This window comes from Mucilaginibacter oryzae, assembly GCF_003148845.1.
GTDB lineage: Bacteria > Bacteroidota > Bacteroidia > Sphingobacteriales > Sphingobacteriaceae > Mucilaginibacter > Mucilaginibacter oryzae.
In genome coordinates this window covers 410,789-467,089 of the sequence record NZ_QGHA01000005.1, presented here as the reverse complement: position 1 = coordinate 467,089, position 56,301 = coordinate 410,789, and the positions used below count along the sequence as shown (strand labels likewise).

The 56,301-nt window shown below is 43.6% G+C and carries 59 protein-coding genes (1 of these 59 running past the window's edge); 22 read left to right on the top strand and 37 right to left on the bottom strand.

Going from position 1 to position 56,301, the window contains the following annotated elements; genetic code table 11:
• Window positions 1-976 carry the 5' portion of an IscS subfamily cysteine desulfurase gene (locus LX99_RS16115; protein ID WP_109608789.1) on the bottom strand. 236 nt of this gene lie to the left of the window's left edge, so the window shows 976 of its 1,212 coding nt (coding positions 1-976); its start codon is at window positions 974-976; the stop codon falls past the left edge of the window.
• A gap of 109 nt (window positions 977-1,085) precedes the next feature.
• Here LX99_RS16115 and mce point away from each other — a divergent pair, with 109 nt between their 5' ends.
• The 6 genes from mce (at window position 1,086) to prmA (ending at window position 5,588) form a co-directional block, all read left to right on the top strand.
• Window positions 1,086-1,490, top strand: coding sequence for a methylmalonyl-CoA epimerase (gene mce, locus LX99_RS16110; RefSeq protein ID WP_109608788.1), 405 nt, complete (start codon window positions 1,086-1,088; stop codon window positions 1,488-1,490).
• Window positions 1,491-1,712: 222 nt separating this feature from the next.
• On the top strand, window positions 1,713-1,961 hold the full coding sequence (locus tag LX99_RS16105; RefSeq protein ID WP_022834046.1) for a type B 50S ribosomal protein L31: 249 nt from the start codon (window positions 1,713-1,715) through the stop codon (window positions 1,959-1,961).
• Between the two features lie 65 nt (window positions 1,962-2,026).
• Window positions 2,027-3,217, top strand: a complete 1,191-nt coding sequence (locus LX99_RS16100) for a putative sugar nucleotidyl transferase (protein ID WP_109608787.1) — start codon at window positions 2,027-2,029, stop codon at window positions 3,215-3,217.
• Window positions 3,218-3,319: 102 nt separating this feature from the next.
• Complete coding sequence (tpiA, locus tag LX99_RS16095; protein ID WP_109608786.1) at window positions 3,320-4,084, top strand: triose-phosphate isomerase; 765 nt, start codon at window positions 3,320-3,322, stop codon at window positions 4,082-4,084.
• Window positions 4,085-4,220: 136 nt separating this feature from the next.
• Window positions 4,221-4,694, top strand: coding sequence for a hypothetical protein (locus LX99_RS16090; protein ID WP_109608785.1), 474 nt, complete (start codon window positions 4,221-4,223; stop codon window positions 4,692-4,694).
• A gap of 57 nt (window positions 4,695-4,751) precedes the next feature.
• On the top strand, window positions 4,752-5,588 hold the full coding sequence (gene prmA / locus LX99_RS16085) for a 50S ribosomal protein L11 methyltransferase (RefSeq protein WP_109608784.1): 837 nt from the start codon (window positions 4,752-4,754) through the stop codon (window positions 5,586-5,588).
• A 93-nt stretch (window positions 5,589-5,681) separates the two neighbouring features.
• On the opposite strand, the gene LX99_RS16080 is transcribed toward prmA, so the two are convergent.
• Window positions 5,682-6,320 (bottom strand): NAD(P)-dependent oxidoreductase, encoded by a 639-nt coding sequence (locus tag LX99_RS16080; RefSeq protein WP_109608783.1) that lies wholly within the window; start codon window positions 6,318-6,320, stop codon window positions 5,682-5,684.
• 54 nt (window positions 6,321-6,374) lie between these two features.
• Complete coding sequence (locus LX99_RS16075; protein ID WP_109608782.1) at window positions 6,375-6,782, bottom strand: Rrf2 family transcriptional regulator; 408 nt, start codon at window positions 6,780-6,782, stop codon at window positions 6,375-6,377.
• Between the two features lie 306 nt (window positions 6,783-7,088).
• Between LX99_RS16075 and LX99_RS16070 the strand changes: the two genes are divergently transcribed.
• Window positions 7,089-7,430 carry a helix-turn-helix domain-containing protein gene (locus LX99_RS16070; RefSeq protein ID WP_109608781.1) on the top strand — a complete coding sequence of 114 codons (342 nt, stop codon included), beginning with the start codon at window positions 7,089-7,091 and terminating at the stop codon, window positions 7,428-7,430.
• A 23-nt stretch (window positions 7,431-7,453) separates the two neighbouring features.
• Here LX99_RS16070 and LX99_RS16065 read toward each other — a convergent pair whose 3' ends face one another.
• From LX99_RS16065 to LX99_RS16040, 6 genes are all read right to left on the bottom strand, one after another.
• Window positions 7,454-8,575: an N-acetyltransferase gene (locus LX99_RS16065; RefSeq protein WP_109608780.1), complete on the bottom strand. Its 1,122-nt coding sequence runs from the start codon at window positions 8,573-8,575 to the stop codon at window positions 7,454-7,456.
• Window positions 8,576-8,655: 80 nt separating this feature from the next.
• Complete coding sequence (locus tag LX99_RS16060) at window positions 8,656-8,853, bottom strand: hypothetical protein (RefSeq protein ID WP_022832111.1); 198 nt, start codon at window positions 8,851-8,853, stop codon at window positions 8,656-8,658.
• Between the two features lie 140 nt (window positions 8,854-8,993).
• Window positions 8,994-9,545 carry an SMC-Scp complex subunit ScpB gene (gene scpB, locus LX99_RS16055; RefSeq protein WP_109608779.1) on the bottom strand — a complete coding sequence of 184 codons (552 nt, stop codon included), beginning with the start codon at window positions 9,543-9,545 and terminating at the stop codon, window positions 8,994-8,996.
• Window positions 9,546-9,630: 85 nt separating this feature from the next.
• Window positions 9,631-10,755: a cyclic dehypoxanthinyl futalosine synthase gene (mqnC, locus tag LX99_RS16050; protein ID WP_109608778.1), complete on the bottom strand. Its 1,125-nt coding sequence runs from the start codon at window positions 10,753-10,755 to the stop codon at window positions 9,631-9,633.
• A 277-nt stretch (window positions 10,756-11,032) separates the two neighbouring features.
• Window positions 11,033-12,535 (bottom strand): ATP-binding cassette domain-containing protein, encoded by a 1,503-nt coding sequence (locus LX99_RS16045; protein ID WP_109608835.1) that lies wholly within the window; start codon window positions 12,533-12,535, stop codon window positions 11,033-11,035.
• Window positions 12,536-12,625: 90 nt separating this feature from the next.
• Window positions 12,626-12,856, bottom strand: a complete 231-nt coding sequence (locus LX99_RS16040; RefSeq protein WP_022832208.1) for a hypothetical protein — start codon at window positions 12,854-12,856, stop codon at window positions 12,626-12,628.
• A gap of 406 nt (window positions 12,857-13,262) precedes the next feature.
• Between LX99_RS16040 and LX99_RS25735 the strand changes: the two genes are divergently transcribed.
• Both LX99_RS25735 and LX99_RS16035 read left to right on the top strand, forming a co-directional pair.
• Window positions 13,263-13,430 (top strand): hypothetical protein, encoded by a 168-nt coding sequence (locus LX99_RS25735; protein ID WP_170122724.1) that lies wholly within the window; start codon window positions 13,263-13,265, stop codon window positions 13,428-13,430.
• A gap of 80 nt (window positions 13,431-13,510) precedes the next feature.
• Window positions 13,511-13,966 carry a PA2169 family four-helix-bundle protein gene (locus tag LX99_RS16035; protein WP_109608777.1) on the top strand — a complete coding sequence of 152 codons (456 nt, stop codon included), beginning with the start codon at window positions 13,511-13,513 and terminating at the stop codon, window positions 13,964-13,966.
• 62 nt (window positions 13,967-14,028) lie between these two features.
• Here the strand turns inward: LX99_RS16035 and LX99_RS16030 are convergent, their stop codons facing one another.
• The 3 genes from LX99_RS16030 to LX99_RS16020 all read right to left on the bottom strand — a co-directional run bounded on the left by LX99_RS16030 (window position 14,029) and on the right by LX99_RS16020 (window position 15,197).
• Window positions 14,029-14,463 carry a hypothetical protein gene (locus LX99_RS16030; RefSeq protein WP_109608776.1) on the bottom strand — a complete coding sequence of 145 codons (435 nt, stop codon included), beginning with the start codon at window positions 14,461-14,463 and terminating at the stop codon, window positions 14,029-14,031.
• 121 nt (window positions 14,464-14,584) lie between these two features.
• Window positions 14,585-14,803 (bottom strand): hypothetical protein, encoded by a 219-nt coding sequence (locus LX99_RS16025; RefSeq protein WP_109608775.1) that lies wholly within the window; start codon window positions 14,801-14,803, stop codon window positions 14,585-14,587.
• 190 nt (window positions 14,804-14,993) lie between these two features.
• The gene (locus tag LX99_RS16020; protein WP_109608774.1) at window positions 14,994-15,197 is read right to left on the bottom strand and encodes a hypothetical protein; all 204 of its coding nucleotides are present in this window, start codon (window positions 15,195-15,197) and stop codon (window positions 14,994-14,996) included.
• A gap of 266 nt (window positions 15,198-15,463) precedes the next feature.
• Here LX99_RS16020 and LX99_RS16015 point away from each other — a divergent pair, with 266 nt between their 5' ends.
• Entirely contained in the window at window positions 15,464-16,033 is a 570-nt protein-coding gene (locus LX99_RS16015; RefSeq protein ID WP_109608773.1) for an RNA polymerase sigma factor, read from the top strand.
• A complete protein-coding gene (locus LX99_RS16010) occupies window positions 15,991-17,142 on the top strand; it encodes a S1C family serine protease (RefSeq protein ID WP_245927940.1) in 1,152 nt (383 codons plus the stop codon). The genes LX99_RS16015 and LX99_RS16010 overlap by 43 nt, the downstream gene beginning before the upstream one ends.
• Before the next feature lie 169 nt (window positions 17,143-17,311).
• Here LX99_RS16010 and LX99_RS16005 read toward each other — a convergent pair whose 3' ends face one another.
• The 4 genes from LX99_RS16005 to pdxH all read right to left on the bottom strand — a co-directional run bounded on the left by LX99_RS16005 (window position 17,312) and on the right by pdxH (window position 21,091).
• On the bottom strand, window positions 17,312-18,436 hold the full coding sequence (locus tag LX99_RS16005) for an NADH-quinone oxidoreductase subunit D (protein ID WP_245927945.1): 1,125 nt from the start codon (window positions 18,434-18,436) through the stop codon (window positions 17,312-17,314).
• A 202-nt stretch (window positions 18,437-18,638) separates the two neighbouring features.
• Entirely contained in the window at window positions 18,639-19,487 is an 849-nt protein-coding gene (locus tag LX99_RS16000) for a cupin-like domain-containing protein (RefSeq protein WP_109608771.1), read from the bottom strand.
• Between the two features lie 456 nt (window positions 19,488-19,943).
• Entirely contained in the window at window positions 19,944-20,441 is a 498-nt protein-coding gene (locus tag LX99_RS15995) for an NADH-quinone oxidoreductase subunit C (RefSeq protein ID WP_022829793.1), read from the bottom strand.
• Entirely contained in the window at window positions 20,438-21,091 is a 654-nt protein-coding gene (pdxH, locus tag LX99_RS15990) for a pyridoxamine 5'-phosphate oxidase (RefSeq protein ID WP_407937408.1), read from the bottom strand. Before pdxH ends, LX99_RS15995 begins: the two co-directional genes overlap by 4 nt.
• 103 nt (window positions 21,092-21,194) lie before the next feature.
• Between pdxH and LX99_RS15985 the strand changes: the two genes are divergently transcribed.
• Window positions 21,195-21,758, top strand: a complete 564-nt coding sequence (locus LX99_RS15985; protein WP_022829795.1) for a YqgE/AlgH family protein — start codon at window positions 21,195-21,197, stop codon at window positions 21,756-21,758.
• A gap of 127 nt (window positions 21,759-21,885) precedes the next feature.
• Here the strand turns inward: LX99_RS15985 and purE are convergent, their stop codons facing one another.
• From purE to LX99_RS15965, 4 genes are read right to left on the bottom strand one after another with little or no spacing between them, the layout of a single operon-like run.
• The gene (gene purE, locus LX99_RS15980; protein WP_109608833.1) at window positions 21,886-22,377 is read right to left on the bottom strand and encodes a 5-(carboxyamino)imidazole ribonucleotide mutase; all 492 of its coding nucleotides are present in this window, start codon (window positions 22,375-22,377) and stop codon (window positions 21,886-21,888) included.
• A gap of 50 nt (window positions 22,378-22,427) precedes the next feature.
• Window positions 22,428-22,778 carry a four helix bundle protein gene (locus LX99_RS15975; protein ID WP_109608770.1) on the bottom strand — a complete coding sequence of 117 codons (351 nt, stop codon included), beginning with the start codon at window positions 22,776-22,778 and terminating at the stop codon, window positions 22,428-22,430.
• A gap of 37 nt (window positions 22,779-22,815) precedes the next feature.
• The gene (locus tag LX99_RS15970) at window positions 22,816-23,955 is read right to left on the bottom strand and encodes a 5-(carboxyamino)imidazole ribonucleotide synthase (RefSeq protein ID WP_109608769.1); all 1,140 of its coding nucleotides are present in this window, start codon (window positions 23,953-23,955) and stop codon (window positions 22,816-22,818) included.
• Window positions 23,956-24,005: 50 nt separating this feature from the next.
• Window positions 24,006-24,407 carry a hypothetical protein gene (locus tag LX99_RS15965; RefSeq protein WP_109608768.1) on the bottom strand — a complete coding sequence of 134 codons (402 nt, stop codon included), beginning with the start codon at window positions 24,405-24,407 and terminating at the stop codon, window positions 24,006-24,008.
• 389 nt (window positions 24,408-24,796) lie between these two features.
• On the opposite strand from LX99_RS15965, the gene LX99_RS15960 reads away from it, so the two are divergent.
• Entirely contained in the window at window positions 24,797-25,678 is an 882-nt protein-coding gene (locus LX99_RS15960; RefSeq protein ID WP_109608767.1) for a glycosyltransferase family protein, read from the top strand.
• Window positions 25,679-25,829: 151 nt separating this feature from the next.
• Here the strand turns inward: LX99_RS15960 and LX99_RS15955 are convergent, their stop codons facing one another.
• A complete protein-coding gene (locus tag LX99_RS15955; protein WP_109608766.1) occupies window positions 25,830-27,044 on the bottom strand; it encodes a BaiN/RdsA family NAD(P)/FAD-dependent oxidoreductase in 1,215 nt (404 codons plus the stop codon).
• Here LX99_RS15955 and LX99_RS15950 point away from each other — a divergent pair.
• The 3 genes from LX99_RS15950 to LX99_RS15940 are packed head-to-tail and all read left to right on the top strand — an operon-like array spanning window position 27,043 to window position 28,599.
• Window positions 27,043-27,654, top strand: a complete 612-nt coding sequence (locus LX99_RS15950; RefSeq protein ID WP_022829800.1) for an NADH-quinone oxidoreductase subunit A — start codon at window positions 27,043-27,045, stop codon at window positions 27,652-27,654. The two genes, LX99_RS15955 and LX99_RS15950, sit on opposite strands and share 2 nt — an antisense overlap.
• A complete protein-coding gene (locus LX99_RS15945; protein ID WP_109608765.1) occupies window positions 27,647-28,129 on the top strand; it encodes an NADH-quinone oxidoreductase subunit B in 483 nt (160 codons plus the stop codon). Before LX99_RS15950 ends, LX99_RS15945 begins: the two co-directional genes overlap by 8 nt.
• Window positions 28,130-28,146: 17 nt before the next feature.
• A complete protein-coding gene (locus LX99_RS15940; RefSeq protein ID WP_109608764.1) occupies window positions 28,147-28,599 on the top strand; it encodes a DoxX family protein in 453 nt (150 codons plus the stop codon).
• Window positions 28,600-28,622: 23 nt separating this feature from the next.
• Here LX99_RS15940 and LX99_RS15935 read toward each other — a convergent pair whose 3' ends face one another.
• Entirely contained in the window at window positions 28,623-29,255 is a 633-nt protein-coding gene (locus LX99_RS15935) for a hypothetical protein (RefSeq protein ID WP_146203144.1), read from the bottom strand.
• An 88-nt stretch (window positions 29,256-29,343) separates the two neighbouring features.
• Between LX99_RS15935 and LX99_RS15930 the strand changes: the two genes are divergently transcribed.
• Window positions 29,344-29,832, top strand: coding sequence for a hypothetical protein (locus LX99_RS15930; protein ID WP_109608762.1), 489 nt, complete (start codon window positions 29,344-29,346; stop codon window positions 29,830-29,832).
• A 156-nt stretch (window positions 29,833-29,988) separates the two neighbouring features.
• On the opposite strand, the gene LX99_RS15925 is transcribed toward LX99_RS15930, so the two are convergent.
• Complete coding sequence (locus LX99_RS15925; RefSeq protein WP_031265762.1) at window positions 29,989-30,573, bottom strand: fasciclin domain-containing protein; 585 nt, start codon at window positions 30,571-30,573, stop codon at window positions 29,989-29,991.
• A gap of 233 nt (window positions 30,574-30,806) precedes the next feature.
• Entirely contained in the window at window positions 30,807-31,460 is a 654-nt protein-coding gene (locus tag LX99_RS25730) for a hypothetical protein (protein ID WP_022829807.1), read from the bottom strand.
• Here LX99_RS25730 and LX99_RS15915 point away from each other — a divergent pair.
• Window positions 31,459-32,553 carry a threonine aldolase family protein gene (locus LX99_RS15915; RefSeq protein WP_342769428.1) on the top strand — a complete coding sequence of 365 codons (1,095 nt, stop codon included), beginning with the start codon at window positions 31,459-31,461 and terminating at the stop codon, window positions 32,551-32,553. The genes LX99_RS25730 and LX99_RS15915 overlap by 2 nt on opposite strands.
• 99 nt (window positions 32,554-32,652) lie before the next feature.
• On the opposite strand, the gene LX99_RS15910 is transcribed toward LX99_RS15915, so the two are convergent.
• From LX99_RS15910 to LX99_RS15895, 4 genes are all read right to left on the bottom strand, one after another.
• Complete coding sequence (locus LX99_RS15910) at window positions 32,653-33,990, bottom strand: vanadium-dependent haloperoxidase (protein WP_211319037.1); 1,338 nt, start codon at window positions 33,988-33,990, stop codon at window positions 32,653-32,655.
• A 99-nt stretch (window positions 33,991-34,089) separates the two neighbouring features.
• Complete coding sequence (locus LX99_RS15905) at window positions 34,090-37,374, bottom strand: VCBS repeat-containing protein (RefSeq protein WP_109608830.1); 3,285 nt, start codon at window positions 37,372-37,374, stop codon at window positions 34,090-34,092.
• 182 nt (window positions 37,375-37,556) lie between these two features.
• Complete coding sequence (locus LX99_RS15900; RefSeq protein ID WP_109608761.1) at window positions 37,557-39,173, bottom strand: SusD/RagB family nutrient-binding outer membrane lipoprotein; 1,617 nt, start codon at window positions 39,171-39,173, stop codon at window positions 37,557-37,559.
• A gap of 5 nt (window positions 39,174-39,178) precedes the next feature.
• Window positions 39,179-42,346, bottom strand: coding sequence for a SusC/RagA family TonB-linked outer membrane protein (locus LX99_RS15895; protein ID WP_109608760.1), 3,168 nt, complete (start codon window positions 42,344-42,346; stop codon window positions 39,179-39,181).
• 783 nt (window positions 42,347-43,129) lie between these two features.
• On the opposite strand from LX99_RS15895, the gene LX99_RS15890 reads away from it, so the two are divergent.
• Window positions 43,130-43,774 (top strand): redoxin domain-containing protein, encoded by a 645-nt coding sequence (locus LX99_RS15890; RefSeq protein WP_109608759.1) that lies wholly within the window; start codon window positions 43,130-43,132, stop codon window positions 43,772-43,774.
• Between the two features lie 93 nt (window positions 43,775-43,867).
• Here the strand turns inward: LX99_RS15890 and LX99_RS15885 are convergent, their stop codons facing one another.
• The 9 genes from LX99_RS15885 to LX99_RS15845 form a co-directional block, all read right to left on the bottom strand.
• On the bottom strand, window positions 43,868-45,418 hold the full coding sequence (locus LX99_RS15885; RefSeq protein WP_109608758.1) for an alpha-N-arabinofuranosidase: 1,551 nt from the start codon (window positions 45,416-45,418) through the stop codon (window positions 43,868-43,870).
• 294 nt (window positions 45,419-45,712) lie between these two features.
• Window positions 45,713-46,786: a dipeptidase gene (locus LX99_RS15880; protein WP_109608757.1), complete on the bottom strand. Its 1,074-nt coding sequence runs from the start codon at window positions 46,784-46,786 to the stop codon at window positions 45,713-45,715.
• Window positions 46,787-46,801: 15 nt separating this feature from the next.
• Window positions 46,802-47,914, bottom strand: a complete 1,113-nt coding sequence (locus tag LX99_RS15875) for a D-TA family PLP-dependent enzyme (protein ID WP_109608829.1) — start codon at window positions 47,912-47,914, stop codon at window positions 46,802-46,804.
• A gap of 118 nt (window positions 47,915-48,032) precedes the next feature.
• A complete protein-coding gene (locus LX99_RS15870; protein ID WP_109608756.1) occupies window positions 48,033-48,503 on the bottom strand; it encodes a RidA family protein in 471 nt (156 codons plus the stop codon).
• Window positions 48,504-48,731: 228 nt separating this feature from the next.
• Window positions 48,732-49,829, bottom strand: a complete 1,098-nt coding sequence (locus tag LX99_RS15865; protein ID WP_109608828.1) for a hypothetical protein — start codon at window positions 49,827-49,829, stop codon at window positions 48,732-48,734.
• A 109-nt stretch (window positions 49,830-49,938) separates the two neighbouring features.
• Window positions 49,939-50,754 (bottom strand): hypothetical protein, encoded by an 816-nt coding sequence (locus LX99_RS15860; protein ID WP_109608755.1) that lies wholly within the window; start codon window positions 50,752-50,754, stop codon window positions 49,939-49,941.
• A gap of 33 nt (window positions 50,755-50,787) precedes the next feature.
• The gene (locus LX99_RS15855; protein WP_109608754.1) at window positions 50,788-52,344 is read right to left on the bottom strand and encodes a phosphatase PAP2 family protein; all 1,557 of its coding nucleotides are present in this window, start codon (window positions 52,342-52,344) and stop codon (window positions 50,788-50,790) included.
• Between the two features lie 25 nt (window positions 52,345-52,369).
• Window positions 52,370-53,290 carry a hypothetical protein gene (locus LX99_RS15850; RefSeq protein ID WP_109608753.1) on the bottom strand — a complete coding sequence of 307 codons (921 nt, stop codon included), beginning with the start codon at window positions 53,288-53,290 and terminating at the stop codon, window positions 52,370-52,372.
• Between the two features lie 284 nt (window positions 53,291-53,574).
• Window positions 53,575-54,126 carry a hypothetical protein gene (locus LX99_RS15845; RefSeq protein ID WP_031267181.1) on the bottom strand — a complete coding sequence of 184 codons (552 nt, stop codon included), beginning with the start codon at window positions 54,124-54,126 and terminating at the stop codon, window positions 53,575-53,577.
• A 167-nt stretch (window positions 54,127-54,293) separates the two neighbouring features.
• Between LX99_RS15845 and LX99_RS15840 the strand changes: the two genes are divergently transcribed.
• The 3 genes from LX99_RS15840 to LX99_RS15830 all read left to right on the top strand — a co-directional run bounded on the left by LX99_RS15840 (window position 54,294) and on the right by LX99_RS15830 (window position 55,928).
• Window positions 54,294-54,854, top strand: a complete 561-nt coding sequence (locus LX99_RS15840) for a YeeE/YedE family protein (protein WP_245927939.1) — start codon at window positions 54,294-54,296, stop codon at window positions 54,852-54,854.
• A 4-nt stretch (window positions 54,855-54,858) separates the two neighbouring features.
• A complete protein-coding gene (locus tag LX99_RS15835) occupies window positions 54,859-55,269 on the top strand; it encodes a DUF6691 family protein (RefSeq protein ID WP_109608750.1) in 411 nt (136 codons plus the stop codon).
• A 65-nt stretch (window positions 55,270-55,334) separates the two neighbouring features.
• Window positions 55,335-55,928, top strand: coding sequence for a TlpA family protein disulfide reductase (locus tag LX99_RS15830; protein WP_109608749.1), 594 nt, complete (start codon window positions 55,335-55,337; stop codon window positions 55,926-55,928).
• The last annotated feature ends 373 nt before the right edge of the window (window positions 55,929-56,301 follow it).

The following is a 56,301-nucleotide window of genomic DNA, read 5'->3' as shown; positions in this document are numbered from 1 at the left end:
CCGAACCTGATGATACAGCCAGATCTTTCATAGCCATCATCAAACCTTCGCCTTCAACATATTTAAATGAAATGTTGGCTACGTGTGGCAAACGATGGTCAACGTTACCATTTACATAGCTTTCTTCCAGTTGGGTTAAAGCAGCCTGTAGTTTATCGCGCAGGGCCGAAAGGCGTTTTGCTTCGCTTTCCATTTCCTCCAAACAAATTTCGCAGGCTTTACCTAAACCTACAATGCCCGGCACGTTAAGGGTACCTGAGCGCATGCCGCGCTCGTGGCCGCCACCGTCCATCTGGGCGGTTACTTTAACCCTTGGTCCTTTACGGCGAACGTATAAGGCGCCAACACCTTTAGGGCCGTACATTTTATGTGCTGATAAGGCCAGCAGGTCAATACCATCGGCGTTAACATCAACAGGAATTTTGCCAACCGCCTGTGTAGCATCAGTCATGAATAAAGCGCCATGTTTATGAGCAATGGCAGCAATTTCTTTAACCGGCTGGATCACACCAATCTCGTTGTTACCATACATGATCGATACCAGGATGGTTTCGGGGGTCATGGCGGCTTCCAATTGGGCAAGGTCAACCAAGCCGTCTTCTTTAACAGGTAGATAAGTTACCTTACCACCCATTTTTTCAACGTGTTTGCAGGCGTCAAGCACAGCTTTATGTTCAGTAACCGCGGTTATAATGTGGTTGCCTTTATCTTTATACATTTCAAACACCCCTTTTATAGCCAGGTTATCTGATTCTGTAGCACCAGAGGTAAAGATGATCTCTTTTTCAGATGCGCCAATCAGTTTGGCCACCTGTTCGCGTGCGTAATCAACCGCCTCCTCTGCAACCCAGCCAAAAGCATGGTTACGGCTTGCCGCGTTACCAAATTTTTGCGTAAAATATGGTATCATGGCTTCCAAAACCCTTGGATCCATTGGGGTAGTTGCATTGTTATCTAAATAAATTGGGATATTCATAATTCCTTCTGAAATATTAACAGAACAAAGATAAGCAAGTTTTTATTGAAATTCAGCTAAAAACCTTCGCAAATAACCAAAGCTGACCAATAATTTACAATATTTGGACATGAACAAAGTGGAGCACATAGGCATAGCGGTTAACAGTGTTAAGCAAGCAGGCCAGATCTATTCAAAACTGCTTAACACATCGGTATATAAAACCGAAACTGTTGAGCGTGAACATGTACTCACCGCTTTTTTACAAAGCGGGCCCAATAAAATCGAACTGCTCGAAGCACTCAGCGAAGACAGTGCCATAGCTAAATTTATCGCCAAAAAAGGGGAGGGGATACACCATATTGCTTTTGATGTGGACGATATTGAAGCGGAGATGAAGCGCCTCAAAAAAGAGGGTTTTGTGTTGTTAAATGATGAACCCAAGCCGGGTGCTGATAATAAACTGGTTTGCTTTGTGCATCCAAAGAGTGCCAATGGGGTGTTGATTGAGCTTTGCCAGGAGGTGGGTGTCTGAATCAGAATTTACAGGATTTTAGAATTTACAGAATTAGAAGGGCTTATTTTATAATTACTTAGTTTAATTTGATACGTTACAGTTGTATTCTGTTAATCCTAAAATCCTGCAAATTCTGATTCAGACAATATTTTTATTTTTACGTTTCTGATATTCACTTTTATTATTACATTTGCACCTCTTTTAAGTAAAAAGTACAGAAGGTAAGTTTATATATAGATAATGAAAAAAGATCTGCATCCATCAAACTACAGATTAGTTGTATTTAAAGATATGTCTAACGACTACTCTTTTATCACTAAATCTTGCATCGATACCCGCGAAACCGTTAAATGGGAAGATGGTAACGAATATCCATTGGTTAAATTAGAGATTTCTCACACTTCGCACCCGTTCTACACCGGTAAAATGAAACTGGTTGATACTGCAGGTCGTATCGATAAATTCCGTTCACGTTACGCCAAAAAGTAATTTTTGTGTGATTAAATATTTACAGGTCCCGGCTTTGCAGTCGGGACTTTTTTTATTTTTGCGCCATGGCAATTATCCTTTTCGACGATAACGCACATCAAACATTACTGCCTTTAACATATACCCGGCCGGTTGCCAATCTGCGGATAGGCATCATGACCACTGCCGAAAAATGGGCTAAATATTTAAACAGCGAATACTCTTTTCATACACTTGATTATTTGCAGGCTAAGTTTCCGGTAAAAATTGAGGCGGATAATATTTTTATCAACGGTTCTGTTTGCCCTGACGAAGGCTTGCTTGAGGCTATTGATAAACTGCAAACGGGGCAGGCGCTTAAATATAACGAGTTGCTGGTAGCTGTAAGGCTTAACGAAACCGATGCGAAGGCCTTTAATTACCAGGCCGGCTTTGATGATGTTGTTGCTTACTCCAATTTGCTGGTAGCTTTAAAATACCCTGAAGATATTTTCAGGAAAAACGATATTGAGCTGCGTAAGGATTTTAAGCTGCTTACTAACGGCCGTGCCAGCGCGGCCATCAGTTCAACCAATACCATCATCGGTAATGACTTTTTTGCCGAGGAAGGTGCCGTTGCTGAGTGCTCAACATTTAATACTACCAATGGCCCCATCTATCTTTCGGCCAATACCCAGGTTTGGGAGGGTACCAACATCCGTGGCGCGTTTGCAATTTGCGAACATTCGCAGGTAAAAATGGGCACTAAAATTTACGGCGCTACTACCGTTGGCCCGTATTCGAGGGTAGGGGGCGAGATTAATAATGCCGTAATCTGGGGATATACCTCAAAGGGGCATGAAGGTTATTTAGGTAACTCGGTGCTGGGCGAGTGGTGCAACATCGGTGCCGACTCGAACAACTCTAACCTGAAAAATAATTATGCCGAAGTAAAGCTTTGGGATTACAGCACCAGGCGTTTCCGTAAAACAGGTTTACAGTTTTGCGGGCTCATTATGGGCGACCATTCAAAGTGCGGCATCAATACCATGTTTAACACCGGCACGGTGGTAGGAGTTAGCGCCAATGTGTTTGGCGCGGGTTTCCCGCTTAATTTTGTGCCCGATTTTTCGTGGGGTGGCGCACAGGGCCTGGAAGTTTACCTGTTTGATAAAGCAATGGAAACAACCCGACGGGTTTTTGACCGCCGCGATCACCGCGAATTTAACGAGGTTGAACAAAATCTGCTGAAAGCCGTATTTGAGCAAACGGAAGAATACAGACAACTTTTTATGTGAGTGGTAGATTGGGTTGATTTGGTGAGTGGTTATCACCGGTTTTACCTGTAAACAACTGCTCACTCAATCAACATAATCAACCATTCACTAATTAAAACAATCATGAGAAAAAAAATTGTTGCCGGAAACTGGAAAATGAACCTTGACTATAATGAAGGTTTAGCTTTATTTTCAGAGATCATCAATATGGTAAATGACGAAATTACCGGTACACAGCAGGCGGTAATTTGCAGTCCGTTCATCCACATCCACAGCCTGGTACAACTGGCTAAAGGTTATCATAAAGTAGCAGTTGGCGCGCAGAACGCTCACCAGGCCGAAAGCGGTGCATATACCGGCGAGATTTCGGCCAAAATGATTAAATCTACTGGTGCTGCTTACGTGATCCTCGGCCACTCAGAGCGCCGTCAGTATTTTGGCGAAACTAACGCTTTGCTTGCTCAAAAAACTGATACTGTTTTGAAGCATGATTTAACTCCTATATTTTGCATCGGCGAAACTTTGCAGGAGCGCGAAGCCGAAACTCATTTTGATGTAATCAAAACCCAATTGGTTGAAGGAATCTTCCACCTCAGCGCCGAAGATTTTGGTAAACTGGTTATCGCTTATGAGCCTGTTTGGGCTATTGGTACAGGTGTTACCGCCACATCGGCACAGGCACAGGAGATCCACGATTTCATCCGGAAAGAAATTGCTGCTAAATATAACCAGGCAGTGGCCGATGCTACTACCATTCTTTACGGCGGCAGCTGCAACCCTAAAAACGCAGCCGAGTTATTTGCACAGGCCGATATTGATGGCGGCTTAATTGGCGGCGCTTCCTTAAAATCACGCGATTTCCTGGATATCGTAAAAACTTTCAATTAGCAGACGGATGTGAGACGTGAGATTAAAGATTTGAGAAAATATGCTGCTTTGTTTTATTGAAACAGAAAAGCGATAAGTGTGTTGTCACAATAAACTCTCAAATCTCATATCTCACATCTCAAATCTAAAAAAGGCGATGAAGCTTTTAAAAGTTCTTTTACCTGTTTTGGTTGATTTTGGCATTTTTGCGCTGGTGGTATATCTTAATATGCCAGATCACCCTATGCGCATTGGCGAAATAGGTAATGGTAACTTATATAGCCTCATGGCTTATTTTCACCTGTTTTGGGGATTGCTGCTTGCCGACGGTATCCTTACTCAATATCTTATTATTATCCCGCTTTGGGAAAAGGCGAGGCATCAGGGCCCGGGATTTAGGTTTAAGATAGGCGCTTTTATCGCTCTTGTTTGTGTACTATTTGGCGGCGCATTGAGTTACATCATCTGGGCACCCGAAGATGGATACGAACCCTTGCTGGCTTTTTGGTGGTACATGATCGAAATACAGGCTGTTTATTGGCTGATTAACTTTTTGGTACTTTATCTGTTAGATAGAAAACAACCAGTCGAAAACCCGGAAACGGAAGAGGCTGAAATTGCAGCCGGTTAAATTTTACCTCCTTAAACAGTCTGCCTTCATTACTGCTGATCATCAAATATTTTTGATATGAATTATTACGAATTGCTTTTTACAACCATCACCACCGAAGATTACCAGCAGGATTTACTGATCAATGCTTTGGGCGAAATTGGTTTTGATACTTTTGAAGAACTTGAACTGGGCTTTAAGGCCTATATACCCGAAGATATTTTTGACCAGGCCTTACTTGATGAGCAACTATCGGCATACAGGGATCTGTTTACCTTTAGCTATGAGATAAACCTCATTCAACAAAAAAACTGGAACGAAGTATGGGAAAGTAATTTTGAACCGATTGAAATAGGGGATAAGATCTACGTAAGGGCAACTTTTCATCAGCCTAAACCGGAGTTTGAATACGAAATAGTGATAGACCCCAAAATGGCTTTCGGTACAGGGCACCACCAAACCACGGCTATGATGCTGGGCCTGATGCTGGAAAACGAGTTTGCCGGTAAAAAAGTATTGGATATGGGTTGCGGTACCGGTATCCTGGCTATTATGGCCGCTAAATTGGGCGCAGGGGATATTACAGCTATTGATTATGATCCGGTTTGTTATGAAAGCACCATCGAGAATTCGACGCTTAACCGGATTGATCATATTAAACCGCTTTGCGGGTCGAAAGAGGTGATCCCTGATGAGCAATACGATATTATCCTGGCCAACATTAACCGCAATATCCTGATTGACCAGATGGAACGTTACGCCGGGGTTTTAAAAACAGATGGCGAAATCTACTTCAGTGGTTTTTACGAATCGCCCGATTTGGATATCATTACCGAAGAGGCCCGTAAATACGGTTTGAAATACATTACCCATAAAAAAGATAAAGAGTGGGTGGCCGCTAAGTTTATTAAGTAAACTACCCCAACCCCCTCTAAATCTCCCCCGAAGGGGAGACTTTTAATATCTGCTTTTTTAAAGCCCTCCCTTCCGGGGAGGGTTTGGGTGGGGCTAATATCCCACAGTAAACCTTCTCTTTACAAACTGGTTATTCTCCAGTTCGTCTACAATGGCAACTGCCAGGTCTTCTACAGAAATTTCGTGTTCGTGCTTGTCGTTAAAAACAGGTTCATCGGTTCCTGTGCGATAGGTACCGGTACGGGTGCCCGGGTGAAGGTTGATGGCCGGGCTCAGGAAAGTCCAGTCTAATTCTTCTTCATTTTTAATGATGTTTAAGTAATCACGTGCAGCGGTAGCGCCTTCTTTCCATTCGGCTGGGAACTGCGGGCTATCAACCAATTGCTGACCGCCTATATAAAGGCTCCCTGCGCCTCCAACAACCAGCAGGCGCTTAACACCGGCTTGTTTGGTAGCTTGTTGTATAGCTTCTGATCCTTTAATGAAATCGGCATACAGGTTGGGGTTGCCCCAGCCCGCGTTGAACGAGTTTACTACCGCATCGTTTCCTTTTAGCGCTTCAGCCAATTCGTCAACATGATAAGCATCGGCAGTTTTCAGGGTGATTTTATCGCTTTCGATAATCGTTTTAGGGTTACGGGCTATTGCTGTTACTTCGTAGCCGCGTTGTACGGCCTCGTTCAATACTGCTTTTCCTACAAAGCCGGTGGCTCCAATTAATGCGATTTTCATTTGTTGTTTGTTTTATATTGTAATTAAATAAGTTACAGTTTGTTTTAAATTTTTTTAATCGAATTGATTTACAAAATCAAAAATGGTGATGGTGCTTAGTTTTTTAATGATCGCAGCCTCTACATCATCGGCCAAATGATCAAGGTGTGCGTTAATCTGTCGGCCAACCGGGCATTCGGGGTTAGGCTTGTTTTTGGCCTGGCCCAGTGCCGGCGGCAGTTTCACGGCTTTATAAACATCGGCCAATGAAATTTTTTGAGGAGGAAGGGCAAGGCTGTAACCTCCTGCTTTACCTTCCTTACTTTCAATTAATCCGCAGGCACGCAGTTTGCGCATTTCCTTGCGTACCAAAACGGGGTTTACATTCATACTGCCCGCCACATAATCAGACGATAAAAGCTCGCCGGGCTGCTTGCAAAGCAGGGTGAGTACGTGGGTAGCTATTTGAAATTGTCCGTTCATTTATCTGTAATAAAAATTATTACAGTACAAAAATGAGACTAAAATTTTAAAAAGAAAAAATTTTTGCGCTTTTTTGTGTTTAAGTTACACTGAGGTGAATTTCCATTTGCCGGTATTTTTTTAAAATACCCTGTTGCAGGTATATTTATCGCCATTTAGTTACCGTATTTTAAGGGTTTACCCGTCATTGTAATCAACTGCACTTTTAGATAAAAAATTATGCAAATTAGTTGATAATTAGCGTGATAATAAATATTATTGTAAAGTAATTAACTTTTGAGAAACCTGCACAATTACATATAGAACATGAAAACACTCGGAAAAAAAATCAGATTATTACGCCACCAAAAAGGTTGGAGCCAGGAGGATGTTGCAAAACGGTTGGATATTTCCATCCCTGCATTCTCCAAGATTGAAACCGGGATCACAGATATCAACCTTTCAAGGTTAGAGCAGATTGCTAACCTGTTTGAAATGACAGTAGTTCAGTTACTTACGTTTAATGATGCCGAACAGGACCAGAAATTTGTAAACGAGCTTGAAACTGTTAACAAACGCCTGATGGACCGTGAAACCGAAGTAATTGATTTACAGAAAAAAGTAATTGAATTATTTGAAGAACTTCGACATTCAAAAGTAATAGCATAAATCAATAGCCCGGAACAACCGGGCTATTTAAATTTATAGCGCATTGTTAAATGCTTTTTGCCAAAAGTGGCGCCAACGGCCTCGTGTATAGCGATCATTTTGTCGTTAAAATCTCCAACCCACGATAGTTCCAGTTCATCATAACGCTTTAAGGGCAATACATATTCTTTCAGTTTAATGAACATGCCCGATTCCAGGCCGTGTTTTTGAAATTTTTGCTTGGTGCCCATCACAATGGCTCGCATACGCGATACGCCTTTCCACCGGTAATATAAAAACTTTAATTTCCCGATCAGGTCAAGCTTGCCGTTAAGTGGTTTGATCATTTGGTTGGCATCGGGCAAAATGATCATGAACGACGCCGGTTCATTATCTACATAGGCAAACCAGATCAGGTTTTCATCCATCAGGGGTTTCATTTTAACAAAACTCTCCATAATGGTGCTATGCGTTATCGGTACAAAGTTTTCGAAATCTTTCCAGCCATCGTTATAAATTTCCATAAAATCGGCTGCGAAGTGCCCGATTTTTTTTGCCTCCAGGTGCCTGAAATCATATCCCGGCTTTTTAGCTACCCAGTTGGCTATCTTGGTAAACCTTTCCGGAAACGGTTTGTGCGCGTCGACATGGTTGGTGATCTGCGCGTATTGGGTAACAAAACCATAATCATCAAAAAAAGACTGGTAGTAGGGATGGTTATAGTTCATGCCGTACGATGGTTGGGTAAACCCTTCAACCAGTAAGCCCCAAAAATTATCGTTTTCGCCAAAATTGATGGGGCCGTCCATGGCTTCCATTCCCTGGCCCCGTAACCAGTTTTTGGCCGTATCAAACAGTAAAAAGGCGGCTTCCTTATCATTAATGCATTCAAAAAAGCCCATGCCCCCGGTAGGTTGCTCGTAGTTGTATGCTTTTTTTTCGTTAACGAAGGCTGCTACACGGCCTATAAGTTTTCCCGAGTTGTCAAGCAAGATCCAGCGGGTGCATTTGCCGTGCTGATGAAAATTGTTTTTTGCCGGATCAAAAACAGCTTCGATATCATTATCAAGCGGGCAAACCCAGTTATCGTCATTTTTATAAATGATGCGCGCCACATCCAAAAAAGCCTTTTTCGATTTTTTATCCTTTACTTCTTTTATAGTCATATGTTTTGCAAAAAGGGCCTAAAAAAAAAGCATTCAGCGGCATAGTCTGAATGCTTTATAAAATAAGTATATACTAACGATTAATAATCGTCTTCGTCCTCATCATCAAATGATTCAAAGCCACCACGGCCCAAATCGTCATCTAACGGTACGTCAAGGTCATCATCATCGTCATCAAATAACTTCTTTTTAGAAGATTGTGGCTCAAGATCGTCATCATCCTCATCGTTTTCTGAATCCTGGATCTTTTTAGTGTTCGGTTTCTTTGGCGCTCCCATTGTAATGGATTTTATAAATTAAACTTAATCAATAATAATAATTTAATCAGATAAGTGAAAAGCGTTTTTTAATCTTTATCCCTGCCGATTTAATAGTAAAAATAATGAAAATTGAATTTTTTTTAAAACAGAAATTAAAATTATTCAGATTGTTCGCCTATGCTGGCGGAAGTGTTTGTAAGCTCCTTAAGTTGAGGCAATTCGTTGATGCTGTTGATGCCAAAATAATCCATAAACAGGCTGCTGGTGCCGTAAAGGATGGGTTTTCCGATAGCTTCCGACTTCCCGACTATAGCTATCAGCTCTTTTTCGAGCAGTTTTTGGATCGAATAATCGCAGTTCACTCCCCTGATCTGTTCAATATCGGGCTTGGTTACCGGCTGCTTGTAGGCGATGATGGCCAGGGTCTCTAAGGCGGCCTGGCTCAGTTTTTTCTTTGACCGCTGAAGCTGCAGCAGGTTAATTACCTGGTGGTATTCTTTTTTGGTAAGGAACTGGTACCCGTTACCAATTTTTACCAATTCGATAGCCAGGCTATGGTGCTGATATTTTTCGTGAATGCGGTTAATCGCATCGGCAACTTCCTCATTAGCAAAATCGCGCTCGAAAGCGGCTTGCAAACAGTACATGATCTCCTCTAAACGGATAGCCTGCTCCGACGCGAAAATAAGGGCCTCTATGTATTGTTCCATTTTTAAGTCGGAAGTCTGAAGTTCTTAGTCGAAAATAGGTGACTGTACACCGTTTGCCTCTCGACTAAGAACTTCAGACTTGGTACTAATAGTTAATAACCTGTTCTTCAATTTCAACCGGTATTTCGCGCCAATCGTAACGTTGGGTGCGGAGCTGTGGTTCAAAACCGGCTTCTTTTATTGATTCCTGGATGCCTTTGGCGGTAAACCTGTGCGGGGCTCCGGCTGCCGATACCACATTTTCTTCAATCATGATCGAACCGAAATCATTAGCGCCGGCATGTAAGCATAACTGTGCCACCTGTTTACCAACGGTAAGCCATGAGGCCTGGATGTTTTTAATGTTAGGCAGCATAATACGGCTCAGGGCTATCATGCGGATATATTCATCGCCGGTTACGTTATTGGTAATGCCGCGTACTTTACGTAAAAGCGTACCGTCATCCTGGAAAGGCCATGGAATAAAGGCGATAAAGCCGTAATGGCCTTCAGGTTTTTCGGCTTGTACCTCGCGGATCCACACCAAATGTTCAAAACGCTCTTCAATAGTTTCGATATGGCCGAACATCATGGTGGCCGAGGTTGGCAAATTAAGCTGGTGGGCCGCCCGCATTACATCCAGCCATTCTTTGCCGCCGCATTTGCCTTTAGAAATTAAACGGCGTACACGATCGTTCAAAATTTCCGCCCCTGCACCGGGTAATGAATCCAAACCGGCTTCCTGCATGGCCCGTAATACCTCAATGTGCGCCATACCTTCAAGTTTGGCAACGTGTGCTATCTCCGGCGGACCTAATGAATGTAGCTTCAACTTAGGATAAAGCTGCTTGAGTTCGCGAAACAGGTCGGTGTAAAATTTTAAGCCCAGGTCAGGGTGATGGCCGCCCTGTAATAAAAGCTGGTCGCCGCCGTAGCGGAACGTTTCTTCTATTTTCTTTTTATAGGTTTCAATATCAGTAATATAGCTTTCCTCGTGCCCGGGGCGGCGAAAAAAGTTACAGAACTTACAATTGGCTATACAAACGTTGGTGGTGTTAACATTACGGTCAATTTGCCAGGTAACCTTGCCGTGCGGAACCTGTATTTTACGAAGTTCGTTGGCAGTGTACATTAACTCGGCAGTTGAGGCGTTGTTATACAGGTAAACGCCCTCTTCAAGCGTTAAAAAATCAAACCGCAACGCGCGCTGCAACAGATCGGCTGTATTCATATGCGCAAATATACGCAAGTTGGTAGCTTGATTTAGCCCTTGTTAAATAATTGACAAAAAAGTTAAAAAGCTTGTAGTAAAAGCCTAATGCAGAAAGCTTAAGGCTCAAAGCGCACCTCATTATAGCTTAAATTTATGCTTTTAGCCTTCAGCCTTTGGCTTTCAGCTTGTAGTAAAAGCCTGATGCAGATAGCTTAAGGCAGAAAGCATAAAACTCAAAGCCCTTCTCATTATTGCTCAGTTTCTGCTTTGGGCGTTCAGCCTTTGGCTTTCAGCTTTATAAAACCGTTTTTCCTTTTTCCAATCTCAAAACCTTATCAACGCTGTTGGGTATTTCATGCTGATAATGCGTTACATAAATCAATGTAACATTGCTCAGCCTGCAGATGGTATCAACCAGGTTTTTAAAATGCATTTGCTGATGGTCATCCATTCCCTGGCAGGGCTCATCAAATATCAGCAGTGGCGGGTTTTTGACCAGGGCACGGGCCAGCAAACAAAGTCGCTGGGCGCTTGCCGGCACATTTTTAAGTAAAGTGCGGGCGTATTGTTCAATTTCCAAAGCTTTCATCCACCGCAGGGCTATCTCGGCCTTTTCTTTGCTGCCTGGGCGGAACAGGCCTAAGGTATCGTAATAGCCCGATTCAATCACCTGTAAACAACTGTTATCGGTTGGAAAGTATTGGTGCAATTCGGGCGAAACAAAGCCTATCTTCTTTTTTATATCCCAAATGCTTTCGCCGGTGCCGCGTTTTTTATCAAACAAGATAATTTGGTTGGCATAGGCCTGCGGGTTATCGCCGTTTATTAAACTCAATAAGGTTGATTTACCTGAGCCATTAGGGCCCAACAAAGCCCAGCGTTCGCCGGGATTGATTTGCCAGTTGATGTTATCTAAAACTACTTTATCGCCATATTGGATATGAACCTGCTCCATTTTAACAATCAGGTTATAAGTAGCAGTGCTTTTATTGATATTGAGCAGCGTGTTCAGCTCATCGGTTGCTATCCAGTCTGTTTTATCCCCTTCAAAAAGTTCGGGTTTAAAATCTTCAATTTTACTTTCATGTACAATAGCGCCTTTGTTTAACACCGCAACATGGGTAATAACTGCCGGGATTTCATGTACGGAAGTAGCCATGATGATGCTTATACCCGAAGCAGCTATTTGCTTAATAATATTGTTAAACTTTTCGCGTGTTTTTACATCCAGCCCTGTTAACGGGTTATCCAACATCAACAATACCGGGTTTTTAAGCAGCGAGGCAGCTATCATCAGGCGCTTTGTTTCGCCGTTTGATAGCTTGATGATCTGTTTATCCAACAATTCATCAAGCCGTAAAAGCCTGCTTACTTTTTCAACAGTCCAGAAAGCCTCTGTACTCCCTGAATGTTTTGCCGCGTTAAGGTGGTCGGCAACGGTTAACGCATCTTCAGAATCAGATGAGTTATAACGTTGCTGGTAATAAAAGTCGGTAGTGTTTGATAGGTTCCTGAAATGGTGGCGGGGTTCAACCAACGCTATCATTTTATGCGGTGTAGTTACCTCTCCGGTGTTAGCCTTGCTTGCGGCTTCATCCCAAAAGTGATAACGGATGTTTCCTCCGGTAATATTAAAGCGCCCTGCTATGGTTTGTAGCAGGGCGCTCTTGCCCGATCCGCTTTCGCCCACAAGTGCCCAGTTTTCGCCTTTTTTTATTTCAAAACTTAAACCGTTAAAAAGTGTGGCGTTTAAATATCGTACGGTGGCTTTATCTATAGAGAGTATTTTATGGAGCATATTATAACAGCGGTGCAGGGCGTAAATGTAATAATCTGCTTCAAAACCGGCCAAATTTTTTGATGTTTCGCCGGTAAACTCTTTAATAGGTTAGGCTGTGCGCTTAAGCGTTTCAAGGCTTTGCGCGGCAACAAGGTCGGCGGCTTTTTTATTAAGCCTGTTCCACGTCACAAAATCGGCAATTTTACCTTTTACCAGGTTTTTACAACTTTTATCAGGACAAGTAATAGTCCATATTTGTTTACGCTGCTCTACTTGCGGGCGTTTTCCGCATTTAATACAATTTTCGCAAGGAAAATTAGGTTGTATCTGTAATACCATGTTAAATAAATAAATGTTATAAAATCGAAAACAAAACACGTGCCCATTAAGGGGTAATCATGTGTAATACCAAAAAAAAATTAACTTTATGTTAGTGTTTATAATGGTATTAATAGTAAATGGTTAACCTGTGGTTTGTTTTTTTATTTTTAGGTTATTTAATTTAAGAGGCTTAATGGTAAGGTATCCCGATTGCAAAGTGATGCTATTTGAATACGAAGCCTGTTTTTTATTGATACTTATTGTATACGTTTCTATACATCCGTAATTTCATTTTTTTAAGTAAGTACAAAAAACGGTTTGATAATGATAGTTTAGGCTAAAGGCCTGATTATTGATAAATACTGTCAACTTAATGACCGGCTTCAACCCGCATTAAACTTTATCAACTCATAAACAATCAACCATGAAAAACTTACATTTTTTATTAGTAGCCTTAATGTTATTTACGTTGAGCAGTTGCTCGGTCATCACCGGGATTTTCAAGGCCGGGGCTATTACCGGTGTTATCGCTGTTGTGATCATTATCGCCGTCATTATCTGGCTCATATCCCTTTTTCGTGGCAGGAGTTAATTTTTCTAAATTGGATAGTTTTTATATAATTAATTAAACAAATCTTCACTCACAGGGTTGGTATATAAAAACATCTAATCATGGAAAATACACAAGCAACTGTAGAAATTTTAAATGATCTGGTACAGATCAACAACGACAGGATTGAAGGCTATCAACGCGCCTCGAAAGATTTGAAAGATGAGCATGCTGATCTGAAATCACTTTTTACAAGGCTTATCGGTCAAAGCCAGGGATATAAACTTGTCCTGGCTACCGAAGTAAGCGCACTTGGAAAGGATATTGAAACCGGCACAACCACCAGCGGTAAAATCCATAGGGTATGGCTCGATGTTAAGGCCGCCTTTACCGGGCATGATACGCATGATATTTTGGAGGAATGCGAATTTGGCGAAGATGCCATCCTGAAAGCATATCGTACCGCGCTTGAAGACGAAAACCTGCCAGCATACCTGCGCGAAACTGTTAGTCAGCAGGAAAGCGAATTACTGGAGTCGCATGATCAGATCAAGGCGCTGCGTGATAGCGTTCAATAAAATTGAAAGTTTTTAGGGAAACGGGAGGGGGCTCAATAGGGCCTCCTCTTTTTTTATAACTGTTAATTAACGTTAACGGATATTAATTTCCAGCTGTTCTTTTCGGCCCAGTCACCTTCTGTATACTGCATTTTAACTTCCCATACAGATTTTTCCATTTTGCCGCTGCCGTTTTCAATTTTAACCCACGAGGTGATGTTGTAAACGCCGGTTGCCGTATCAATAAGTGAAGTTTCAGGTGTGTTGGCAAATACTGCTTTTTCAGGTTGTTTAAGCCTGTCCTTTACAAAATTCCTGGCCATATTATAAGCTTCGGTTTTGGTAGGCTTACGGTTAATATGTACAGTGCTGTTTTTGCTGATGCCCAGAATGATGATGATAACGGCTAAGCTAAAGGCTATGGTAAAAATTGTTGCTGTGCGGATATGAGGGTGTTTGTGCCAGTTGGTGTTTTTACGTTCCTCGTCGCTCAGTGAATTCCATTCAGAATATTTCATAATTTATCGCTTACCACATTAAGCGATAAAGCATAAAATTGTTTGCCGGGTAAAGGGCAAAAAAAATGCTCCCGATAAATCAGAAGCATTTTTTCTAAAAAATTTCCCGGTTAAGGAGAAGTTATTTTTTAGTTGAATCTTTTTTAGTTGAATCAGCAACAGTTTTAGCAGAATCAGCAGTAGTTTTAGCAGAATCAGCAGTCATTTTAGCAGAATCAGCAGTCATTTTAGCAGAATCAGCTTTAGTTGAATCAGCAGAAGAAGCTGAAGATGAACCTTTACAAGCAGCGAAAGAAGCAGCGATAGCTAAAGCTAAAAAGCCTAATTTGAAGTTTTTCATTTTTTAAATTTTTTAATAAGTGATTTAATAGTTTACACCTTAATACCGTAAATGAAAAAAGGTAACCCATAATTTTAAATAAATTTTCAAAAAAAATTATGGGTAGCCTTTTTTGTTGATAATCAGGCAAAAAAACGATGCAAAAGAAATAAAAATTTTATTAAATCACTACGGGTGACCGCAACAACGGTTATTTTTTTACAGAATCTTTCCGCACTGTATCGACTCCTGTTTTAGTTGTATCCCCGCTTTTCGCGGTATCAACAATGTTTTTTCCAGTGTCTACCGGGTTTTTAGATGAATTTTTACCCGTGCCATTCGGGTCGCAGGCGGTAAATGAAAATAAACCGGCAATAGCCAATGCAAGTAAACCTGATTTGAGTGAATTTTTCATGCTCTTAAATTTAAAAAGTTAATTTTTGGGAGTTTTTATAGCTTAATACCGGCTTTATGAAAGAGGTAACCTGCAAAAAAAATATAAATTAATTCGGGCTAACTAAGGGTTACCTTATTAAAACGGGCGGTATTAAGTGTAAATTTGTCGCAACGGGATGTGGCTTTAAACCTAAACCGAAAATGTCATCTGTGTGTTATCAGATGACATTTATTTTAATTTTTTTGAGATTGATGGGTTACAATTTCGCCTAAATAGTATTAAGAGTGAATAAAGACTTAAAAGCTTCGGCACCAACAGACAGCGAGATCGTACTTGGGATACTGAATAACTCGGAAGTGGTATTGAGAAGATTGTATACAGCGTACTTCCCGATGATCTTACAGTTGATCATCAATAATAACGGCGACGAAGACGATGCCAAGGATATTTACCAGGAAGCGATCATAGTTCTTTACAATAAAATTAAATCGGGCGATTTTGAGCTTAACAGTAAGCTTAAAACCTATATATACTCTGTTTGCCGCAGGCTTTGGCTCAAGCGCTTAAGCCAGATGAACAGGTACGGAGGCGATATCAGGGATTTTGAAGAGCATTTGCCCGTTGAAGAAGAAGTAGACGACCATAGTGACAGGGATATACAGTTTGGTAAGATGGAGAGCGCGCTCCGGTTATTAGGCGAACCCTGTAAAACCATTATGGAAGATTTTTATATCAAAAACAGATCGATGCAGGAGATTTGTGAACGGTTTGGCTATACCAATGCTGATAATGCCAAAACCCAGAAATATAAATGCCTGCAAAGGCTGAAGAAATTGTTTTTTCAGCAAAAGTAAAGGACCGAGAGATGAGTGATAACCAGATTACCCAGTTTATTGAGCGTTACCTTGACGGCAGCATGACCGCCGCAGAACGTACCGAGTTTGAATTGCTCAGGAAAAATGATGCTGCTATTGAAAGCAAGTTTGCCGAACATGTGCAGTTTATAGCTTTAATGAAGCAATACGGCGAACGCCTGGAACTTGAAAAACGCCTCAACGCTATTCATGATGAGATTGATGTGCATGCCCTGAAAGAAGAATTGACCATCCACCCGGTGTGGATTGTACGTATGTGGCGTAACCATCATTCAAAAATTTCGGTAGCTGCCTCGGTGCTGATATTTGCGGTTTTAAGTATTTTAATTGTTACCGGTAAACTAAGTAGCGATAAATCGAGATACGAGGAGTTGAGCCAGAAAATCAATACTATTGACCATAAGGTTAAAATTATTGGTGCAGGCGCCCGCACCCCCGTGAAACCTAAAGCACTCGCGTCTGCTCCTGCCAATTTCAGGGGTACAGGTTTTGCCTTAACATCAAACGGCTATCTTGTTACCGATTACCATGTGATAAAAAACGCTGATTCGGTGTATGTACAAAATGCTGCCGGAGAATCTTTTCATGCGAAGGTGATTTACACCGAGCCCCAGTATGATTTGGCCATATTACAGATCAATGATTCGACGTTTAAAAACCTTGGTCCTGTACCATATAATGTAAAAAAGGCCGAGAGCGATTTGGGTGAAAATGTTTACACCTCAGGTTATCCTGGCGATAATGTGGTTTATGGTTACGGTGCTTTAACATCGGCAGCCAATTACGCTGGCGATACCACCGAATACATGGTATCCATCCCGGTAAACCCGGGTAACAGCGGAGGCCCGTTGCTTGATGAAAAAGGGAATGTTATAGGTATACTAACCGCCCGTCAAACACAAATGGCAGGTGCGGCTTTCGCTAAAAAGTCGATATACCTTTTAAAAACTATTCAGAATATTCCTACAGATTCATTATCGAGAACATTGAACCTGAACAATAAAAACACGCTTGCCGGTTTAAATCGCAAACAACAGCTTAAAAAGCTTAAAAACTACGTGTTTATGGTTAAAGTTTATAACCAGTAATAATTAGCCCATACCAATAAAAATTAATAATTAAGTGAGAGGGGAGACGCTGAGAGGTGTTTCCCTTTTTTTGTCTGAATCAGAATTTACAGGATTTGAGAATTTTCAGGATGGGTTAAGCCAATCAGTCTAAGTCTCTATACTTTAAAAATTAATAAATTCTGATTCACTACCTGTCCACCTCCCCCAAAACAAAATCAATTGAGCCCACAATCGCTATTAAATCGGCAATTAAAATACCTTTGGCCAACTCCGGAAGCACTGAAAGGTTATTGAAACTTGGTCCGCGGGATTTTACCCGGGTTGGAATTTCTGATTTTCCGTCGGTTATAAAATAGAAGCCCAGTTCGCCTTTGGCGCCTTCGCAACGAACGTAATAGTCCTGTGCTTTCGGGATGGTTTTGCGGGGCATTTTGGCGCGCGGGTCAAAATCGGGTGTACGTTTCAGTTCTTTTTGCAGGCGGTCCAGGCATTGCTCAACTATGCGTAACGACTGCTCAATTTCATCAATACGCACCTTATATCGGTCCCAGCAATCGCCAACTTTACCCATTAAACCTTTACCAACGGGAATTTCAAAATCAATTTCGGGATAGGCCGAGTAATTATCGATCCGGCGCAAATCCCATTTCAAACCCGAAGCCCTCAACATCGGGCCTGAGCAGCCATAGTTGATGGCTACATCCAGCGGCAATACGCCAACATTGGCTGTACGTGATATAAATACCTGATTGTCTGTAAGCAGTTGGTTAAGCTCAACCATTTTAGGCTTAAAGTAGTCTACAAATTCGCGGCAACGCTCTTCAAAACCAACCGGCAAATCGTAAAACAAGCCGCCAACCCAAATATAGTTATACAGCATGCGCGAACCTGATGCCCACTCCAGCATGCCCATAATATGCTCCCTGTCGCGAAAACACCAAAGGAATGGGGTAAAGGCGCCAATATCAATGCCATAAGTACCGATAGCTATCAGGTGCGACGCGATGCGGTTGAGTTCACAAACCAATACGCGGATGTATTCAACCCGTTTGGGGATCTCTTTATCAATTCCCATCATCCGCTCAACCCCCATCACAAAGGCATGGCTGTTGTTCATTGAGGCCAGGTAGTCGAGCCTGTCGGTAAACGGAATTGTTTGCTGGTAGGTTAATGATTCGGCGTGTTTTTCAAAACAACGGTGCAGGTAACCAATGTGAGGGATAACTTCTTTTACTATTTCGCCATCGGTAATCAGCTCAAGGCGCAATACACCATGGGTTGAGGGGTGCTGAGGCCCCATGTTAAGTACCATATCCTCAACACTGGCCTCGGCTATTTTTTTATTGTACCTGATGAGGGCTTCTTCGTATTTGGAATTTGTGATAACCAATTTAATCTCCGGTTAAATGAATACCCGGCATATAGCACTTTGTACGATGTGCCGGATATCAAAAATCAGTTTTTTTTTTCAATTATCCGGCTTTTTAAGCTTTAAATTGATCAGGAGCGGGTAATTATTTAACGGTCGAACGATCTGTTATTTTGCTGATCTGTGTAGCTACCCAGGCGTAACTATACATAGCAATGGCTTTGGCTTTGCTGTCGCGGCTTTTAAAGGTCCATACATCCTTCATAAATTCCTTATGGTTTTTATTGTTCAGGCTATCAAAAGCAACCGAGATTGTTGGCGTTAAAGAATAGGCCGAATGCCAGGTGCCAAAAGGGATAAACAACGTTTCGCCGGGGCCAACCACAAAATGGATAGGCGTGGCATCTTTATATTTAGGGTATTTTTCGTAATCGGGTTCAAATATATTAAGTTCAGAGCGCCACGGGTCATCAGGGCGGGGATATAACATGTCTTCCTGTCCGCGTGGAAATACCGTAAAACGCTTTTCGCCATAAAGCTGGGTGATCCAGGCATTCAGGTGGTAATAATCAATATGCATATACGGGAACCTGCCGCCCGGGCCGCCAACAAACAACTCAATAGCCCCGCCCCATTTGCCGATATTGAACATTTTGTTACGCAGCCAGTTTGGCGACGCGTAGTTCAGGTCCAGGGGATCCAGAAGGGGCATCAACTCCGGTAGGGTGGATGGAATATCGAAGATCATGGGGTAGGGCGCGGGCTTATCTTCTGTGCTGGCCTCCACCATATCCATTACCTGTTTCATGGTGTAGGTTGTACCGCGCACATCCGTTTTACGATCGGGATAATTTTCACGGAACCAGTCAGGAGAGAAGAGCCCGTTTGCCTTCCAAACTTTAGCAGCCTTGGTAAATACCAGCGGAATGCCGGGTTTATAATGCTCTTCAATAAATTCTTCGTAGGTGATGTTATCTCTCCTGATGATATCCATAGTTTATAAGTTAGGGTGATACAATCTTACTAAAAAGATTTTATTAAACTAACCTGATTCTATGGCATAAAATTTTTGTTCCAGCAGGGTCTCTCGCAGAGGCACTTGATGGATCCGTATGCAACCAACGCTCTGAAACCGCCCGGCGAATTGGAAAGCCTCAGGGTACTCTATGAGAGCCCCTGAGGAGACTGGAATATGGCATAAAATTTTTGTTCCATCAGGGTCTCTCGCAGAGGCACTTGATGGATCCGTATGCAACCAACGCTCTGAAACCGCCCGGCGAATTGTCTCCTCAGGGTCCTCTATGAGAGACCCAGAGGAGACAGGAACGCCTTGAAACCGCCCGGTAAATTGGAAAGCCTCAGGGTCCTCTATGAGAGACCCTGAGGAGACTGAAAAAAAAATGAAATGAAAAAGGCGCGAAAACGCGCCTCGAATTAAAAAATCTTAAATTCAGTCTATCCTGATGCCTTTGTAATATTCGGCGTTTTTATAATCTTTTCTTAATGGAAATCCCTCCCAGTCATCAGGCAACAAGATCCGGCGCAGGTCGGGGTGACCTTCAAAATAAATTCCTAACAGGTCGTATGCTTCACGCTCATGCCAGTCGGCAGTGCGGTAAACATGGTTGATGCTTAAAAACTCGGGCAGGGCAGCACTTTCCTTATCGTGCGGCTTGCTTATTTTTAAGGTAAGCTGTGTTTTGTAGGGAATGGAGGCCAGGTGATAAACCACTCCATAACGGTTGGTGTCATCATTATAATGAACTCCTGTAATACTCGACAGGAAATCGAAATATGTTTTAGGGTTGTCGCGCAATTCGAGGCATACCGAAGCTATATCATCGGGGTTGATGAGTAAGGCCGGTTGTAAACCATTGGTTTGCTCGCCAACAATCACACCATCGCCAAATTTTTCTGTCAGCAGCTTTTTAACGTCTTCAAAACTCATGGTGCAAGGCGTACTTTTTTCCAGGATTTTTTATCGGTTTTTTTATACAGTATGCGGTCATGCATGCGGCTCGGGCGGCCTTGCCAAAACTCAATAAGCTGGGGTTTTAATATATAACCTCCCCAATAAGATGGTTTGGGTACTTCTTTATCGGCATATTCGGCTTCCAGTTCGTTCCATTTTTGCTCAAGGCTTTCCCTGTTGTCAATTTCCTGGCTTTGCGGAGACGCAAGGGCGCCAACTTGGCTGCCTTTTGGGCGCGAGTGGAAATATTGTTCCGATTCTTCTTTGCTTACTTTTTCGATAGTACCTTCAATCCGCACCTGGCGCTCCAGGCCGGGCCAAAAAAAGGTTAAAGCACCATGCGGGTTTTTAGCAATTTCTTTACCCTTACGGCTAAGGTAATTGGTAAAAAACATAAAGCCATCTTTATTAAACCCTTTTAAAAGCACAATACGGGCCGATGGTTTGCCGGTAATTGTGGCCGTTGCAAGTGTCATAGCATTGGGTTCATGTAATTTTGCCTCCAATGCTTCGTTAAACCATTGTTCAAACTGTTTTATGGGATCGGCTTTTGTTGTATTTTCCGATAGCGTAGACGCGCTGTAATCCTGCCTTAAATTTTGTAGTTCCTGCTGATTCATTATAATGCAAACTTACAAATTAATTAAACCGTATATAATGATGTAAATCATTATATGCAATTGAACATATTTTTACTATGCTTGTTGTGTAATTTAAAAGCTAAACTTTATGCTGAGTCCAATATCGGCCGCGGCAGGCCATTTGCTTATTTCGGAACCATTTATGATGGATCCCAACTTTAAACGATCGGTAATTATTTTAACAGAATACACTGAAGACGGTGCCATGGGCTTTATCCTGAACCACCAGAGCGACTATTTATTAGGCGATGTGCTGCCCGACGTTTCTTACTCAGAAATTGCGGTTTACCAGGGAGGCCCTGTTGCGAAAAATACCCTGCACTTTATCCACTGCGCTCCCCATAAAATTGATGATGGTATTGAAATAGCCAAGGGCCTGTATTGGGGTGGTGATTTTGAACAGGTGAAGCAACTGGTATCCAACTATCAGTTAGGCCCCGGCGAGATCAAGTTTTTTGCCGGTTACTCCGGCTGGACACCGCAGCAGCTTGACGAGGAAATTAAAGAAGACAGCTGGATAGTGGCCGATAAATTTGATGTGGCAAGCCTGTTTAACCTTGATGAGCAGGAATTGTGGAAACACGTAGTGGTTAATCTCGGCCAGCGCTACGCTCACATCGCCAATTTTCCGGAAAACCCGGCTCTTAATTAGAGAGATTAGAGGTTGGAGATTAGGCAGCATATCATTAAACAAATAAGGTCGCGATTTATCCGCGACCTTATTTGTTTACGAGTTTTTTCCATCAGACAACTAATCTCTGACCGCCAACCTCTAATCTCTATTCCCCCTCCATTTCCCTTGCCGACTCTTCAACTTTCTTTTTGAGGTTTTCTTTAAAATCGATGAGGTTTTTTACAAGGTATTCGTCGGCGGTTGACAGGATTTGAGCCGCCAGGATACCCGCGTTTTTAGCCGCGTTCAACGCTACCGTGGCAACCGGGATGCCGTTAGGCATTTGCAGGATAGATAGAATAGAATCCCAGCCATCGATGGAGTTACTTGATTTTACAGGCACGCCAATCACCGGCAAATGTGTTAAAGAGGCTACCATGCCAGGTAAGTGAGCTGCACCGCCGGCACCGGCAATGATCACTTTAATACCACGATCGGCAGCTGCGCGGGCATAACTGAACATCCTGTCGGGCGTGCGATGGGCCGACACTACGGTTATTTCGTATGCAACGCCTAATTCGGTTAAAACGTCGGCAGCATCCTGCATTACATTTAAATCGGACTTGCTGCCCATTATAATGGCGACTTTTGTACTCATAGTTGGTTTATAGTTCATAGATCATGGTTCATTGTTCATGGGAAGACAGCCTAAATCGAGTTTTTGAGCGCTGTGATCATTTTTACCAATACTTCATAATCGGCGTATAAATCTTTAAATTTTTCTTCAGCGATATAAATACGTCTTTTTGCAATAAAAAGACAGCTTACAACTTCAATAGCAGATCTTAAGGAGTATCCTAAAAATACTTTGAAAACAGCTTTGCTTTGGCCCGTAGAACCCTCGGCTATATTCAATACAACGGAATCTGCAGCGCGTTTTACTTGCGATGTTAAGATATAAATTTCTTCTTTTGGAAAGGTTTTTGTTAATTGGTTTATTTGCTCATCAAGATCCATAGCTTTATGCCACACCTGAAGTTCTTCAAATCTAAATGCCATTTTTTCTATGAACTATGATCTATGAACCATGAACTAATTAACTTATTACTTTTAAAGTTTTCTGTACAAATTTAGCTTTCTCAATAGCTTTCTCTCTATCAGCATCAACGATAGTAACGTGGCCCATCTTGCGGAAAGGCTTTGTTAAAGCTTTACCATAAAGATGAACATATACTCCCGGCACTTTCAAAACTTTTTCAATCCCCTGGTAAACAGCGGGACCCTCGTAACCGGCTTCGCCTAAAACGTTTACCATGATGGCATTATTTAAACAAGCGGTATCACCCAAAGGCTGGTTAAATATTGCCCTTAAATGCTGCTCAAACTGCGATACCACGTTACCTTCAATAGTCTGGTGACCACTGTTGTGCGGGCGTGGGGCCAATTCATTAACCAATATGCGGCCTTGTTTATCCAAAAACATTTCAACCGCCAGTAAGCCTACAATTCTAAGGCTGTCCGCAATTTTTTTCGCTATCTGCTCGGCTTTTTGCTGAACTTCGAACGGCAGGGTTGATGGCGCTATCAAAAACTCAACCAGGTTTGCCTTGGGGTTAAACTCCATTTCAACCATCGGGAAAGTGCTGATCTCTCCGTTTTCGTTACGCGCTACTATTACGGCAATTTCCTTTTCAAAATCAATCCATTGCTCAATCAGGCTCGGTTCTTTAAATGCTCCGGCCAGGTAGCTGTCATCAATTACTTTATAAACCCCTTTGCCATCATAACCATCTTTACGCAGTTTCTGGATATATGGAAAAGGGATTAAGCTTTGTTGCAGTTGTTGCGGCGAGGTAATGATCTGGAAATCGGCAGTTGGGATATCGTTCTCCTTAAAAAACTGCTTTTGCAGGCCCTTATCCTGAATCAGGCGGATCACGCGCGATTGCGGGTACACCAATACACCTTCTTTTTCCAGTTGCTCAAGCGCGTCAACGTTAACTTTCTCTATTTCAATCGTCAACAGGTCAACGGTTTTACCGAAGTTGTAAACGGTTTCATAATCGCCCAATGATCCAATGGTAAACTCATCGCATAGCTTACGGCATGGCGCTTCGCGGTCGGGATCAAGTATTTTAACAGTAACGTTATAATTGATGGCTTGCTGTATCAGCATGCGGCCTAACTGACCGCCGCCTAAAATGCCCAGTTTTAAGTCTCCGTAAAATGCTTTCATATTTTTTGAAGATGCAAGTTTAGCCTAAATCTTTTAAAAAGCCTATAAAATCAACGTTTAAAACCCCGTTTTCGGGTCATCAGGTAATAAAATACACTATGAACAATGATAAAAGTTACACCGGTGATAAAGTAAAGCGCCTTATTTTGAGTACTTAATTGGTCAAGCCTGAAAGTTGTGATCAGGAACACCACCGATCCGGCGTAATAAAGCACCAGGCGGATAGATAAGTTGTTGTAATACGCCGGATTAGCTAAAAAAAGAGTAGGCAGGCTCATTACAAAAATGATAATATTTAAAAAAGCTACGCTTTCGCTTAGTGATGGTAAAATGCTTTTCAGATCCTCACCCAGGCCTTTGTTTTGCATGGCGTAATAGGCACAACTTACCAGGATGGATATGATTGCTGAAAAAAGAAACGTTTTAAAAAGCTGCCTTGCAATTGGCTTCATAATGATTTTGATTTAATAAGTACCGCCGGTCCCCGGCTTTTAAATATGCAAATTAACGTATAGGCAGCCAAAATGCGCTAATCGCAATGTCACAAATTGTTGGCACGCCAACGGCAAGATCGCTTTTAATGCGTCACAAAGATTATCGTATATATAGATTGAAAATTTTTACACGATTTGTTACGAATTATCGAATTACACGAATGCTATAGTAATCGAAATTGACCGTTCGTGTAATTCTTTTAAAAAAGATCAATTTCTAAAAAATTCTTGATACGATTTCTAAGAAGTAGCAATGACTATGAAATACTGAAGTAGGTGTAGCATTTGAGACGGACGTCAATCTTTACGTTTTAAGTTTGTAATCTCTTGCTATCTTTACACCATTTATGAAAGTATCCGGTTTTACCTTTATCAGGAACGCTGTACGTAACGATTACCCTATTGTTGAAGCCATCACTTCTATATTACCCCTCTGCGATGAATTTATCGTTGTGGTGGGCAATTCAGATGATGGTACCCGCGGGTTGATTGAAGGCATCAATTCGCCTGTTATAAAAATTATCGATTCTGTTTGGGACGAGTCGTTGAGAGAAGGAGGGAAGGTATTTGCGGTAGAAACCGATAAGGCTTTTGCGGCGATCTCGCCGGATGCCGACTGGTGCTTTTATATCCAGGGCGATGAAATGGTGCACGAAAAGTACCATCCGCTGATAAAAAATGAGCTGCAGGAGGCTTTGAACAAGCCCAATATTGAAGGCTTGCTGTTTAAATACCTGCACTTTTATGGTTCGTACGATTATTATGGCCATTCGAGGCGTTGGTACCGTCGCGAAATCCGCCTGCTCAAAAACATAAAAGGCGTCCATTCTTACCGCGATGCACAGGGCTTCAGGCTGAACGACCGCAAGATCAGGGTAAAGCTTATAGATGCCTATATTTACCACTACGGTTGGGCAAAACCCCCTAAGGGCTTAAGCAACAAAGTGCGCAATTTTAACCAGTTTTATCACGGCCAGGACTGGGTAGAGCAGCACATGCCCGAAACTTACGAATTTGATTACGGCAATGCCGACAGGCTCATCCGCTTTACCGGCACACACCCGCAGCCCATCCAAAAACGCATCGCCGCCACCAACTGGAATGTTGATTTTGATCCGAAGAAATTAAAAAATGGGATGAGCTTTCGCCGGAAGCTCCTGCAAAAGATTGAGGATTTAACAGGTTGGCGGGTTAGCGAGTATAAAAATTATAAGATAGTTGAGCGGTAGCCTCCCAACACGTCATTGCGAGGTACGAAGTAATCGCGGACTATACAGGGCGGACTTGCCTGCTTGCGATTGCTTCGTACCTCGCAATGACGTCGTGGAGATAACGGGGGCGTGAAGCAAATCAAATCAACGTAATCACACAAACCAACGGTTATAGATTCTGCGCAATCACAAAGCCGCTTGCCCAGGCCCACTGAAAGTTGTACCCCCCAAGCCAGCCGGTAACGTCCACACATTCGCCGCCGAAAAATAAACCGGGCACTTTTTTAGCTTCCAGTGTTTTTGATGATAGTTCGTCTGTAGCTACCCCGCCGCGCATCACTTCGGCCTTATCATATCCTTTATCGCCGGCCGGTTTCACTTTAAACTCATGGATCAGTGCGCTGATTTCTTCAATATCGGTTTTGGTTAACGATGCCAGGTTTTTTTCTGCCGGTAACCTATCGCTTAAGGCTTCGGCAAATTTGCGGGTGTACAAACCGGCTATAAAAGCCAAAAGCATCCTTTTGCCATTGGCTTCCCGTTCCTGCTTAATCAGTTCGGCAATGTTTTGGTTTGGGAGCAGATCAATGTAAATAACTTCGCCGGGTTTCCAATAGGATGAGATCTGCAAAATTGCCGGTCCGCTCAGGCCCCAGTGGGTAAAAAGGATATTTTCTTCAAAGCTGGCCCTGTCGTTCCAAACCCGGCAAAAAACACTATTCCCGGATAATTGCTCGTACCATGGCTGGTCTTTGCCCGTAATAGTAAGCGGTACCAGCGCGGGAGCAGTATCTATAATTTGCATCCCGAAATTGCGCGCGGTGCGTAACCCAAAATCTGTAGCTCCCATTTTGGGGATAGGCAGGCCGCCTGCAGCCATTACCACGCTCGGCGCACTGATATATTCCTGCTTGCCGTTTACTTCGGCACGCACGGTAAAAATGCCTTCAGTTTTTTCAACCGCTTTTACCTCCGCATTTAACCAGATTTCCTGGCCCAGATCATCGCAAAGATTTGTAAAAACTTCTACCACGTCCTTCGCTTTATCGCTTACGGGGAAAAGCTGGCCTAAAGTTTTTTCCTTTCCGCTGATGCCATAGGTTTCGAAAAAACTGATGGTGTCATCAACCGTCCATTGCGAAAAGGCCGATTTACAAAAGTGCGGGTTTTGCGATATAAACTGCTGATCTGTAGCGTACAAGTTGGTGTAGTTGCAACGCCCGCCGCCGCTGATGAGGATTTTCGCGCCCACGCGGTCGTTTTTTTCCAGAATCAGTACGCGTTTGCCTAAAAAGCCGGCCTGCACGGCGCACATGAGGCCGCATGCCCCCCCGCCAATTATTATAGCGTCGAAATCTGTTTGTTTTACTAAATTTGTACTCATGACGGATGTTTCGCAAATATCAGAATTTGGAAAGATACTCATCTTTATTATCACCGGGATAATCATGGTGTGCGTGATATTTTTTATCAACAGGCTTCTGGCCCCCCGCAACCCCAACCCCGAAAAACTCAGTTCGTACGAATGCGGTGAAGAGCCTACAGGCAATGCCTGGTTGCCTTTTAATCCGCGCTTTTATGTTATAGCGCTGATTTTTTTGCTGTTTGATGTAGAGATGGTTTTCATTTTTCCGTGGGCAACGGTATTTGGCAGCCATGAAATTGCCGCGCAGGATGCCCGCTGGGGATGGCTTTCGCTTACCGAGATGTTTGTGTTTTTAGGCATCCTGATACTGGGCCTGGTTTATGTTTGGAAAAAGGGCGACCTGGACTGGATCAAACCAACCCCGGTAGTGCCGCAAACCGGCGTGAACATTCCCGCCTCAATGTATGAGCAACTAAATCAGGAGCAAGGCAACTACACCATTAAAGCCTTCAACGCCGAACAGGTGACTGTAGCTGCTACTGCCACTGCCACTCCTGCAGCTCCCCCCACAACCGAGCCGCGCAAACCCATGTTTAAACCCGCCTTTAAAAAGCCAAGCAATGAATAACGATATAACCAGCGAAAACGGTGGCATAGTGATAACCAAAATGAACGATTTGCTTAACTGGGCGCGTTTATCATCCTTGTGGCCCTTAAGCTTTGGCATAGCCTGCTGTGCTATTGAGATGATGGGTTCGATGGCTTCTACTTATGATCTCGACCGTTTTGGTGTATTTCCGCGGCCTTCAGCCCGCCAGGCCGATGTTATTATCATTGCCGGTACCGTTACCTTCAAAATGGCCGAGCGTATTAAACGCCTATACGAGCAAATGCCCGATCCTAAATATGTTATCTCGATGGGCTCATGCTCCAATTGCGGCGGCCCTTACTGGCAGCACGGTTACCACGTGGTAAAAGGAGTTGACCGGGTAATACCTGTAGATGTATACGTTCAAGGCTGCCCACCAAGGCCGGAAGCGTTGATTGGGGCTATTTTGGAGTTGCAAAAGAAAATTGAAACAGAACAGTTGATCAAAGCTTAATCACTAATTTATTCTCCATGAAAGTCTTGCTCGTTCTTATTATCAGTTTTATCCTTACCGCTGTACTATCCCGGTTTTTTACGGGCGATTGGAACCTGATGCTTAGTGGCAATGTGGCCATGATGTTGATGCTTTGGTTTGCATCGCTTGGTCATTTTATGTTTACCAGGGGTATGATCATGATGATGCCTTCGTTTATCCCGTTTAAGGTCGGGTTGGTTTACTTAACCGGAATCATGGAGATTATACTCGGGCCAATGCTGGTAATTAACGCTGCCAGGCATATTGCCGGTATAACTTTACTGGTAATGTTTGTGCTTATGCTGCCCGCCAATATAAACGCGGCTATAAAACATGTGGATATTGAAAAGGGTACCTATAATGGCAGCGGTACCGGCTACCTGTTGTTTCGCATTCCCTTGCAGGTGCTGTTTATTGCCTGGGTGTTATATTTTTCTGTTGGCGTTTGATTAAAGGAGCAGGCTTTTTTACTTTATGAGCGAACAGTTGAAATAGTGCCCGATGACTCTGTTTGATAGGCCTCTGTAATTGTTTTAAGCAAATACTTTAATACCAACGCGTTCCAATCCTGTGCATAAGCGTAGCCTTTTTGCTGGTTTTTATCCTGCTTATTGTAAACCATAAAATAGTGGCGATAATAGCTTATACCTACATCCTGGATATTGAGCCAAATTTTATTTTCCCAGCCAATACTGTCTTTACCGAAGTCCATTCCGCAAAGTTCAAAACTTTCGCCGGCTTTAAACCTTTTGTAAAGTTCCGTGTGCCGCTTTGAAAAAAAGTACTCCCAAATACCGTTAACCGTATCAGCCCAGTTTTTACTATAAACTTTTTTACGTAGACCGTAATAACTGCTAAATTTAAGAATAACGCTTTTTTTATGGATGGTTTTAAGTTCGATGGTAAAATGCCTGCCAATAATAAAAGCCCTTCCTCTTATACCCTTAAAGCTGAACCTGAAAGCTAAAAGCTCATCGGCCGGGATAACAACAGGGTTGCCGTTTGGTGGTGTATCTATAGTGATGCCATCTTCAGTAACTGTCACTTTTTTATAAGGTTCTTTACTTAAAAGTTTTGGTATCTCGATGGTGACAGGCGGTTTCATACCGCTAAGATAATTCAAAGTGTAATAAAAGCATGTTGTTTTGAGCGGTTTCTGAACTTTAGTTTTATGTTTGGGCAAAATATCCGGTATGGCGGCAAGTATAGGTCAAAATCAAAAAAGTAAACTCAAAAATATCCTGTTTGCAGGTTTTATTACCGGTACGCTTGATGGACTTGCGACTATGCTGATAAACTATAAGCTCAACCCGGCGGTTATTTTTAAGTTTATAGCCAGCGGCGCATTCGGTCCGGCGGCTTTTGGCGGCGGCACTGAAATGATTGTGGCCGGGGTATTATTCCATTATATTATCGCTTTAGCTTTCAGCGCGGCTTTTTACCTGGCTTATCCTTTCTTTTTAAACGGGTTGAAGAATAAATATGCTGTGGCTTTTATTTATGGGATAGCTGCCTGGATCGTGATGAACCTGGGTGTTGTGCCGCATAGTAAAATTACTATGAAAGCGGGTTATCATATCCCGGTTACAACCATATTAACAGGCATGGCAACGCTGATAATTTGCATAGGTTTACCCTTGGTATTAATAGCCGACAAACAAAATAAAAAATTAAGCTCTTAACGCGATGCTGTAAAAATGCTACTGATACCTGCATTTAGGGCGGGCAAAGAAATAAATCCCTATGACAATGCGCGTATCAGCAAAAAAGAAAAGACCCGGTTATATTATAACCGGGCCCTTCCTGGATTTAAAATTTAAAAAAACACTTATTGATTATTAAGGCATCATGATGCCATTAATTCCGTGTACCACGCCATTGCTCGCCTCTGTGTCGAAAGCGGTAACCAGTACCGCGTTGCCTTTGGCATCGGTAATCTGCAGGTTGCTTTTATCATTTACGGATAGGTGCAGCGTTTGCCCGTCGATGGTTTTTAAATCTGCTTTGCCTTTACCGGCGCTCAATGCCTTAATGATATCCGCTTTGGTGTATTTACCTGCAACCACATGGTATTTCAGGATCGGGGCAAATTTGGCCGGGTTTTTCATTAAATCATCAAACTGCGCTTTCGGCAATTTGCTGAATGCTACATCATTTGGTGCAAATATGGTGAACGGACCTGCAGCCTGCAAGGTTGGCTCTAACTGGGCCGATTTTATGGCAAGGGCCATCGGCGCGTAATTGGTTGAAGTAGACATTACGCCAACCACATCGCCCGATGCGGCGGCTGTTGATGTTGCAGCAGGAGCGGCAGTTGTTTTAGCAGTATCTTTTTTAGTGGTATCCTGTGTTTGGGCCATCGCCTGTGTAGTAAAAAATCCGATGGCTACCGAAGTAACGGCTATTAAAACTGACTTTTTCATGTTCATCTTCTTTCTGTTTTTGTTAGTAATAAAATGTAAATGAGTAGCCGTTTTTGTCAATATAATTAATTAAAAGTTATTTAATTGGTTAATTACTATAGTTTAATAACTGGTAATTACGTCTAATAGTTTTTAATTAATTGACATTTGTGCGTAACCCGGTGAGGGAGAGGAAGAAAAAAGCCCGTTTAAATTTGTTTTAAACGGGCTTTTTATAAAGAAAATGTAAGTAATTATTTCCGGGCCTTTTGCAATTCGGCAAAATAAGCCAGCAGTTTATCTATGTTTCTTAAAGTGTACTTATGTTCGTGAATTTTATCAACGGCCTCGGGTTCATCGCCCATTATATCGCTCATAATGTCTTCAAAATTTTCGTCGGTAAGGCGTTTCATGGCGGCCGTGTTTTCGCCATAGTAGTAAATGGTTTTTGAACTCCCGCCGCGACCACCGCCGCCACCGAGGTTAATGCCGATGCCGCCGCCAAGTCCGCCGCCGTAGCCGCCACTTCCGTAACCTGCCGAAATACCTGGCGTAATACCAAAACCGCTTCCGCCGCCGCCTTTGCCGCCTTTGGTCATATAAAGTTTTACAGCTTCGTCAAGCACTACCTGTACAAAATCGGTTTCCTCTTTGGCCCAGGTTTCATTGGCCGGGGCATGGGCTACCACAAAGCTGTCCTTCCCGGCCACGTACGATTGGAGGTCGCTGGCGCTTAGTTTATAAGGATTGGTTTTTTCGTTTTCTTTAAATTCTATAAATCCTTCATCCTTTATAGGGCCTTTGCCCGGAGGGTTGGTGCGGATCAGGCCGGTTTCACGGTTGCCTTTGATATCCGTAAAGCTACCCGGTTGCCATTTTTGCGAAAATGCTGATACAAAACACAGCATGAAAAATAAAATGATTAAAATTGAGCGCATAACAAGTTTTGAATACTGCTACAAAGAACGAAAAAAATATAATTTTAATATGATCACTGTCGATTTACGAAGCGATACCGTAACCAAACCAACGCCGGGCATGCTCGAGGCCATGTGGAGCGCCAAAGTAGGTGATGATGTGTTTGGCGAGGATGAAACCATAAATGCCCTCGAAGCCAAAGCTGCGGCCATATTTGGTATGGAAGCGGGTATATTTTGCCCGTCGGGCACCATGACCAACCAGATTGCCATTAAATGCTTCACTCAGCCGCTTGATGAGCTGATTGCCGACCAAACCGCCCATGTTTACCGTTACGAGGGTGGCGGCATAGCTTTTAATTCGGGCGTTTCGACCCGTTTGCTTGAAGGCTACCGAGGAATCCTGACCGCCGAAATGATAGAACCGGAGATTAACGCCGAAAATATCCATTACCCGCATACCAGCCTGGTTGTACTGGAAAATACGGTTAACAAGGGTGGCGGTAGTTGCTATACATTGAACGATATCGTGCCTATTGCAAAGCTCTGCACAGATAAAAACTTAAAGCTGCACCTCGACGGGGCAAGGATCTTCAATGCCCTTACACATACCGGCGATGCTGCCATTGACTATGGTAAATATTTTAATGGTATCTCCGTTTGTTTGTCAAAAGGTTTAGGCGCTCCGGTTGGCTCCGTTTTACTGGCCGACAAGGAAACCATAAAATATGCCCGCCGCATCCGTAAGGTATTAGGCGGGGGAATACGCCAGGGCGGGTTTTTAGCCGCGGCTGCTATTTACGCGCTCGATCATCATATAGAACGCCTAAAAATTGATCATGCCCACGCGGCTATATTGGGCGAGGAACTTGGCCGTTTGCCGTGGGTAAGCAGCGTGATCCCGGTGCAAACCAATATCGTACTTTTTGATACGGTTGAGCCCGCTGCCCTTGTATTGGCAAAGCTTGCCGAAAAGGGCATTAAAGCCAGCGATACCGGTAAACACCGTATCCGTTTTGTAACCCACCTTGACGTACACCCGGAGCAGGTGGAATACACCATCGACATTTTAAAGTCGCTTTAAACAAAAAACGCCGTTGCAGATAAGCAGCGGCGTTTTTGTTTTCAATTATTTATTTTCTCTTCGCAGGTTTATAGCAGAAGTTATAGGGACTTCCAAATTTCAATAACTCAAACGGGTTACCCCGGCAGCTTTTAATTTTTTAATCACCACTTCGGCTACATCCCTGCCTTGTTTATTGCCGTTAACAATAGCGTCGGTAAAGTGGATGCCGCCATAAAAGCGCGATATGGAGGCTTCTTCGGCCGCTTGATTAAATGACTTAAATTCCCTGGGCCCAACACCATATGGAATCTCAGAATCATCGGTAAAAGTGAACTTATCGCCCAATAAATAACTCAGCACTCCCGCCGATGAATTGGATAATACCGCGTGTCCGCTCGGATATTCAGGAAAAGGCGGGGTTTGCAGCAGCGGAGCCCATTTAATGTCAATATACTTGTTAATAAAAGTTTCGGGGCGGATACCGTTGCTGCGGTATTTTTCATCCCAGCAACTGATAAAGGCATCCATCTCGGTCATGGCCACCAACGTAGCCACCTCGATAGACCTGTCGAAACTTAAACCGGCTTTTTTTACGGCTATACCTACAATATTCATCCAGTGCCCCCCGGGACTTATTTTTTTAAACCCGATCATCATGTGGCCCGAGGTAGTGACCGCAAAGGGGTTACAATCCCAAAAATTAGCGATCATGTTTTGCTCAACCGACATGTTTTTCGAGATCTTATAAACCGCTATTGCTTCTTTGTAAAAGGCGCTGGCGGTATCGGTGCTAAAAGGAGTTGGCCGCACGGGCACAAACTGGTCCGACGAATCGATAAACATCGGCCTTATCGTTTTCCAGTTGGGTTCAACAGCCTCCATATACATGGGCGGGGTAGGGAACCAGTTTTTACCGCCTTTTATAGGCGAATACCTCAAAAGTCCGCTTAATTTGCTGTAATTATCTGATTTTGAGTATTTGATCACCTTAGCCGCCATTTCGGTTGCCGCCGCTACCGATTGTTTGATTATATCGTCATTAATGCCATTTTCTTTAAGCAATTCGAGGTATTTATCTTCATCGTCCTGCAGCATATAGCCCGATGGCAGCATTTGTTTGCCTGTTTCCAGTATGCAATACATAGCGGCAATACGGTAGTCGTATTTTGGGGCGGGGATACTGATCTGGTTGTCCTGGTTGTAGCTTTTGATAAAACGGGCTACAGGTACTATGTTTTTATTATTAAGGCTAACCAGGTTATAAGCCCCTAACGTTACATAGGCATAATAGCGTGACGCGGCAGGCGGGTTTACCACGTCATGGATCATTACGCCCGAAACAGCATTAATAGCCTTGTCAATTTGCAGGTACGGAAGCGGCTGTTTCTTGTTTTTTTGCGCGTAAGCGGATGTACCGGTCAGCGCTAATATTAATATGGATATTCGTTTAATCATGTTATTTTTAAGTCTTTAGTCTTAAATCTGAAGTTTTAAGTTTTAAGTGGCAGACAGATCGGTATGACTTTGAACTGAAGACTTCGTACTTTCAACTTATCAATTCTCCTTATAAAACTGTAATGCCTGGCCTGATGCACCTATCATCAGGTATTTGGCCCCATTTATTTTGATTTCCATTGCCGATTTTACGTCGCCGTTTACACACAGCCCCGATGATGTTTGCGGCTGGTAGGTAAAACCACCTTTACCGTCGCCGGTAAGCAGGCAACCATAGTTGGCGTCAAAACTTCCCAGTTTTAACCGGTTATCCGAATGGTTGCCCAGCAACAATAAATCTGTTTTGCCATCGTGGGTAAAATCGCCGGAAATGATAGCAGATACCGAGGAGAATTGCGCCTGCAAAGGCAAACCTTCCTTAACAAATTTGCCGCCCCGGTTAAGGAAAAGGCTTGTTTCTACCTCATTAACAGTCAGCCTCGTTGCTTTGGCCAACTCCTCGGGTGTGAAAATATCTTTCATGGTGGCGTCGCAATAGGCTTTGTATGAACCAAAGCGCTTACGCATGGGGTAAATCTGGTCGTTCAGTTCATCGCGACTCACAAAGGGATAGCTTACACCCTGGATATAAAAATTAAAGAAAGGGTCGATAGAACCATTCCCGTCAAAATCGGCAAAATACATTTCGGCAGGTTGAGCAGCGCTCGCCTGGATCTGGGTGTTTTGCCCAAGGTTCCCGGCTATCATATCGGGTTTGCCATCGCCATCTACATCGGCAATGGTAATGCTGTTCCAAAAGCCGCTTTCAGGCTTGTCGAAATACTTTGCCGTTTCATCCACAAAGCCGGTTTTCTTATTGCCGAATACCATTATCGGCATAAACTCACCACAAATAATCAGGTCTTTACGCCCGTCGCCATCAAGATCAACCCATTGGGCATCTTTGATCATGCCTACGTTTGCAAAAGGCGCGTCAGTAACCTGGAATTGCCCGCCGCCGATATTGGTTAACAGGTAGCTTTTAGGCGCCGTTGGGTAGTAACCCGGCGTTACGCCCGAGCCTACAAACACATCCATTTTGCCATCGCCGTTATAATCGCAGGGCCGCACGCATGATTTGCTGCTGCCGGTTAACACCGGCAAAGATGTGCTTGAATAACTAAAGTTACCTTTGCCGTCGTTAAGGTAAAGCTTATCCTGTAACTCATTCGCGCCGGGTTCTAACAGGCTATAGCCGCCTTTGGCAATATACAGATCAGGAAACCCATCGCCGTTTGCATCAAAAAATGCCGCGGCCGATGTGTTTTCCTTGTTCATATCGGTTATTTCCTGAACCGTGTATGTACCACCGGCTTTCTGAATGTAAACGCGGCCCGGATTGGTTTGGTCGCCTGCGATGAACAGATCTTCTAACCCGTCTTTATTCACATCACCCTTAACAATTACCGGCCCTGTTTTCGAGTTCATGAACAGCATCAATGGCTGGCGTTTAAAATCGTTAATGGTGTTTTCGTTATGCGTAAAATCAATTAGCGCTTTGCTTTGGCTAAATATTGGTTTGGCGGCGGCGGTTGTTGCCGCGTTATAGACAGTACTACCGGGTTTATAAACGATATCAAGGCGTTGGTTAGCCTTAACGTTGGTTAATAACTGCGATGTTTTATCGGGCCATATGATCCGCACAGAATCAGCCTGTTGGTTAGTACCTAAGCCAAAGTTTAATATGGTTGATACGCGCGAAAGATACCCGCGGTTAGGGTTAACCTCCTGGTACTGCAGCTGCTTGCCGGTGTAAACAAATACCTTTGAGCCAATGGCGTTTGTATTGCCCGATGGTTGTTTGAGGTTAATACTCAGGTACCGGTTTTTACCGCTTTCGGTAGCTGTATTTTGAAATACAGATGCCTCGGCATTGATGTTATTGGTTACCAGGTCAAGGTCGCCATCATTGTCCAGGTCAGCATAAACCGCACCGCTGGAGATCCCGGGCCTGTTAATGCCCCAGTCAAGCTTTTTATCGGTAAAAGTAAGGTTATGATTGTTTTGAAAGATATAATCGGATAGGGTAGTGGATGGCATGGCCTTTACCAGGTCCATCAGCAGGAAGGGCTCGCGGTTCATCGCCTTTTTGAGCTTGTAATCGCCCCAATACCGTAAAAAGTCTTTATTAGTGTAATCGCGCAGGTAACCGTTTGATATAAAAATATCTTTATAGCCATCATTGTCAAAATCGGCAATGAGCGGGCACCAGCTCCAGTCTGTATTGGATACACCTGCCAGTTGTCCTATTTCGCTAAAAGTTCCGTCGCCGTTATTCAGCTGCAACATGTTGCGCATGTATTGTTTGTACAGGCCCTGGTTTAGCATCAGCTCAAACGATTCATAGTTTTCCTGCAATTGTAACAACTTTTGGCGGCGGTTATCGGGTGGCAGCATATCCAATGTCATCACATCGGCATTGCCATCATTATTGATGTCGGCAATATCAACCCCCATCGAAAACTGGGAGAGGTGTTTGAAGCATTTTTTACTGTCTTCGCTAAAGGTGCCGTCGCCGTTATTGATGTACAGGTAGTCGGGTTCGTTGTAATCGTTGGTTACGTAAATATCCTGGTAACCATCCTTATTAATGTCGGCAATGGCTACGCCAAGGCCAAAAGTAAGCGGATTTTGAATGATGCCCGCTTTTTGCGATACATCAACAAAGTGGCCGCCCTGGTTTTCAAAAAGCTTATTGCTGGCCAGTTCGTCGGTTTGGGCTTTGGCCTGCGCAAATTCCAGGTTGCTTATTTTTTTAACATTGTGGTTAAGCAGGAACATGTCCAGCTTGCCATCATTATTATAATCAAAAAATACGGCCTGGGTACTGTAACCCGGATCATCAAGGCCGTACTCTTTAGCCTGTTCAACAAATTTGTTATTGCCTTTATTGATAAAAAGCTGGTTGCGGCGTTTGGCATTATCGCCAAGGCCCGAGTAGCATACATAAATGTCTAAAAGGCCGTCGCCGTTAACATCGGCCATGGTAACGCCGGTTTTCCAATCGCCCGGCCTGCCTGCAAGGCCATCGCCGGCTTGTTGGGTAATATCTTTAAACTTTAGTTTGCCTAAATTAAGGTAAAGCTTGTTCGGTCCCTGGTTGCCGGTAAAAAACAAATCTTCAAGGCCATCATTATTGATATCGCCAACAGCAACGCCGCCACCGTTGTAAAGGTACTCGTACGATAATACGTTGAGTTTTTCATCTTCAACCAAATCGTTACGGAACTTAATATTGGTTTCTTCGGGGCTGAGTAGTTTAAATAGCGGTTGCTGGGCGTTAGCGGTAAAGCCGGGTAGGCTCATTACAGCCGCAATGCCTGCGGCTTTTAAGTTTTTAATCATTAAATTAAAAAGGGGGGAAGAACAGCACATCATCAATAGCTTAATAAATTTCCGGTTGCAGGGGATATAAAAATAACCATTTTGGTTGATAAGCGGCAACCGGATTGCTAATCCTTTTGTTGTAAAATAAAACAAGGCTATGAAACCATAGCCTTGTTTTTAAAAGTAGTTATGCGGGGGGATTATTTATCCCACCAAACACGTGATGAAAATTTATCACCATCAGATAATGAAGCGACACCACTTGCCAAACCTTTAGGGTTGGTTGACGGCAAGTTGATAGGGTAAATTACACGGCGCGGGATTTGCGTATCAAATTGTGCAGAGTAAACAACCGGGGTTAACACAGGATAACCTGATCTTCTCCAGTTAGTCCAGTTTTCGTTAAACATGAATAAGCTTGAAGTTTCAACCCAGTACTCCATGTTAATTTGCTGAAGTGCTGTAGCGCTAACCAAGGGGTGTGCAGCAACGTACGCTGCAATGGTGGCGGCATCAATAGTAGCGGCGGTATTGATTTGTGCTATTGATTTCATATCAGCTGCAAGCGCGTTGGCATAGTGTGTAGCTGCGCTTCCGGTGTTCCAGCCCCTTGTTGAAGCTTCGGCGAGTAATAATTCGGTTTCGCCGTAAGTTAACAACATGTTAATGGTGCTTTTATCAACAGGGTTAATGTTAGCAGACGAGGTATAGTAAACCTGCAACCTTGGTCGTGAGTATTTTCCAAGTGGTGCGGGCGCATCGGTTGCGCTTGCTGCCGGAGTTGCACCAGGATAACCGGGCGCTTTAGAGATATCGGTTGCGCCACCATTTAAGTCATAACCATTTGGTAAACCTAACTGTTTTGAGTAAGTATTATCGCCTGCGGTAGATTCATTTTCGTTGGCAGCTTTACCGTCGCCGATTGTAATTTCAGCAATAGCGCTCACACGCGGGTCGGTAGTTGATTTCATGTAATCGATCAGGGTTTTTGACCAGCGTACTTCACGGAAGTCATCAGTAGTTAACAAAGCATTAACTATAGCGTTGCTGTAGCCATCGGCGTTGTCGGTTTTTACTTTCGCGTTTTCATCAACACTCGCCAGGGTTCCGCCGGCGTAGGCTTTTTCAGCGTATTTTTGAGCTGTAGCAGGGTCTACTTTTGTTAAGCGCATAGCAACACGCAGCATTAACGAGTAACCAAACCTTTTCCATTTAGCAATATCGCCGCTGTAAATCAAATCAGAGGTTGGTTTGTCTTTCGATGCATCTAAACCGCTTACCGCCCCGTCAAGGTCTGCCAGCATGGCGGTGTAAATATCCTGCTGCTTATCAAACTTAGGGAAAAAGATACCCTGTTTTGCCATACCGGCTTCCGAATACGGAACATCACCATAAGTATCTGTAACACGTTGCAGGATCAACACCTTCATAATGGTTGCTATCTTATTCAGGTTTGAATAAGAAGCGTTGCCATCGGTAAGGTTTTTCATTTCCGCCGCATTGCTCTCGGCACTGTACCCTTCACTGTAAACACGACCGATATAGTCATTAAACGAGCCGCTTTGCGTGTACTTATCGCCGTTACCATAATAGCTGAACGTTGATGCTAACGATTGTGACCACATGCTTTGGAAAAGCAATTGCGAGTAGCCTGTTTGCGAATAGCTAAGCTCAGCCTGTGCCAAAAGAAAGCTCGGGTTAAATACCGAAGCGTCGGTCGCATTTGGGTTAGTATTTATTTTCGTGAAATCTTTGGTGCATCCGGCAAATAGCGAAGCTGCAAGGCAAAGACCACTATATATGATTTTCTTTTTCATCTCTGTTATTTTCTAAGTTTAAAGTTAACATTAATACCGAATGTGCGGGTTGCCGGTAAGCTGGTACCCTCAATGCCTGCATAGTTGATATTGTTTGAGAAGCCCGACTCAGGATCGATGTTATCTGAATGTTTCAGGATTGTCCATAAGTTGCGGCCAACTGCTGATACAGTTATACCATTGAATGGAGAACCTCTCAGGATGCCGCTTGTGAAGGTATAGCCTAATGTTACCTGGCGCAGTTTAATAAAGTCGCCGCTTAACACGTTAAGTGCCGATACTTTGTATAAACCATTTTGGTAGTAATCCTGTGCCTCAACATTTTTGGTGTTTGGGGTACCTGCTTCGGTAACACCTTTACCTACTACACCGCCTTCACGGCCATCAAGCGTAATTTTGTTTAAACCACGGTAAATACTGTAAGCATTGGTTGCCGACAGGATTTTATTACCGAAACGGTAGTCAACCAAAAACGACAGGTTGATGTGCTTATAGTTGAATTCGTTATTTAAACCGCCGTAAATTTTAGGCACTGTTGTACCCATTGGTTTACGATCAGTAGTTTCAGGATAACCGTTTGAATCAAAGATGATATTACCGCTCGCGTCGCGTTTATAATCGTTAGCCATAATTTGTGGGCCTGGCAAACCAACTACGTAAGCGAGGTTGGCATTTAACGGACGGTAGGTACCTAAAGTTTGCGTAGTACCGACTTCATCGGTTTTTAATACCTTGTTTTTAACATAGGTAAAGTTGAACGATGGTGTCCATGAGAAGGATGAAGTTTGAACCGGAGTTCCTTTAACTTCTAACTCCACGCCGCGGTTTTGGAATGACTGAGAACCGATTAAGCGGGTGTTGTAACCAGATGCTCCATCAATACTGCTACGCAGGATCTCATTTTTGGTTTTACGGGCAAAATAGTCAAAATCGAAACTTAAACGGCCGTTAAACATTTTCAACTCGGTACCAACCTCTACTTCTGAAAGTGTATATGGTTTCAGACCTGTGTTATAAAGATCAGATGAGAAATATCCGATTGTTGTACCGTTGATGTTGTTGCCGAGGTTATAATAAGACGATGTCTGGTAAGCGTCTTTCAACTCGCCGCTTGTTTTGGCGTATGATAACCTGATTTTACCCAGATCAAGCTTTGGTATATGTGTAAACTCAGAGAATATGAAGGAGCCTGACACCGACGGCGTGAATATACCGCGATTACCGGCATTAAGCGTTGAGTAGGCATCATAACGACCGCTTGTACCGATGGTCAGGAAGTTTTTTATCGCGAAGTCTGCGTTATAATAAGCTGAGTGTACTACTGATTTGCTATAGCCATAGCTCGAGTTTTTGTTGCCTACGTTAGCGATACTGTAGAAGAATGGTAGTGTGAACGGACCGCCGCTAAGGCTGGTGTATTCATACAGGTTGGTACGTGTAGCGGCACCGGCGGTTACATCAAATGATAACAGGTCTTTAACAATATCGTGTTTAGCACCAATTAAACCGTCGATATTTAATTCTGATGTTTGCGTGGTTGATTGCTCATCCAAACCACCCATCAGGCCTGAGTAATAAGCAGTACCGGTAGGCGTAACTTTAAAGCGGCTATCATTAATGTTGTCATAACCTAAACGGGCCTGCGCGTAAATCCAGCTGGTGATATTGTAACGTGCAGTTAGTGCTGTAATTAACCTTTTACGACCGGTGTTGTTGATAAACTTATTGGCAGCAAAGTAAGGGTTGGTTACATATGGATCGTCTGTCCAAACCTGCTCATAGCCATTAGCGCCATAGCCGGGATTTAGAATAGATTGGTTTAAGTTAGGGGCGATAAACCAGATGTTGTTGGGGTTACCTGGTCCGTCGCTCAGGCTCGAACGATTTTTAGAGTTTTCAACCAGGTAGTTGGCAGTCACAGCGATGTTAAGCTTATCAGTAACGTTCTGGTTTGCATTCAGGTTGAATGTTTTCCTGTCAAGGTCGCTGTTACGAACTATCGAACCCGCGTTCATATCAGAAATAGATAACCTGAAAGCGCCGGTTTCATTACCGCCGTCAAACGCTACAGTGTTGGTGTAGGTGTTGCCTGTGCGGTAGAAGTTTTGAAGGTTGTTAGGCACGTATGAGTAAGGGTACATTTTGCCGTCAAACTGTATGGTTGATGAACCATCAAGTTTCGAACCCCATGCTAACCGGGTTGTTGCTTGGGCTTCAGTAGCTGTTTGTGGTTTTACACCACGCTGGCCCTGGCCGTAAGTAGTTTGAAAATCGGTGGTGTTGTTAACCTTATCCGCCTGGTAGTTGGTATTGAATTCAACACCAAAACCCGAATTTTTTTTACCGCCTTTAGTGGTAATTAAAATTACACCGTTTGTAGCACGTGTACCATAAAGAGCCGATGCCGACTGGCCTTTCAATACGGTAATGGTTTCAACATCATCAGGGTTGATGTTGCTGATGCCGTCGCCATAATCAGCGCCACCCCATTCGCCCGATGAACCACGTTGGGTATTGTCCATAGGCACACCGTTAATTACAAATAAGGGGCCTCCTGCGGTACCGCTGGTTACACCACGTAATAAGATACGCGCTGATGAACCCGGGCCACCGCTTACACCGCTGATGCTTACACCGGCTACGCGGCCTTCTAATGAATAAGCCACGTTGGTTTCTTTGGCTTTATCCAAAAGGTCGCCTTTTACGGTTGTAATGGCGTAACCTAATTTCTTTTCTTCTTTTTTAATACCTAAAGCCGTTACCACAACCTCATTAAGGTTAGTGTTTGATTTCAGGGTGATGGTAATGGTTGATTTACCGCCTACAGCAACTTCGGTAGTGCCGTAACCTATATAGCTTAAAATAAGTACGGTGTTGGGCTGTACATCCAATGTGAAGTTACCATTGGCATCGGTTTGGGTACCTGTAGTAGTGCCTTTTATCCTGATGCTCACGCCTACCAGGGGTTCGCCTTTTTCGTCAACTACCTTACCGGTAAGTTTAGCGAAGTTTAAGTTAAAATTAAAGTTCGAAGTGGCTTTTGCTTTTGGCGCTTCGGCAGCCGATGCCTGCGTGTTTAAAAGCACAATACCTGCAAGGGCAAACTTACACAGGTTGAGCGACTGGGATACCCATGGCCTGTGTACACCCACCGGGTGTTTGAAAAATTTCATATTTTATTGAATTTAAAGGGAGTTAATAGCGAGGCACCTTCGGGGGGCGCAGCGCAGTTATAAACATTCAAAAATCATTTTCGTGGCAGTAATTCCCTCCGGGTAATTATTGCCTGTGGCGGGAGAGTAAGCTTTTTTTACATAGGCATCAGTTTTCCGGGTTTATCAATCAATATCATATAGTTTGGTTAACGGATCAGCGTGCAAAGGCGTTGTTGCCTCGTCGGGGCGCACGTGTGATTTAAGGAGAGGACAATTAAATTTTAGCTATTGCCTACAAACCCGAAAAAAATATTTTACAAAAGTGTTTGGGCGGTATTAAAAACGGAGTAGAACACTCTTTACAGATAATTTAGTTAGAAAAACGATTTAGCAATTGATTAAATAAAGAGTATGCTTTTTTTTAAATTAATCTACTAAATTTATAGATATTGTAGTATATTTGTTTTTGTAATATTAAAACAATGATGACAGGAGACATGATCATTAACCAACAGCATACCTTAACCCTTTACCAGGTTAATAGTAAAATAAGTATGTGTTGCTGCAATTGACGTTAACCTCCCGCCGATTTACCCGCTAACTCTTGCTGACCTCATTAACTAATACATTTTATGAAAACATCCCATAACACAACAGCAGTAAACGCCCTTACGCAAGGCAGGCTAACGCGTTACAGGGTGATTTATGGACTATGCCGTTGTTGTTGCCAACCTGTTTAAACAATAAACTTATTGTTACCAATAAAAGCAATTAATCAACAACACCGTAATTCTAATAAAAATGCAAACCGTTAATAAAGATAAATATCCCTTTTTTGATCTGCTTGAAGTTATCGCCGAGCCTGATTTACAGTTCCGTAAAGTAAAATCGCTTAACCCTGTAAAAGCCGGTAATTTTGTTCCGGAATTTAAACTCAGCAACGATTATAGCCACTGGCAGCAATTTTACAACGGAGCCGAAACGCATGGCCATTTGCTTTTGCGCAACCTGTTAAGTAAGCCGTTGGTTATTTCCTTTTATTCACGCCATTGGGGTGTACAGGGTTTGGCGCAGTTAAAGCAGCTTAACGCCTTGCACCATGAGGTAAAGGCCGCCGGCGGAAGTTTGCTGGTGATAAGTGATGAACGTACCGATGCACTGGATAAACTGGCCTGGGAGCATAGCCTGTCGTTAAATTTTTACCATGATGAAGATAAAACAATAGCCCGGCAGTTTAGGGTTTATTCGGATGACTATCCCGTGTGGGACAGGTTTTCGGGCATTGACGAAAACGCGCCGCTTTTAGCCACGTATGTTATAGAGCCTAACAAGCAGGTAATTTATAATCATATCGATTGGGATTTTTTAGGAACTTTCTCGACCGGCGATATCGTTGGCGCGGTTTATGAATCGGCGCTGATTAATAACAGCAAAAAATCGGCATAATTTTAAGGCTGAAAGCTAATCTGATGAAAAAAACAAAAGCCGGGGCATGTTTATCACAGCGCCCGGCTTTATTGTTTATTGGGGAAAGGGGATTTATTTCAACTCAAGCGTTACTACCGATTTGGCAGGAAGCGCCACTACCAGCTTGTCGCCATCTTTTTTAGCGCCGTTAAAGGCGCTTAAATGAATTTTGTTAGCATCCTTAAAGGTATTTACATCGGTAAGGTTTGCTGATGTTAATACCTGTCCGCTTACGGTTTGCCATTTAACATCGTTTAAGCTGGTTGTAATGGTAATGGTATTATGTGGATCGAGGTTTACCAGCGAGATATGTACTTTTCCGGTTGCATCCTGTGATGCCGAGGCATTAACCGCTTCAATCTTTTTACCGTCAACTTCATAATCAGGTGCGTTTAATTTTACAGGAAGATATTTTGCATCCTGGTGTACCTTGTACATATCAAAAATATGATAGGTAGGGGTGAGGATCATTTTTTCCTTATCGGTTAATATCAGGGCCTGTAAAACGTTAATGGTTTGTGCAAGGGCGGCCATACGCACACGGTCACTGTGATTGTTAAATATATTTAGGGTGGTACCTGCTATCAGCGCGTCGCGCAGGCTGTTTTGCTGGTACAGGAAGCCGGGGTTGGTGCCAGGTTCCGGATCTGTCCAAACTCCCCATTCGTCAACTACCAAAGCCACTTTTTTCTCCGGATCATATTTATCCATAATGGCCGAGTGTTTGGTAACCAGTTCTTCCATTTTAAGGCAGTTAACCATGGTGCCGAAGTACTCCTTTTCATCAAAGGCGGTTGCCGAGCCTTTTTTGCCCCAGTTACCGGTTGGGATGGTATAGTAATGTAATGACAGACCTGACATGAGCCAGTTAGGGATGTTTTTCATACAAACCTCAGTCCAGCGGTAATCGTCGGAATTTGGTCCGCTGGCGATTTTTTTAAGTTTGGCGCCGGGATAATCTTTAGCGAAAGCGGCATAACGCTTAAATAAATCTGAATAGTATTCAGGTGTCATATTGCCGCCGCAGCCCCAGCTTTCGTTACCAACGCCCCAAAAGGTTACTTTATACGGAGCGGGGTGGCCGTTTTTAGCGCGTAGCTGCACTACGGTACTGCTGCTGTTTGAGTTTAAGTATTCAATCCATTTCGACATCTCATCAACCGTGCCGCTCCCAACGTTACCGGCCACATAAGGCTCGCAGCCTAAAAGATCGCAAAGCTGCAGGAACTCATGCGTACCGAAACTGTTATCCTCGGTAATGCCACCCCAGTTGGTGTTCACCATGCGCGGACGTTGCGCCGCCGGACCGATGCCATCACGCCAGTGATATTCATCGGCAAAGCAGCCGCCGGGCCAGCGCAGGTTAGGGATTTTGATTTTTTTCAACGCGTCGACTATGTCCAGGCGAATCCTGTCCTGCTTTTTAACGGGCAGGTTTTTATCAACCCAAAAGCCGCCATAAATGCCGTGGCCAAGGTGCTCGGCAAACTGACCGTAAATATGTTTACTGATGGTGGTTTTTGAATCGGTACTGATATTAAGTGTACCGGTTTGCCCGAAAGCCGACGAGCCGAGTAATGACAAAGCGATAACGCCAAGGTTTAAAAGCGGGTTCTTTTTCATTGAAACTTAGGTTTAACAAGATTGTTGAGTAAAGTAAAGGAATTTTTATTAATAAGTGTTAAAATAACAATAAAAATTATTGGCCCTTTAACCTATCCTGATCTCGTAGGTTGAATCCCGCGTTGAGCAAGCTTGTTACATTGAAGTAAGGTGTAATATAATCAGTTATATCACGTTAACGGCGCGGTGATAAGAAACCGTTTGGCGCCTTTATCAAACAGGATCAGGATTTATATAGTGATTTATGCTATCCTGCTCATCCTAAAGTTTTGTAAAGTCGGTTCAACTGTTAACCTAATCACCCCAGGCGTTCCTTAAAAACCTTAACCAGTTACCATGCATCATATTTTCAATATCCTCATCGGTATAACCACGTTTTTTCAGCAGGTCGGGGACTTTTTGTAAATCAGCTATGGTTTCCAGATCATAAGGACATTGTTCGCGGCCAAAGGCGCCATCCAGGTCGGTGCCCATGCCCACGTGCAGGGCATTACCGGCAATCTGGCAAATATGATCGATATGATCAACCATCACCTCCATATTGCAGTTCATGCCTTTAGGTGTGGATATTCCTCTTACCCAGCCTGGCACCATCATCCATGCATCCAGCGCCGCGCCGATCACCGCGCCGCGTTCGATAAGTGCTTTAATCATTTCGTCGCTATACTGGCGGTTATGGTTCACCAGCGCCCGGCAATTGTTATGGCTTGCCCACACATGGCCGTTAAAATGATCCAATGCTTCCCAAAAGCTATCATCACATAAATGGGTAGCATCTAAAATGATATTGAGGCGCTCCATTTCCCTGAGCAATTCATGACCTTTCGGGCCCATATAACCGGTGGCGTCGGTGCCCTGCGCATACCGTCCCGGCCCGTAATGCGCCGGACCAACCGCCCTTAAGCCGTAATCATAAGCTCTCTGTAAATGTTGTACAGTAACTATCGAATCGGCGCCTTCCAGGCTTAGGATATAACCTACAGGCTTTGTATTGTTCGGTTTACCATCATTCCATAGTTTTAAATGGTTTTCCAAAGAATTCAAATCCCTGATTTGTACCATTTCTCCAGCGTCTTCCATAGCCTTGTACCAGGCCGCTTGTCCTTGCGTTTGTGCCCAGGCCTGTTCAGGCGAATGCCAGCCCGGCAAAGGATTATCCGGCGCCACATAGCGCCCTATCTGGGTGGCTACTACCAGGCCGATATTGCCTCTGCGTAATTCGGGAAGCGATACAGTGGCTCTGGTACGGTCAGGCTTATCGGTTAAACCTTCTTCGCGCTGGTTTATCTCGGCAAGCGGGCGCGTAAGGTCGCGGTTCCACTCCAGGGCATTCATACTCAGGTCAAGGTGCGCGTCAACTATAAACATTTTTTCGGGAGGGGATTAGATGGTGATTTTGCGGTCGCGGGCCTTATTTAACCACTCGCCGCTAATGTCTTCATTTTCGATGGTATAAGCGCGCTCATAAAGCGCTACCGTAGGGCAAATGTGGTGAGGTATACCGTACAGCACATCGCCAACCTGGTATTGATGGTTGTTACCGGCCTCAACCACGAGGTGTTCTTCGCTTTGGCTAACAGGTGAAAGTTCGGGGGCGTTCAAAAAGTAAATACGTTTATTCAACTCATTCTCGGCCGAAACGGATTTATGGCCAACATCCAGGCAAAGCCTTGTTGGGCCGGGTAACGATATCACCCTGGTGATCACTAAGGCGGCAGGCAAAAACTCCTGCTCTGGCATAGCCTGCTGATAACCTTTATCCCAGTAAACAAAAGTACCCGGACTGCATTCAACGTTTGTCCGTTTTGCATGGATAGGGAATGTTGGTGAGCCACCCGCTACGACGACAGGCTCCGGATAGCCTTTTTGTTTCAGGTCTTGCTGAAGTTTAAAAACAGGGTCAAAAGCGAAATTGCAACGCTCTGCACGTTTTTGCAAATCTACATCATGAATATGGCCATCATAAGCGTGTAAACCTACCGGGACTACGCCCGGTAATACACCGCAATCCATGTATAATTGCAAAGCCTCAAAGCCGGCCGGGATACCCGTGCGGTTCATGCCCACGTTCAGATCCAGGTAAACGTTGATTTTTAGCTTATACCTTTCCGCCGCATCCGAAATTTCTTTGGCCGATGTTGCATTATCAACCAGGCACGCGAAACGTATTTTTGGATAGGCATGGATCAGCCTGATAAAGCGATGAAGTTTCGGTCCTTCCGGTTGATAAGCCAGTAAAATATCGGGCGCCTTGCTGATAGCCAGTAACTCGGCTTCGGCAATGGTAGCGCATTTAAACTTGTTAATACCGGCTTGAAGCAGTAAACCGGTGACCTCGGCGTTTTTATAGGTTTTAACGTGCGGACGTAAGCGGGAAACGTCATCTATCATCCCGGCAAGGGTTGTGATGTTATTTTTTACCCTATCGGGATAAACAACCAGGGCGGGGGTATCCAGCTTATCGGGGTATTGAATATTATACCAGTTTGTGGCCATAGGCATTTTAAATAATGTACATACGCATCACAAGTGTCTCCCCAATAACGATCCGTAATGTTGTACATCGTAATTAGCGTTCGGGGAGACGCATGTGATATGCCTCTGCATGAAAATTTTATTCCTCTTCCAATTCAAACAGCGCTTCAATTTCTACAGGGATATTATCAGGCAATGAACCAAACCCTACCGCGCTACGTACGCCGATGCCGTTCTCTTCGCCCCAAACCTTGGCAAAAAGTTCGCTGGCTCCGTTGATGATGAATGGATGTTTCTCAAAATCGGGCGTACAGTTTACCATGCCCAAAACTTTGATAACACGCTTTATTTTATTGAAGCTGCCTATATTGGCTTTAATGGTAGCTAACATGGTTAAACCTACCTGGCGGGCAGCCAGTTTGCCATCTTCCTGGTTAATGGTATCGCCAATCCTGCCAATAATCAAACTGGCATCGTCCTGTACCGGGCCGTGGCCTGACAGGTATAAATATTTACCGTCAACCAAACAAGGTTTATAAACGCCAAGCGGTTTGGGCGCGGGCGGGAGGCTTAAACCCAGCGCCGCGAAGTTTTCTTCGGGAGTGTTCATGAGCGTAAAACTATTGTTTTTAAGTAAAAATGCATTATAAAATATTTTTTACATGAATCTTTCGCGAGGACTTATTGATACGAATTACACGAATGTAAACGAAACTAATTCGTGTAATTTCACTTAATTCGAAAATTAGTGTTGATATAAATTATTGTTAATACAAAACAAAAGAAGCCGGGGATCTCACTCCCGGCTTCACCAATTCAACTAAGTATATAAAAAATCTCAAAATTTAAAAGACACTCCAAAATTGATGGCATAGTCGGCAAAGGCCGCGTCGCCAATTACGTATTTACCTTGTATGGCCGAGTTTTCTTTATCGGTAACGCTTTGGGTACGGTCGCGCCTCAGGGCGATAGGTACGCTTGCAAATACATTAAAGCGTTTAAACGCGTAGTTAACCGATGGTTCTACAGAAATGATATAACCCGGGCGACGGAAGGCATCGCTTTTACCGATCAGGTCATGCACCGGAATCCCTTCAATACGGCCGCCAGCCGATAACGTTAACGCGCGTAGCGAACCGCCAAATGTATAGTTAACGCCCAACCTTGCCAGGTATTGATCCGGTACGCTGGATATAGCTTCATTGGCCAGGGTAGCGCTCAGCGTTTCGCGGTAGGTACGCGTGTTGTTGGTGTTACGTGGATTGCTCAGGTAATACAAATTGGTATACCCGCTAAAGTGGCTGTTAAAGTTAAGGTAACCGTTAAACTGGGCAATGATACCAACACCGCCGTCGCCTAACTGGATTGATTGATCAACCGGGCGCCTGGATGGGATCACGTTATAAAAATTAGACATATAGTTGTCGTCGCCGGTAGGCAGTTTAATACCTAAGCCAACCTGGATATTACCCCTGGTTGTTTTATGGCTGTCAAACAACCACCGGCTTGCAATGATCCGGGTGTCGCCAAAGCCATTTGAATATGATTTATGGCGCTCTTTACCACCATGCTCGTATAACGACGAACGGGTATTGATAAGGTAAGGCACCCCTAATGATACCGACCAGAACCTGTTGAAGTTGCGGGTCAGGTTCAGATCGTAAGTGCTTTGGTGGTTAATTACCTCGTTGCCGATAATTAGGCGTTGCTTTTGCTCCTCGCTGCCTTTAAAATGGCGGAAGGACTTAAAATACCTGAACGATGCGGTTATTTCCCAGCTTTGTTCAGATACGGATGAATCTTCCATCGGATGTTCGATAGTCATTAAGCCACCGGTGCCTTTAATGGCCACGCAGCCTTGTGCGCTGGCTTTTGAACCGGCGGCGAATATGAAGATGGCGGCAGCGCCAATTGCTTTCAGGGTAAAATTTTTCATGCTGCTTTTATAAGAGTTGGTGTGCATTTTTTAATTGGTTAGATAATAGTATGGCAAGGCAGGGTTTTATTGATGCCCTGCAAATTGTTTTTTTAGATCAGTTTTAGGGTTAGTAAGCTTTTAAATCCGATGTTTGTTTAAAAGGCCATAGCATAGCACCGGCGGGGGCTTTTTTAACTGCAAACCATAGGGCCAGCAGTACGCCATAACTTCCGCCACGTTCTATCCACTCAAACATTTCGTATTTTGGATAAAAAAGTTCACTTGTAATTTTCCATATGATAAATACAAGCAGTATGTTTTTAAAAGGACGAATAAGCACCATTAATGCGGCCAGTACTTCCAATAAACCCACAAGCTGAGCTGTTTGCCCGGGGTTACCAAAGCCCAACGCGTTATACTGGTTTAACAAGCCCGGTTTTTGGATCAGGTTTAACCAGCCGTGGCCTATCAGCAGCATAAAACCAAATACCCTCAGCCAGGCGGTAACTTTGGTAAGGGTAAGCGCGTCAGGGGCAACATGATCGTCCATGCGTATAAACCATTGCTTAAAGCTTAATTTAACCCCACCTTGTAAAAGTAACAGCGAGAATGGCGCGCCGTAATTACCTGCGCGTTCAATAAACTCGGCAAAGGGCTCCCCGGATAGGGGGCGCATCGAGGCGGTAACCAGTCCCCAAACCACAAGCCATCCGGCGATAGCCCGGGTTGGATAAACTAACATCGAGATGCCCATCAAAATGTCAACTGTACCAACAACCGGCATCAGGGTATAAGACAAATCATGCCCTATACCCACAACCCCAAAGTAATTGCACCAAATTTGTTTGGTAATGATCCCAAAGGCCCCATGACCAATAAAGCACATGGCCACTGCGAGGCGGAGCGTAAAGTATATTTTCTGATCGGTAGTTAAATTGCGCATTGTTTATTATTCGTTCTCAAATTCTACATCCTGTTATTTAGCATCCGCTCCATCGGTTTTAGCCCGGTTAACGGCGTAAGTGCCTACTTTATTTCCGGTTATTAAACCCACTTCACAGTCGCTGCGGTAATGAATGGCACCGTACAGCCTTGACATGGCAGCCTGGTGAGCCAAATCGTTAAATTTATTACCCCTGTCTGGTAACAGGTAAGTTAAAACCGTTGCTGCAGCGCCACTGAAATTAGAGTGCCCCGATGTATACGCCGGAAAGTTAGGTATCCCGGTAAGCGTTTTGATGTTCGGGTTTGCCTGCGACGGGCGCTGGTTAAAATAAAAATATTTGGTATCCCAGCAAACTATCGCTGCATCCATTTCGGCCATGTTTAGCAGGGCAAAGTTACGCGCCCAGCGCACTTCACTATACTTTTGTTTCACAAACTCATCGGCAGCAATGGCGTTCCAGTGGCCGGGCGGCGTATAGGTGCCAACGCCGTCGGCCCAAAAGGCAACCAGTTCTTCATGATCGCGACTGCGATCCTTACTGTATGAAAGTACCTCTTCGGTTTCTTTTTTAAACTCGGGCGAATTGGTGGCATACGGCGGGCCCGGTCTGATGGCCGCTACAGTTAGCGTATCAAACAAAAACGGGATCACCTTGGAGAATAATGGCAGCATAGGCGGTCTTTTGGGGGTTTCCAGGCTCACCCAAAACTGTTCGCCTTTGGCTGCGGTAGTTGTTTCAAAATTTTTCCAGATATCTGGTGTGCCAATGGCTTTGCCGGCGCGGTCGGCCCGGGCACGGGCTGCGAATAATGATGCTACCTGTCGGCCTAATGATTCGCCCGCTGTAAATTCCGCACGGGTGTTAGCGCCCGAAGCTATACGGTAAAACTTCTCTTCATCAACCTTTTGTTGAATGTAAGCGACCTCGGTAGGGAATAAAAGTTTCATGATCTCTGATGTTGCTCCCGATACTACCGCGTCTTCACTTGGATAGGATGGCAGATCTGAAGCAGGGATCAGCGCTTTTACACCCGAATCATTTTTGTATGGCGCGGTGCGTTTGTACACGTTTTTAAAGTGCCAGGCCGCAATTAAGGCATCGTACTGGCTGGCGCTTACATAGGCATAAGCACGTGCAGCGTAAGGCGGATTGGAGAACGGAAACTCCGGATAATTGAAGGGGTTTGCCGAACTTGGCGCCGGATAACTGCCATCAGCGTTTTGGTAGGGAGGGATGTTGTGTTTGGCCACCAGTTCGCGCAAAATCTCGTTCCAACGCAAAACAGAACCGGCGCTCCAGTACTGGATAACTTTTTGCTGGGCATCGGTAAGGTTACGCTGATAGGCTTTGATCTCGTTTAAATCAGCTGTATAGGCCGGTGATGTAACGGCATCCGGCGCTGCTACCGTGAAAGCGTTAAAGTCGGTAATCAGCACAGGCTTCCAGGTATCGGCTGTCAAATCCAAATTGGCAGGTGCCAACGCCGGGTATAATGCCGTACGATCTAAAATATCTTTTTTGCACGACGTTATGAGTGTCGCGGTTAAAAGTGTACCTGTAAATATGTTAAGTAATATTTTTTTCATGTTTTTATTCTTTAAAACTCCCCGCTTATTTCTTTTCGCCCCTGGTATTGAATACATAATACACGCTTAAATAACCCGAACGTGTTTGGCCAACGTTACACCCGCTTAAAACATAGTTGCCGCCTGCGGTAACTTCAATGCCCATTGGCGTGCTGTATTTAAACAAGGCACCCACCACATTCGAGTTCATCTTATTACTCGGAAAAGGCATATCATTTTTACGGATATCAAAACCGCCGATGGTTGTCATTTTGGTAAACGTGGCTTCCGCGTTAAATCTTAAACTGCGGTAGCCTGCGCTGGCCAAAAAGTTGGTATAGTTAGGCATTTGTACCTCGTTGGTATAATGCATTTCGGTGGTGTAATATGAATTTCTGTCGATGGTGATATTGCTGCGGCGCACGTACTGCGCGGCACCGGCCACAAACAGCCTGCCTACCTGGTAGTTTAGCAAACCGCGGATACCTACGTTTTTACTGTGTAAACCAACAGAAAGCGGTAAAAAATCGGCTTCATAATTACTTAATGGCACAGAGCCGGTAGCTATGGCATGAAAACTGAACAGGCCCCGACCTATTTCTTCTTTCACGGCCATCCATTTAAAAGCAAACATTAAGTCCTGGAACTTTTTTTCGCCCCTTAACGTACCTGCCGAAGCGTTGGTAGTAACAAAAGGAACCATCATGATCAGGTTGATGCGGTTTGATAAACCATAGTTGCCACCCAAAGTGTAAGTATTAGTACTCACTGTACCGAGGTTTGGATTATCCCGTTTAAATGTACCCTCCCAGTAGTGGTCCCAACTCCCATGGGAATATACCGCGGCGGCACAAAAATAATTTTTAGGGATCATCAAAGCATCGGCATCTGTTTGTGCTTTGGCAAATTGTGATAAAACAAGTAAAAAGCAAATAACAAGGCTATATCTGTAAAAGTACAGCGACATAAGTTTTAATTTAAAAATAAGGAAACAATGAATAATAAAGGCTGTGAATTTGTGTGGATGGCCTATCTCGATGATCAAGTGAGTGGTTGCACCCTTTTAATCATTGAAATAGCCTGTAAGCACCGCGTTCCTTGTTACCAGGTATTTTGCGTTACAAAAGGGAGCGTTGATAGGTTGAATAAAAGATATGGCCTCTTCAACTCAATTATACAAACAAAACCATTTGCAACATCAGATAGCTGACAGCAGCAAAACAATTAACTCACAATTTACAGGTAAATAAATCAGCTGATAGCGTTTGGCGGTTTGCCTGGTGACTCGATGAAAGGTGAATTATGAAGGTAGTGTAGAGTGTTAGGCTTTAATTTTAACACTGTGCCATAGGTTAGAAACCGGTAGCGGATAACCTGGAAGCTATAATCATTAGCTGCGCCGATTTTTTTCATAGGCGCCTCATGGCCCTTTTTGCTTAAGGGTACATCATTTAACTCTTTGGCAATAATAAGATTAGCGCTTACCAACCGCGTTTTTACCGCGTTGGCAATGCAGATAAATGACATGGTATCGCGCGTTACCTTGTATCGCAGATAGTTGTAGTATACACCTTTTAGCTGTAACTGGCCCTGGTCTTTTACATACCCGTCCCAACTGCTGATGTTAGGAAGATGTACCGGGATCTTGATCTCTACAAGTTTGGTTTTATCAACCTTGTTTTCGTAAATCTCCTTTACAATCTGTACTTCAGAGCGGTGAATAAAATACTGAAATGCCAGGTTGTACCCGCCCATATTGAACAGATGCACATTTAACAACAATATGGCTATTAGCCTTTTCACCAAGCGGAAATATTTATTGGGTATGTAATTAAAAGTAAATATATGTAACAATATTGTTAAAACAAATAAAATTGAAAATTGTATCGCCAACAATAAATCCGGCGCTAACAGGCCGGGTAAAACTCATCAATAAGTTATATTTACCGATTGTTATTACTTAAATGAACATGGATTTGATAAAACAACCCTGCCCCTGGTACGTAGCCGGACCATTAATCGGGCTCACCGTGCCCACTTTACTTATTTTGGGTAATAAGGCGTTCGGAATCTCTTCGTCATTAAGACATATCTGCGCGGCTTGCTTCCCCGCAAACATCTCCCTTTTTAAGTACGACTGGAAAAACGAGCGCTGGAACCTGTTTTTTGTAGCCGGGATTATTTTGGGCGGGTTAATTGCCACGCTGTTTTTAAATGGCAATCACGCTGTTAATATCAACCCGCAAACACATGCGTTGCTGCAACAGCAAGGGGTAAAAAATTTTAAAGGGTTGTTACCTGCAGATATCTTCAGTTTTAGCCAGCTTTTAACGCTTCGCGGGTTTGTTTTTATGATAGCCGGGGGCTTTATGGTGGGCTTCGGTACGCGCTATGCGGGCGGGTGTACGTCAGGCCATGCAATTATGGGTATTTCTAACCTGCAATGGCCATCAGTAGTGGCTACCTGCTGCTTTATGGTTGGCGGCTTTGTCATGACCTGGTTTATTTTACCTTACCTTTTACAGTTATAATTATATGTCTCACATTAAATACCTTTTTGCTGGTTTGCTCTTTGGCATTGTACTGGTAAAATCCGAAGTAATCAGTTGGTTCAGGATCCAGGAGATGTTCAGGTTACAATCGTTTCATATGTACGGCGTTATTGGCAGCGCCGTGGCGGTTGGTATGCTATCGGTTTGGCTCATCAAACGTTTCAAAATCAAAACCATAGGCGGCGAGCCGATCATAATACCTGATAAAGAATTTAACCGCGGTAACGTTTACGGCGGACTTATTTTTGGATTGGGATGGGCCATTACCGGCGCATGCCCTGGTCCGCTGTTTGCGCAGATTGGCAGCGGTTTCATGGTTACATCTGTTACCTTGTTAAGTGCTATTGCGGGTACCTGGGTTTATGGTTTGCTGCGCGATAAATTGCCGCATTGATCTACGCCATGTTGCAGTGGTTTGGGGGCTTTTTGCCTGTGTATATTTGAGTTAAAAATTTATTGATGATTCAACGAAAAAAGATATCGGTATCAAACATCATCAGCCTGTTGATTGTAGGATTACTATTGCTGGTTGTTTTTAAACCAGGGGTCAAAAGCTATGTTATCCGCGCTTTGATGGTTACTGGTATTTTTAATCCCGATACCGCGCAATTTGCCACGGGAACAAAAAAGTATGCCAATATTCCGGACCTGCAGTTTAAAAACGCCGATGGAAAGCTGACATCGGTAGGCGGATTTTATACTAAAGTAGTATTTGTAAACTACTGGGCTACCTGGTGCCCGCCCTGCTTAGCCGAAATGCCGGCCATTAACGATTTGTACAATAAATATAAAAATAATGAGCACGTGGCATTCATTATGGTTGACGTTGATAGTGATTTGCCGAGAGCCAGGGCATTTATGCAAAAAAACGGCTATAACCTGCCGCTTTACGTGCAAGCAAACCCGGTGCCGGATAGCCTGATGAACGGTACTATTCCAACAACCTTAGTTTTTGATAAACGCGGCAACCTGGTTTTTAAACATGCAGGGGTAGCGGATTATGGCAGCAGGAGCTTTGATGTCTTTATCAAAAATCTTGCTTCGCGTAATTAAGGATTTTGAAATTACAGGTTACAAAGAGGGGCATCCCTTTACCTCCGTTTTCAAATGAACTTACTACACAACCTGATTGGAAAAGCCGAAGGTACTTTACTTAGCCATATTTATAAGTTGGACGGTTGCGTTACAAACGCAAACCCAGGTTAAGCACTCATCGCAGATGAGCGCAATTTAATTAGGTTGTTGCGTTACAAACGCAAATCCAGGTTAAGCGCTCATCACAGATGAGCGCAAGTCTCGACTGAGCCCGAACTCACGTTAATATATAAAAAGGCCAATTGCCCCGGTTTTTCATCAAACCGTAAAACCTGCCTTTTATAGCTGTAAATTTCGCCGATAAAATATACTTTGCAAACGCTTACCTTAA

What these genes read in the sequence shown, in the direction of transcription:
- LX99_RS15835 (WP_109608750.1), top strand. Translation starts at nt 54,859, where the DNA reads ATGTCTCACATTAAATACCTTTTTGCTGGTTTGCTCTTTGGCATTGTA.
- LX99_RS16060 (WP_022832111.1), bottom strand. Translation starts at nt 8,853, where the DNA reads ATGGGAGCGCCAAAGAAACCGAACACTAAAAAGATCCAGGATTCAGAA.
- LX99_RS16090 (WP_109608785.1), top strand. Translation starts at nt 4,221, where the DNA reads ATGAAGCTTTTAAAAGTTCTTTTACCTGTTTTGGTTGATTTTGGCATT.
- LX99_RS15970 (WP_109608769.1), bottom strand. Translation starts at nt 23,955, where the DNA reads ATGAAAGCATTTTACGGAGACTTAAAACTGGGCATTTTAGGCGGCGGT.
- mqnC (WP_109608778.1), bottom strand. Translation starts at nt 10,755, where the DNA reads ATGAATACAGCCGATCTGTTGCAGCGCGCGTTGCGGTTTGATTTTTTA.
- LX99_RS16000 (WP_109608771.1), bottom strand. Translation starts at nt 19,487, where the DNA reads ATGGATATCATCAGGAGAGATAACATCACCTACGAAGAATTTATTGAA.
- LX99_RS15840 (WP_245927939.1), top strand. Translation starts at nt 54,294, where the DNA reads ATGGATTTGATAAAACAACCCTGCCCCTGGTACGTAGCCGGACCATTA.
- prmA (WP_109608784.1), top strand. Translation starts at nt 4,752, where the DNA reads ATGAATTATTACGAATTGCTTTTTACAACCATCACCACCGAAGATTAC.
- purE (WP_109608833.1), bottom strand. Translation starts at nt 22,377, where the DNA reads ATGAGTACAAAAGTCGCCATTATAATGGGCAGCAAGTCCGATTTAAAT.
- LX99_RS16105 (WP_022834046.1), top strand. Translation starts at nt 1,713, where the DNA reads ATGAAAAAAGATCTGCATCCATCAAACTACAGATTAGTTGTATTTAAA.
- LX99_RS15945 (WP_109608765.1), top strand. Translation starts at nt 27,647, where the DNA reads ATGAATAACGATATAACCAGCGAAAACGGTGGCATAGTGATAACCAAA.
- LX99_RS16070 (WP_109608781.1), top strand. Translation starts at nt 7,089, where the DNA reads ATGAAAACACTCGGAAAAAAAATCAGATTATTACGCCACCAAAAAGGT.
- LX99_RS15885 (WP_109608758.1), bottom strand. Translation starts at nt 45,418, where the DNA reads ATGAAAAAGAACCCGCTTTTAAACCTTGGCGTTATCGCTTTGTCATTA.
- scpB (WP_109608779.1), bottom strand. Translation starts at nt 9,545, where the DNA reads ATGGAACAATACATAGAGGCCCTTATTTTCGCGTCGGAGCAGGCTATC.
- LX99_RS15830 (WP_109608749.1), top strand. Translation starts at nt 55,335, where the DNA reads ATGATTCAACGAAAAAAGATATCGGTATCAAACATCATCAGCCTGTTG.
- LX99_RS15865 (WP_109608828.1), bottom strand. Translation starts at nt 49,829, where the DNA reads ATGAAAAATTTTACCCTGAAAGCAATTGGCGCTGCCGCCATCTTCATA.
- LX99_RS15900 (WP_109608761.1), bottom strand. Translation starts at nt 39,173, where the DNA reads ATGAAAAAGAAAATCATATATAGTGGTCTTTGCCTTGCAGCTTCGCTA.
- LX99_RS25735 (WP_170122724.1), top strand. Translation starts at nt 13,263, where the DNA reads ATGAAAAACTTACATTTTTTATTAGTAGCCTTAATGTTATTTACGTTG.
- LX99_RS15895 (WP_109608760.1), bottom strand. Translation starts at nt 42,346, where the DNA reads ATGAAATTTTTCAAACACCCGGTGGGTGTACACAGGCCATGGGTATCC.
- LX99_RS15965 (WP_109608768.1), bottom strand. Translation starts at nt 24,407, where the DNA reads ATGAAGCCAATTGCAAGGCAGCTTTTTAAAACGTTTCTTTTTTCAGCA.
- LX99_RS15860 (WP_109608755.1), bottom strand. Translation starts at nt 50,754, where the DNA reads ATGCGCAATTTAACTACCGATCAGAAAATATACTTTACGCTCCGCCTC.
- tpiA (WP_109608786.1), top strand. Translation starts at nt 3,320, where the DNA reads ATGAGAAAAAAAATTGTTGCCGGAAACTGGAAAATGAACCTTGACTAT.
- LX99_RS15890 (WP_109608759.1), top strand. Translation starts at nt 43,130, where the DNA reads ATGCAAACCGTTAATAAAGATAAATATCCCTTTTTTGATCTGCTTGAA.
- LX99_RS16005 (WP_245927945.1), bottom strand. Translation starts at nt 18,436, where the DNA reads ATGGTACTTAACATGGGGCCTCAGCACCCCTCAACCCATGGTGTATTG.
- LX99_RS15870 (WP_109608756.1), bottom strand. Translation starts at nt 48,503, where the DNA reads ATGAACACTCCCGAAGAAAACTTCGCGGCGCTGGGTTTAAGCCTCCCG.
- LX99_RS25730 (WP_022829807.1), bottom strand. Translation starts at nt 31,460, where the DNA reads ATGCTGTGTTTTGTATCAGCATTTTCGCAAAAATGGCAACCGGGTAGC.
- LX99_RS16030 (WP_109608776.1), bottom strand. Translation starts at nt 14,463, where the DNA reads ATGAAATATTCTGAATGGAATTCACTGAGCGACGAGGAACGTAAAAAC.
- LX99_RS16065 (WP_109608780.1), bottom strand. Translation starts at nt 8,575, where the DNA reads ATGACTATAAAAGAAGTAAAGGATAAAAAATCGAAAAAGGCTTTTTTG.
- LX99_RS15955 (WP_109608766.1), bottom strand. Translation starts at nt 27,044, where the DNA reads ATGAGTACAAATTTAGTAAAACAAACAGATTTCGACGCTATAATAATT.
- LX99_RS15925 (WP_031265762.1), bottom strand. Translation starts at nt 30,573, where the DNA reads ATGAAAAAGTCAGTTTTAATAGCCGTTACTTCGGTAGCCATCGGATTT.
- LX99_RS16075 (WP_109608782.1), bottom strand. Translation starts at nt 6,782, where the DNA reads ATGAACGGACAATTTCAAATAGCTACCCACGTACTCACCCTGCTTTGC.
- LX99_RS16020 (WP_109608774.1), bottom strand. Translation starts at nt 15,197, where the DNA reads ATGAAAAATTCACTCAAATCAGGTTTACTTGCATTGGCTATTGCCGGT.
- LX99_RS15940 (WP_109608764.1), top strand. Translation starts at nt 28,147, where the DNA reads ATGAAAGTCTTGCTCGTTCTTATTATCAGTTTTATCCTTACCGCTGTA.
- LX99_RS15935 (WP_146203144.1), bottom strand. Translation starts at nt 29,255, where the DNA reads ATGAAACCGCCTGTCACCATCGAGATACCAAAACTTTTAAGTAAAGAA.
- LX99_RS16100 (WP_109608787.1), top strand. Translation starts at nt 2,027, where the DNA reads ATGGCAATTATCCTTTTCGACGATAACGCACATCAAACATTACTGCCT.
- LX99_RS15930 (WP_109608762.1), top strand. Translation starts at nt 29,344, where the DNA reads ATGGCGGCAAGTATAGGTCAAAATCAAAAAAGTAAACTCAAAAATATC.
- LX99_RS15985 (WP_022829795.1), top strand. Translation starts at nt 21,195, where the DNA reads ATGCTGAGTCCAATATCGGCCGCGGCAGGCCATTTGCTTATTTCGGAA.
- LX99_RS16025 (WP_109608775.1), bottom strand. Translation starts at nt 14,803, where the DNA reads ATGAAAAACTTCAAATTAGGCTTTTTAGCTTTAGCTATCGCTGCTTCT.
- LX99_RS16010 (WP_245927940.1), top strand. Translation starts at nt 15,991, where the DNA reads ATGCCTGCAAAGGCTGAAGAAATTGTTTTTTCAGCAAAAGTAAAGGAC.
- LX99_RS16040 (WP_022832208.1), bottom strand. Translation starts at nt 12,856, where the DNA reads ATGGTATTACAGATACAACCTAATTTTCCTTGCGAAAATTGTATTAAA.
- LX99_RS15950 (WP_022829800.1), top strand. Translation starts at nt 27,043, where the DNA reads ATGACGGATGTTTCGCAAATATCAGAATTTGGAAAGATACTCATCTTT.
- LX99_RS16080 (WP_109608783.1), bottom strand. Translation starts at nt 6,320, where the DNA reads ATGAAAATCGCATTAATTGGAGCCACCGGCTTTGTAGGAAAAGCAGTA.
- LX99_RS15850 (WP_109608753.1), bottom strand. Translation starts at nt 53,290, where the DNA reads ATGTCGCTGTACTTTTACAGATATAGCCTTGTTATTTGCTTTTTACTT.
- LX99_RS15855 (WP_109608754.1), bottom strand. Translation starts at nt 52,344, where the DNA reads ATGAAAAAAATATTACTTAACATATTTACAGGTACACTTTTAACCGCG.
- LX99_RS16035 (WP_109608777.1), top strand. Translation starts at nt 13,511, where the DNA reads ATGGAAAATACACAAGCAACTGTAGAAATTTTAAATGATCTGGTACAG.
- LX99_RS15880 (WP_109608757.1), bottom strand. Translation starts at nt 46,786, where the DNA reads ATGTTTATAGTTGACGCGCACCTTGACCTGAGTATGAATGCCCTGGAG.
- LX99_RS15915 (WP_342769428.1), top strand. Translation starts at nt 31,459, where the DNA reads ATGAAAAATAAAATGATTAAAATTGAGCGCATAACAAGTTTTGAATAC.
- LX99_RS15995 (WP_022829793.1), bottom strand. Translation starts at nt 20,441, where the DNA reads ATGAGTTTTGAAGACGTTAAAAAGCTGCTGACAGAAAAATTTGGCGAT.
- LX99_RS16045 (WP_109608835.1), bottom strand. Translation starts at nt 12,535, where the DNA reads ATGCTCCATAAAATACTCTCTATAGATAAAGCCACCGTACGATATTTA.
- LX99_RS15975 (WP_109608770.1), bottom strand. Translation starts at nt 22,778, where the DNA reads ATGGCATTTAGATTTGAAGAACTTCAGGTGTGGCATAAAGCTATGGAT.
- mce (WP_109608788.1), top strand. Translation starts at nt 1,086, where the DNA reads ATGAACAAAGTGGAGCACATAGGCATAGCGGTTAACAGTGTTAAGCAA.
- LX99_RS15910 (WP_211319037.1), bottom strand. Translation starts at nt 33,990, where the DNA reads ATGATTAAACGAATATCCATATTAATATTAGCGCTGACCGGTACATCC.
- LX99_RS15905 (WP_109608830.1), bottom strand. Translation starts at nt 37,374, where the DNA reads ATGATTAAAAACTTAAAAGCCGCAGGCATTGCGGCTGTAATGAGCCTA.
- LX99_RS15875 (WP_109608829.1), bottom strand. Translation starts at nt 47,914, where the DNA reads ATGGCCACAAACTGGTATAATATTCAATACCCCGATAAGCTGGATACC.
- LX99_RS15960 (WP_109608767.1), top strand. Translation starts at nt 24,797, where the DNA reads ATGAAAGTATCCGGTTTTACCTTTATCAGGAACGCTGTACGTAACGAT.